Origin of the sequence: Xylanibacillus composti (assembly GCF_018403685.1) — a bacterium.
In the GTDB taxonomy this organism is placed as follows: domain Bacteria; phylum Bacillota; class Bacilli; order Paenibacillales; family K13; genus Xylanibacillus; species Xylanibacillus composti.
On the sequence record NZ_BOVK01000011.1, the window covers coordinates 57,258 to 114,550 of the forward strand.

The 57,293-nt window shown below is 53.2% G+C and carries 55 protein-coding genes, 1 other RNA gene and 3 pseudogenes (2 of these 59 cut by a window edge); 8 read left to right on the plus strand and 51 right to left on the minus strand.

Going from position 1 to position 57,293, the window contains the following annotated elements:
* The 13 genes from mraY to XYCOK13_RS04010 form a co-directional block, all read right to left on the minus strand.
* Positions 1-160 carry the start of a phospho-N-acetylmuramoyl-pentapeptide-transferase gene (gene mraY, locus XYCOK13_RS03950; protein WP_213410585.1) on the minus strand. 806 nt of this gene lie to the left of the window's left edge, so the window shows 160 of its 966 coding nt (coding positions 1-160); the start codon lies at positions 158-160; its stop codon lies beyond the left edge, outside the window.
* Positions 161-172: 12 nt separating this feature from the next.
* On the minus strand, positions 173-1,573 hold the full coding sequence (locus tag XYCOK13_RS03955; protein WP_213410586.1) for a UDP-N-acetylmuramoyl-tripeptide--D-alanyl-D-alanine ligase: 1,401 nt from the start codon (positions 1,571-1,573) through the stop codon (positions 173-175).
* Entirely contained in the window at positions 1,570-3,051 is a 1,482-nt protein-coding gene (locus XYCOK13_RS03960; RefSeq protein WP_213410587.1) for a UDP-N-acetylmuramoyl-L-alanyl-D-glutamate--2,6-diaminopimelate ligase, read from the minus strand. The genes XYCOK13_RS03955 and XYCOK13_RS03960 overlap by 4 nt, the downstream gene beginning before the upstream one ends.
* 64 nt (positions 3,052-3,115) lie before the next feature.
* Entirely contained in the window at positions 3,116-5,044 is a 1,929-nt protein-coding gene (locus XYCOK13_RS03965; protein WP_213410588.1) for a stage V sporulation protein D, read from the minus strand.
* Positions 5,045-5,133: 89 nt separating this feature from the next.
* Positions 5,134-7,404: a penicillin-binding transpeptidase domain-containing protein gene (locus tag XYCOK13_RS03970; RefSeq protein WP_213410589.1), complete on the minus strand. Its 2,271-nt coding sequence runs from the start codon at positions 7,402-7,404 to the stop codon at positions 5,134-5,136.
* A gap of 15 nt (positions 7,405-7,419) precedes the next feature.
* On the minus strand, positions 7,420-7,824 hold the full coding sequence (gene ftsL / locus XYCOK13_RS03975) for a cell division protein FtsL (protein ID WP_244864986.1): 405 nt from the start codon (positions 7,822-7,824) through the stop codon (positions 7,420-7,422).
* Between the two features lie 12 nt (positions 7,825-7,836).
* Positions 7,837-8,832: a 16S rRNA (cytosine(1402)-N(4))-methyltransferase RsmH gene (gene rsmH / locus XYCOK13_RS03980; protein ID WP_213410591.1), complete on the minus strand. Its 996-nt coding sequence runs from the start codon at positions 8,830-8,832 to the stop codon at positions 7,837-7,839.
* Positions 8,833-8,855: 23 nt separating this feature from the next.
* Positions 8,856-9,293 (minus strand): division/cell wall cluster transcriptional repressor MraZ, encoded by a 438-nt coding sequence (gene mraZ, locus XYCOK13_RS03985; protein ID WP_213410592.1) that lies wholly within the window; start codon positions 9,291-9,293, stop codon positions 8,856-8,858.
* A 697-nt stretch (positions 9,294-9,990) separates the two neighbouring features.
* Entirely contained in the window at positions 9,991-11,253 is a 1,263-nt protein-coding gene (locus tag XYCOK13_RS03990; RefSeq protein WP_213410593.1) for an adenosylhomocysteinase, read from the minus strand.
* A gap of 15 nt (positions 11,254-11,268) precedes the next feature.
* Positions 11,269-12,906, minus strand: coding sequence for a bacillithiol biosynthesis cysteine-adding enzyme BshC (bshC, locus tag XYCOK13_RS03995; RefSeq protein WP_213410594.1), 1,638 nt, complete (start codon positions 12,904-12,906; stop codon positions 11,269-11,271).
* A 164-nt stretch (positions 12,907-13,070) separates the two neighbouring features.
* Positions 13,071-13,460 carry a DUF3397 domain-containing protein gene (locus XYCOK13_RS04000; protein ID WP_244864982.1) on the minus strand — a complete coding sequence of 130 codons (390 nt, stop codon included), beginning with the start codon at positions 13,458-13,460 and terminating at the stop codon, positions 13,071-13,073.
* Between the two features lie 28 nt (positions 13,461-13,488).
* Positions 13,489-14,430 carry a ketopantoate reductase family protein gene (locus XYCOK13_RS04005; protein WP_213410595.1) on the minus strand — a complete coding sequence of 314 codons (942 nt, stop codon included), beginning with the start codon at positions 14,428-14,430 and terminating at the stop codon, positions 13,489-13,491.
* Between the two features lie 147 nt (positions 14,431-14,577).
* Positions 14,578-15,189 (minus strand): RsfA family transcriptional regulator, encoded by a 612-nt coding sequence (locus XYCOK13_RS04010; RefSeq protein ID WP_213410596.1) that lies wholly within the window; start codon positions 15,187-15,189, stop codon positions 14,578-14,580.
* A 301-nt stretch (positions 15,190-15,490) separates the two neighbouring features.
* Between XYCOK13_RS04010 and XYCOK13_RS04015 the strand changes: the two genes are divergently transcribed.
* Positions 15,491-15,730, plus strand: coding sequence for a DUF2626 family protein (locus XYCOK13_RS04015; protein ID WP_213410597.1), 240 nt, complete (start codon positions 15,491-15,493; stop codon positions 15,728-15,730).
* An 80-nt stretch (positions 15,731-15,810) separates the two neighbouring features.
* Here the strand turns inward: XYCOK13_RS04015 and XYCOK13_RS04020 are convergent, their stop codons facing one another.
* Entirely contained in the window at positions 15,811-16,929 is a 1,119-nt protein-coding gene (locus XYCOK13_RS04020; RefSeq protein WP_213410598.1) for a class I SAM-dependent methyltransferase, read from the minus strand.
* A 96-nt stretch (positions 16,930-17,025) separates the two neighbouring features.
* Between XYCOK13_RS04020 and XYCOK13_RS04025 the strand changes: the two genes are divergently transcribed.
* The 3 genes from XYCOK13_RS04025 to XYCOK13_RS04035 all read left to right on the plus strand — a co-directional run bounded on the left by XYCOK13_RS04025 (position 17,026) and on the right by XYCOK13_RS04035 (position 19,136).
* Positions 17,026-17,952 (plus strand): hypothetical protein, encoded by a 927-nt coding sequence (locus XYCOK13_RS04025; protein WP_213410599.1) that lies wholly within the window; start codon positions 17,026-17,028, stop codon positions 17,950-17,952.
* Between the two features lie 81 nt (positions 17,953-18,033).
* A complete protein-coding gene (locus XYCOK13_RS04030; RefSeq protein ID WP_213410600.1) occupies positions 18,034-18,204 on the plus strand; it encodes a hypothetical protein in 171 nt (56 codons plus the stop codon).
* 44 nt (positions 18,205-18,248) lie between these two features.
* Complete coding sequence (locus XYCOK13_RS04035; protein WP_213410601.1) at positions 18,249-19,136, plus strand: hypothetical protein; 888 nt, start codon at positions 18,249-18,251, stop codon at positions 19,134-19,136.
* 9 nt (positions 19,137-19,145) lie between these two features.
* On the opposite strand, the gene XYCOK13_RS04040 is transcribed toward XYCOK13_RS04035, so the two are convergent.
* On the minus strand, positions 19,146-20,438 hold the full coding sequence (locus tag XYCOK13_RS04040) for a type 2 periplasmic-binding domain-containing protein (RefSeq protein WP_213410602.1): 1,293 nt from the start codon (positions 20,436-20,438) through the stop codon (positions 19,146-19,148).
* 90 nt (positions 20,439-20,528) lie between these two features.
* On the opposite strand from XYCOK13_RS04040, the gene XYCOK13_RS04045 reads away from it, so the two are divergent.
* Positions 20,529-21,020: a hypothetical protein gene (locus XYCOK13_RS04045; protein WP_213410603.1), complete on the plus strand. Its 492-nt coding sequence runs from the start codon at positions 20,529-20,531 to the stop codon at positions 21,018-21,020.
* A 112-nt stretch (positions 21,021-21,132) separates the two neighbouring features.
* Here the strand turns inward: XYCOK13_RS04045 and XYCOK13_RS04050 are convergent, their stop codons facing one another.
* Positions 21,133-22,464, minus strand: coding sequence for a PhoH family protein (locus tag XYCOK13_RS04050; RefSeq protein WP_213410604.1), 1,332 nt, complete (start codon positions 22,462-22,464; stop codon positions 21,133-21,135).
* A 98-nt stretch (positions 22,465-22,562) separates the two neighbouring features.
* Here XYCOK13_RS04050 and XYCOK13_RS04055 point away from each other — a divergent pair, with 98 nt between their 5' ends.
* The gene (locus tag XYCOK13_RS04055; protein ID WP_213410605.1) at positions 22,563-23,108 is read left to right on the plus strand and encodes a YhcN/YlaJ family sporulation lipoprotein; all 546 of its coding nucleotides are present in this window, start codon (positions 22,563-22,565) and stop codon (positions 23,106-23,108) included.
* 36 nt (positions 23,109-23,144) lie between these two features.
* On the opposite strand, the gene XYCOK13_RS04060 is transcribed toward XYCOK13_RS04055, so the two are convergent.
* The 7 genes from XYCOK13_RS04060 to XYCOK13_RS04090 all read right to left on the minus strand — a co-directional run bounded on the left by XYCOK13_RS04060 (position 23,145) and on the right by XYCOK13_RS04090 (position 28,685).
* Positions 23,145-23,597: a pyridoxamine 5'-phosphate oxidase family protein gene (locus XYCOK13_RS04060; protein WP_213410606.1), complete on the minus strand. Its 453-nt coding sequence runs from the start codon at positions 23,595-23,597 to the stop codon at positions 23,145-23,147.
* Between the two features lie 92 nt (positions 23,598-23,689).
* Positions 23,690-24,757, minus strand: coding sequence for an LCP family protein (locus XYCOK13_RS04065; RefSeq protein ID WP_213410607.1), 1,068 nt, complete (start codon positions 24,755-24,757; stop codon positions 23,690-23,692).
* Positions 24,758-24,795: 38 nt separating this feature from the next.
* Positions 24,796-25,074 (minus strand): hypothetical protein, encoded by a 279-nt coding sequence (locus XYCOK13_RS04070; RefSeq protein WP_213410608.1) that lies wholly within the window; start codon positions 25,072-25,074, stop codon positions 24,796-24,798.
* On the minus strand, positions 25,071-25,451 hold the full coding sequence (locus tag XYCOK13_RS04075) for a YlaH-like family protein (RefSeq protein WP_213410609.1): 381 nt from the start codon (positions 25,449-25,451) through the stop codon (positions 25,071-25,073). Before XYCOK13_RS04075 ends, XYCOK13_RS04070 begins: the two co-directional genes overlap by 4 nt.
* A gap of 42 nt (positions 25,452-25,493) precedes the next feature.
* The gene (typA, locus tag XYCOK13_RS04080; protein WP_213410610.1) at positions 25,494-27,335 is read right to left on the minus strand and encodes a translational GTPase TypA; all 1,842 of its coding nucleotides are present in this window, start codon (positions 27,333-27,335) and stop codon (positions 25,494-25,496) included.
* A gap of 139 nt (positions 27,336-27,474) precedes the next feature.
* Entirely contained in the window at positions 27,475-27,954 is a 480-nt protein-coding gene (locus XYCOK13_RS04085; RefSeq protein ID WP_213410611.1) for a hypothetical protein, read from the minus strand.
* 74 nt (positions 27,955-28,028) lie between these two features.
* Positions 28,029-28,685 carry a TerC family protein gene (locus XYCOK13_RS04090; RefSeq protein WP_244864983.1) on the minus strand — a complete coding sequence of 219 codons (657 nt, stop codon included), beginning with the start codon at positions 28,683-28,685 and terminating at the stop codon, positions 28,029-28,031.
* Positions 28,686-29,033: 348 nt separating this feature from the next.
* Here XYCOK13_RS04090 and XYCOK13_RS04095 point away from each other — a divergent pair, with 348 nt between their 5' ends.
* The gene (locus XYCOK13_RS04095) at positions 29,034-29,726 is read left to right on the plus strand and encodes a TerC family protein (RefSeq protein ID WP_213410612.1); all 693 of its coding nucleotides are present in this window, start codon (positions 29,034-29,036) and stop codon (positions 29,724-29,726) included.
* Positions 29,727-29,745: 19 nt separating this feature from the next.
* Here the strand turns inward: XYCOK13_RS04095 and thiI are convergent, their stop codons facing one another.
* The 5 genes and pseudogenes from thiI to XYCOK13_RS04120 form a co-directional block, all read right to left on the minus strand.
* Positions 29,746-30,954 (minus strand): tRNA uracil 4-sulfurtransferase ThiI, encoded by a 1,209-nt coding sequence (thiI, locus tag XYCOK13_RS04100; protein WP_213410613.1) that lies wholly within the window; start codon positions 30,952-30,954, stop codon positions 29,746-29,748.
* A pseudogene (locus XYCOK13_RS22305) lies at positions 30,951-32,107 on the minus strand (cysteine desulfurase family protein). Before XYCOK13_RS22305 ends, thiI begins: the two are co-directional and overlap by 4 nt.
* A gap of 140 nt (positions 32,108-32,247) precedes the next feature.
* Positions 32,248-32,796, minus strand: coding sequence for a DUF308 domain-containing protein (locus XYCOK13_RS04110; protein WP_213410614.1), 549 nt, complete (start codon positions 32,794-32,796; stop codon positions 32,248-32,250).
* A gap of 23 nt (positions 32,797-32,819) precedes the next feature.
* Positions 32,820-33,125, minus strand: a complete 306-nt coding sequence (locus tag XYCOK13_RS04115; RefSeq protein ID WP_308443009.1) for a DUF1540 domain-containing protein — start codon at positions 33,123-33,125, stop codon at positions 32,820-32,822.
* A 27-nt stretch (positions 33,126-33,152) separates the two neighbouring features.
* A complete protein-coding gene (locus XYCOK13_RS04120) occupies positions 33,153-33,656 on the minus strand; it encodes a YpuI family protein (protein ID WP_213410616.1) in 504 nt (167 codons plus the stop codon).
* Positions 33,657-33,843: 187 nt separating this feature from the next.
* On the opposite strand from XYCOK13_RS04120, the gene XYCOK13_RS04125 reads away from it, so the two are divergent.
* Positions 33,844-35,766, plus strand: coding sequence for a S8 family peptidase (locus tag XYCOK13_RS04125; RefSeq protein WP_213410617.1), 1,923 nt, complete (start codon positions 33,844-33,846; stop codon positions 35,764-35,766).
* Between the two features lie 59 nt (positions 35,767-35,825).
* Here XYCOK13_RS04125 and XYCOK13_RS04130 read toward each other — a convergent pair whose 3' ends face one another.
* The 23 genes and pseudogenes from XYCOK13_RS04130 to XYCOK13_RS04230 all read right to left on the minus strand — a co-directional run.
* Complete coding sequence (locus tag XYCOK13_RS04130; protein WP_213410618.1) at positions 35,826-36,803, minus strand: hypothetical protein; 978 nt, start codon at positions 36,801-36,803, stop codon at positions 35,826-35,828.
* Positions 36,804-37,012: 209 nt separating this feature from the next.
* An RNA gene (gene rnpB / locus XYCOK13_RS04135) (RNase P RNA component class A) lies at positions 37,013-37,408 on the minus strand.
* 122 nt (positions 37,409-37,530) lie between these two features.
* Complete coding sequence (locus XYCOK13_RS04140) at positions 37,531-38,646, minus strand: Nif3-like dinuclear metal center hexameric protein (RefSeq protein ID WP_213410619.1); 1,116 nt, start codon at positions 38,644-38,646, stop codon at positions 37,531-37,533.
* On the minus strand, positions 38,640-39,380 hold the full coding sequence (locus tag XYCOK13_RS04145; RefSeq protein ID WP_213410620.1) for a tRNA (adenine(22)-N(1))-methyltransferase: 741 nt from the start codon (positions 39,378-39,380) through the stop codon (positions 38,640-38,642). The genes XYCOK13_RS04140 and XYCOK13_RS04145 overlap by 7 nt, the downstream gene beginning before the upstream one ends.
* The gene (locus XYCOK13_RS04150) at positions 39,377-40,207 is read right to left on the minus strand and encodes a hypothetical protein (RefSeq protein ID WP_213410621.1); all 831 of its coding nucleotides are present in this window, start codon (positions 40,205-40,207) and stop codon (positions 39,377-39,379) included. The genes XYCOK13_RS04145 and XYCOK13_RS04150 overlap by 4 nt, the downstream gene beginning before the upstream one ends.
* 110 nt (positions 40,208-40,317) lie before the next feature.
* Entirely contained in the window at positions 40,318-41,436 is a 1,119-nt protein-coding gene (gene rpoD, locus XYCOK13_RS04155) for an RNA polymerase sigma factor RpoD (protein WP_213410622.1), read from the minus strand.
* A 44-nt stretch (positions 41,437-41,480) separates the two neighbouring features.
* On the minus strand, positions 41,481-43,307 hold the full coding sequence (gene dnaG / locus XYCOK13_RS04160) for a DNA primase (RefSeq protein ID WP_213410623.1): 1,827 nt from the start codon (positions 43,305-43,307) through the stop codon (positions 41,481-41,483).
* A complete protein-coding gene (locus XYCOK13_RS04165) occupies positions 43,300-43,812 on the minus strand; it encodes a YaiI/YqxD family protein (RefSeq protein ID WP_308443010.1) in 513 nt (170 codons plus the stop codon). The genes dnaG and XYCOK13_RS04165 overlap by 8 nt, the downstream gene beginning before the upstream one ends.
* Positions 43,813-43,837: 25 nt before the next feature.
* Positions 43,838-44,653, minus strand: coding sequence for a pyruvate, water dikinase regulatory protein (locus XYCOK13_RS04170; RefSeq protein WP_213410625.1), 816 nt, complete (start codon positions 44,651-44,653; stop codon positions 43,838-43,840).
* Positions 44,654-46,726, minus strand: coding sequence for a glycine--tRNA ligase subunit beta (gene glyS / locus XYCOK13_RS04175; protein WP_213410626.1), 2,073 nt, complete (start codon positions 46,724-46,726; stop codon positions 44,654-44,656).
* Positions 46,723-47,625: a glycine--tRNA ligase subunit alpha gene (gene glyQ, locus XYCOK13_RS04180; protein WP_213410627.1), complete on the minus strand. Its 903-nt coding sequence runs from the start codon at positions 47,623-47,625 to the stop codon at positions 46,723-46,725. The genes glyS and glyQ overlap by 4 nt, the downstream gene beginning before the upstream one ends.
* Positions 47,626-48,009: 384 nt before the next feature.
* Positions 48,010-48,756 (minus strand): DNA repair protein RecO, encoded by a 747-nt coding sequence (gene recO, locus XYCOK13_RS04185; protein ID WP_213410628.1) that lies wholly within the window; start codon positions 48,754-48,756, stop codon positions 48,010-48,012.
* A 31-nt stretch (positions 48,757-48,787) separates the two neighbouring features.
* The gene (locus XYCOK13_RS04190; RefSeq protein ID WP_213410629.1) at positions 48,788-48,928 is read right to left on the minus strand and encodes a YqzL family protein; all 141 of its coding nucleotides are present in this window, start codon (positions 48,926-48,928) and stop codon (positions 48,788-48,790) included.
* A gap of 102 nt (positions 48,929-49,030) precedes the next feature.
* Complete coding sequence (gene era, locus XYCOK13_RS04195) at positions 49,031-49,930, minus strand: GTPase Era (RefSeq protein ID WP_213410630.1); 900 nt, start codon at positions 49,928-49,930, stop codon at positions 49,031-49,033.
* Positions 49,927-50,349, minus strand: a complete 423-nt coding sequence (gene cdd / locus XYCOK13_RS21800; RefSeq protein WP_244864988.1) for a cytidine deaminase — start codon at positions 50,347-50,349, stop codon at positions 49,927-49,929. The genes era and cdd overlap by 4 nt, the downstream gene beginning before the upstream one ends.
* Positions 50,350-50,526: 177 nt before the next feature.
* Positions 50,527-50,853: pseudogene (locus XYCOK13_RS22115) on the minus strand (diacylglycerol kinase family protein); the annotation flags it as partial.
* Complete coding sequence (gene ybeY, locus XYCOK13_RS04205) at positions 50,850-51,362, minus strand: rRNA maturation RNase YbeY (protein WP_213410632.1); 513 nt, start codon at positions 51,360-51,362, stop codon at positions 50,850-50,852. The pseudogene XYCOK13_RS22115 and the gene ybeY, both read right to left, overlap by 4 nt.
* Positions 51,363-51,364: 2 nt before the next feature.
* Positions 51,365-53,572 carry an HD family phosphohydrolase gene (locus XYCOK13_RS04210; protein WP_213410633.1) on the minus strand — a complete coding sequence of 736 codons (2,208 nt, stop codon included), beginning with the start codon at positions 53,570-53,572 and terminating at the stop codon, positions 51,365-51,367.
* Positions 53,573-53,589: 17 nt separating this feature from the next.
* Entirely contained in the window at positions 53,590-54,507 is a 918-nt protein-coding gene (locus XYCOK13_RS04215; protein WP_213410654.1) for a PhoH family protein, read from the minus strand.
* A gap of 60 nt (positions 54,508-54,567) precedes the next feature.
* Positions 54,568-55,473: a sporulation protein YqfD gene (locus XYCOK13_RS04220; RefSeq protein WP_244864984.1), complete on the minus strand. Its 906-nt coding sequence runs from the start codon at positions 55,471-55,473 to the stop codon at positions 54,568-54,570.
* Positions 55,474-55,519: 46 nt separating this feature from the next.
* Positions 55,520-55,759 (minus strand): annotated as a pseudogene (locus XYCOK13_RS22310) (sporulation protein YqfD); the annotation flags it as partial.
* A 23-nt stretch (positions 55,760-55,782) separates the two neighbouring features.
* Positions 55,783-56,064: a sporulation protein YqfC gene (yqfC, locus tag XYCOK13_RS04225; RefSeq protein WP_213410634.1), complete on the minus strand. Its 282-nt coding sequence runs from the start codon at positions 56,062-56,064 to the stop codon at positions 55,783-55,785.
* 271 nt (positions 56,065-56,335) lie between these two features.
* On the minus strand, positions 56,336-57,293 hold the 3' portion of the coding sequence (locus XYCOK13_RS04230; protein WP_213410635.1) for an ABC transporter substrate-binding protein. The gene runs 608 nt beyond the window's last position; the window shows 958 of its 1,566 coding nt (coding positions 609-1,566); its start codon lies beyond the right edge, outside the window; its stop codon occupies positions 56,336-56,338.

Here is a 57,293-nt window from a genome sequence, read left to right on the forward strand (position 1 = left end):
TAGTGGGCGTACCTTTCTTCTTCTGATGTCCCTGCGGGCCATCTTCGCGGATATGCTGACCGAATTTCAGACGGCGCAAGAGCGGGATAAACAACGGTCCCAGAATGACCGCCAGCAAAAACGAAACGCCCATCGTAATCAATACCGCTGTCAATTCCATGCCGTCACCTCCTTACTGCAGCGCATCCGCAACTACTTCCAGCTTCATCCCCCTGGAGCCTTTAATCAAAATGATGTCGTCTGGGCGGACGAGCTGCTTAAGCGCCGCGATGAGCTTCTCTTTGTCCCGGAATGCTTGCACGTGCTGCGGGTTGTAATGGCTCAGAGCGCCTGCCGCGATATGCTCGCCAAGCTCTCCGTATGTGTACACATAATCAATATGGACCGGATCCAGCGCCTCGCCGATATCGCGATGAAAGTCCGCTTGCTCCGGGCCCAGCTCCAGCATATCGCCCAATACCGCGATTTTCCGTTTATATCCGCGCAGTTCAGCCAGCAGCGTCAATGCGGCTTTCATAGACGCAGGGCTGGCATTATACGCGTCATTCAGCAGTGTGTAGCCTCCGGCAGACCGAGTCATTTCGATCCGCATGCCGGACAGCTTGGCTTGCGCCAATCCGCTGCGCACATCCTTCGTGCTGACCCCCATGTACTTGGCTACTGCGACCGCCGCCAGCGCATTGACCACATTGTGTCGTCCGAGAAGCGGAATCGTAAAGGAGGTGGAGTGAATCGTGTTCATGGAGAAGTGTGTGGCGGTGCCGTCTGTCATCATCCCCTCCGGATACAGATCGTTGCTGCTCTGCTCGCCGAAGCGCAGCAGCTTCCATTGATCCCCCGACACATCCGGCGGAGGCGACTGCAGCAATTGCTCAAACTCTCGTATCAAGAGCGGATCATCCCCGTTATATAGAAACAAGCCGTCAGCGGCAAGGCCGTATACGATCTCAAGCTTCGCTCTTGCAATCTCTTCTCTGGAGCCCAGCTGCTCCAGATGTGCTTCCCCCACATTGGTAATGACGGCCACCTCCGGCTTCGCCAGCCGGCTGAGCAATGCGATTTCTCCACGACCGCGCATGCCCATTTCGAGCACAGCCATTTCCGTCGTCTCCGGCATGGAGAGCAAGGTCAGCGGCAACCCAATGTGGCTGTTATAATTCCCCTCTGTCTTGTGCACTTTGTACGTGGTTGCCAATACTGAGGCAACCAGATCCTTCGTCGTGGTCTTGCCATTGCTTCCTGTCACCGCCACTACTCTCGCGGCAGTCTGATCGCGGTAAGAGGAAGCAAGCTGCTGCATGGCCAGCAGCGCATCATCCACAAGCACAACCGGCCCGGCGGGAGGCGTGCCGTGGTCGCGCTGCCAGAGTGCAGCCGCAGCCCCGTGCTGCAATGCGCTCTCTGCGAATTGATGACCATCCGCGTTCGCGCCGACAAGCGGGATGAACAGATTCCCCTTCTCAATCGAGCGCGAATCAATCGATACTCCGGCAATCCGTACCGCTTGGTCTTCATCGGCAGCCGAGGCGCCAGCGATCATCGAGGCAATTTCCTTAAGCGTCCTTTGAATCAATGTCCCAAACTCCTTATGGCATTCTTGGCAACCAGCCGATCATCGAAATCGTAACGGGTTACCCCGATTTCCTGATACGTCTCATGGCCCTTTCCCGCAATCAATACTACATCTTTGGGGCTTGCCAGAGCAACTGCTTTTTGAATGGCCGCCTTGCGGTCAGCCAGCAGCTCGTACCGATCCGGTTCCAGCCCTGCTTCCCGTACGCCCGGCTCGATGTCCCGCAGGATAGCCTCTGGATCCTCTGTCCGCGGATTGTCGGATGTAACAATGACATAATCGCTGTAGTTCCCGGCAATCTTCCCCATTATCGGGCGCTTGCTCCGATCCCGGTCGCCTCCGCAGCCGAACAATGTAATCACCTTGCCCTCGGCAAACTCGCGGATGGTTGCGAGAACATTTTCCAGACTGTCCGGCGTATGCGCGTAATCGACAATAACCAGAAACGGCTGCCCTTCGTACACGGCCTCGAAGCGGCCGGACACGCCCGTCATTTCCTCGAGGCTCGATTGGATACGGGAAAGCGGCACCCCCTCCGCCAATGCGGCTGCAGATGCCGCCAGTACATTATAGACGCTGAACTTGCCGATGAGCTTGAGCTTCAGGTCCAGCTCGCCAGCAAACGTTCGCATGCGAAAGGAGGTGCCCTGCGCGGTGATGCGAATGTCGCTCGCCCATACATCAGCGGGATTGTCTATCCCGTAAGTAATGACCTGTGCCGAGGTATGCCGCCTATACGTGTCAGAAGCCGGATCATCCGCATTCAGCACCGCAAACTGGGGGAACGCCGGATCGAACGTATTGCCCATTCTTGAGAACAGCAGTCCTTTTGCAGCCTTATAGTTCGCCATCGTCAGATGGTAATCCAGATGGTCCTGCGACAAATTCGTGAAAATGGCTGTACGGAATCGGCACCCCCGAACCCGGCCTTGCTCCAGCGCATGACTCGACACTTCCATCACACAGTAATCTGTGCCGACATTGCGCATCTCGCGAAAATGCCTTTGCAGCTCTAGCGCTTCCTGTGTCGTATTCTTCACTTCGTATTCCTGGTCGCCGATCTTCATAGCGATCGTACCCATGAGCCCTGTTCGGAAATGATGATCCCGCAAAATTTTCTCCAATATATAAGTCGTGGTGGTTTTTCCGTTTGTGCCCGTGATCCCAATGACTTTCATTTCCAGGCTCGGATTCCGATAGAAAGCGGTGGCGATCAGTGCCATAGCAAATCGGCTGTCTGGCACGTACAGAACCGGAAGCGACGTTTGCAGCGGCTTTTCTGCAACGATGGCGCTGGCACCCTGCTGCTCCGCCTGGGCGGCGTAAGCATGCCCGTCTGTTCGGTGACCGGTAATGCATATGAACAAGTCTCCCGGCCGAACCTTCCGCGAATCTGTTTCCACGCCTGTAAATTCCGTATCCGGATTGCCCGCGATACGGGACAGCAGCAACAGCTCTGTCAATTGCTTCAATTGCATGCCGATTCCTCCCGCCTGGATACACATGCATCCAGTATTGACATTTCCCGATTTATTCAGACTTCTATTCCTTAGCCTCTCCGGATAAGTATACTCTGACTGTCGATCCCCTTTCAATCCTTGTTCCGGCCTTGGGCGCCTGACTGACGACAACCTCTCCGCTGCCGGAAGGCGCCAGGTTCAAATTCGACTGTAGCGTGTGGTAAATATCGGATTTGGACAATCCGACCAAATTCGGCACCTCTACCAGCGGAGTATCGAGGTATTGGTACTCCTTCTCGATCTGATCCTTGCGCGGCTTAACCTCCATGTACCGCAAGGTGTCCTCCAGCATATTGCGTACCAGAGGCGCCGCGATTAAACCGCCGAACTGCAGGCCTTTGGGATTGTCTACCGCCGCATAGATGACCACCTGAGGATCGTCCGCCGGCGCAAATCCGATGAATGAAACGATATGCTCGCTCTTGGAATATCGGCCATTGACCACCTTCTGCGCCGTTCCCGTCTTGCCGCCGACTCGATAGCCGTCAATATAGGCATTGCGGCCAGTTCCTTTGGCCACTACGGACTCAAGCGCACGCCTGACCTCCTTCGAGGTTTCCTCGGAGATGACATTGCGCACCAGTTTCGGTTCGATGGTCTCCACAGCCTCTCCGGTAACCGGATCTAGCCAGGCCTTCGCTACATAAGGCTGATACAGCTTGCCTCCATTAATGGCTGCGGATACGGCAGCTACCTGCTGAATCGGCGTGACCGAGACCCCTTGACCGAATGAAGTGGTGGCCAGTTCAACCGGACCAACCTGCGAGAGCTTGAACAAAATCCCGTTTTCTTCCCCCATTAGATCGATGCCTGTCTTCTGGCCAAAACCGAAGTTGCGGATATATTCGAACAGCGATTCCTTGCCCAGCCTTTGCCCCAGAATGACAAAGCCGGGGTTGCATGAATTTTGCACACCTTCCAGGAAGGTTTGACTTCCATGCCCCCCTCCCTTCCAGCAATGCAAATGCGCGCCGGCCACTTCAATTTCACCGGAATCATGGAACGTATCCCGGTCCAAATCGACCTTACCTTCCTCTAGCGCCGCTGCCAGCGTTATGATCTTGAACGTTGAGCCGGGCTCGTAGGTCATCCAGATCGGCAAGTTCCGATTATATATTTCAGCAGGGTACTCCCGGAAATTTGCGGGATCATAGTCAGGTCGGGAGGCCATGGCCAAAATTTCTCCTGTATTCGGGTCCATCGCGATGGCCAGCACTTGATTGGCCTGATGCTTCACCATGGCCTGATCGAGCTCCCGCTCGACGATTGCCTGAATGTTCTTATCCAGGGTAAGCTGCAAGTTCATGCCGTCCCGCGGCTGGGTATAGCGCTCCGTGCTTCCCGGCATCTCTCTCCCCTTCGCATCTGCAAGAAAGGATACGCTGCCGTTCACGCCTTGCAAGTATGCATCATAGCTCAATTCTATGCCGGTCAGCCCCTGATTGTCTATGCCGGTGAAGCCCAGAATATGAGAGGCCAGATTGCCGAATGGATAATGGCGTTTATTATCCTCGCCGACAACGATCCCCGGCAAGTTCAGCTCCTTGATCTGCGCTGCCTTTTCAACAGAAATTTTACGGCCTGCAGGCTGAATGCGAACGATCAGCTCTCTTTTTGTAATCAGCTCGGCCAGCTTTTCCTGGGGCATGCCCAGCACCTTCCCCAGCTCTCTGGCCGTTTCCTCCGGATTTTGCACCTGGGCCGGCACTGCCATTACCGTGGGAGAGCTGATGTTATGCGCCAGACGGACCCCGTTGCGGTCCAGGATTTCACCCCGCTTCGCTGTGAACGGGATGTTGCGCCGCCAAGATTCCTCCGCACGGTTCGCCAGTTCCGTTCCCATTACGAGCTGCACATATGCCAGGCGGATCATCAACGCTGCGAACAACAGCAAGCCGCCTAGCAGCACTAACAACAACCGCCGCCTGACTGTAACATTAGATACCTTCATTTCCGCCCCTCCTGATCCGCATGATTGACTGCTGCTGGTTCGTCGTATTCATATCATGCTTATTCGGAGCGGCGGATGCTTAGAACAAGCTAAGCGCCCGGAACCGTCTCTATATCAGGCAGCTCGCCCCAGTCTTCATGAGTCGGGCTGTCTGTCGCTTCTTCCGGCATTTCCCCCTCAGGCGATTCCTCGATTTGCTCCTCCCCTGCCGGCGTGTAATCGTAGGGTTCGCCCGGTGGCCTGAGAACAATGTGTACCGATCGATTGCCGGTTACGGATTGGTGGACCACAAATCCTTGGCCATCTACCGTCGTTTCGTATTCCAGCAGTGCAGTGACTTGCAAAGCATCGCGTAGCGATTTGCCGGTCAGGTCAGGCAGATGTGTGTCTTTCGGTTCCGATGACAAGAGCAGCACGGTATCTCCCGGCACTGCTGTACCACCTGCTTCGGGGAATTGCCGCAGCACGGTATCTCCCGTTCCGATCCATTCCATATCCATTGCCCTGCGCAGCAGCTCATTCTCGGCTGCCAGCCGGGTAAAGCCTTCCAATTGAGGCACCGTCGTATCCGGCATGGCCAGCACCAGCCTTTCTGCCGGCTCCTTTGCAGCCACTCCCAAGTATCGCAAGCTCTTGGACATGATTTCCTTGAAGAGCGGCGCCACCACGTCACCGCCTTCACGGTAATCGCCAAGCCTCGGCTCATCCACGATAACGATCAGTGCAATCCGGGGATCTTCCACAGGACCAAATCCGACGAAAGACACGACATATTCATTGTTCTGTGAATATCTGCCGTTAACGACCTTCTGCGCTGTACCCGTCTTGCCCGCAATGCGGTAGCCCTCTATATAAGCCTTGCGTCCTGTGCCTACCTCTTGGTCAGAAATGACTCCCTCCAAGTATTCGCTCACTTGCTCGGCAGTTTCCGGGCTGACCACTTGTCGTACAACCTTCGGCGTCGTGCGCGACACCACCTTGCCTGTCCCTTGCTCCAACACTTCCTTCACAAGAATGGGCTCCATCAGCTTTCCGCCATTGGCAATGGCGGAAATGGCTGCTACCTGCTGAATCGCCGTTACCGATACACGTCCTTGGCCGAATGTTGCGGTAGCCACTTCAGACGGGATATTGCCGCGGAAGTTGATTCTGCCAGACTGCTCGCCAGGCAAGTCAATGCCCGTCTTCTCGCCAAAGCCAAAGTCCAGAATGTATTGATTCAGCTTCTCGTAACCGAGCTGCTCATAGCCAAGCTTGACGAAGGCAACGTTACTTGATCGCTTCAAGCCTTCCAAATACGTAATCTCGCTCCAACCGCTATAGTTGTGATCGTGAATGGTAGCTCCCGGCACGCGAATCGACCCCGACTGGTATGTGGCATTCGGATTGAAAATCCCTTCCTCGACAGCTGCCGAAAGGGTGACAATCTTGAACGTCGATCCCGGTTCATAAATGCCGGATATAGCTGAGTTGAAAAAGTCCTGCTGACTCTCATAATCCCAATATGTATTCGGATTGAAGGTAGGCATATTGGCCATGCCGAGCACTTCCATCGTCTGCGGATCTACCGCAACTGCCGTAATCGCCTTCGGCCGATACTTCTCCCATGTTTCCTGCATAGCCTGCTCGATGTACACCTGTATGTTCTCGTCAATCGTCAGACGCAGCGACTTGCCGTCAACTGCCGGTTCATAGATGGCCTTCGAATTAGGAAGCTCGTAACCGAGACGATCGCGATCATAGCGAATCATGCCCGGGATGCCTTTGAGCGTTTCGTCGTACGTAAACTCCAGCCCTAATGCCGCTGTCCCGTCCAAGCCCCGATATCCAAGCACATGTGCCGCAAGCTCTTCGGTCGGATAATAACGTTTTTGCTCTTCAATGAGATAAATGCCCTCCAGCCCTTTTTCCTCCATGCCTTCACGGATGAGAGCTGCGGTATCCCCATCGATCTTCCAACCCTCGTTGCGAATTTCTCTCTGCTTGTAATATTCTCCCCTAGCGTTTTTCTCATTGACCTTCTCTATTAGTTTCAGTCGCCCGCTCGGATCATCCATACCCAATGCGGGGGCCAATACATTCACCACAGCGTCCCCCATGTTCAATTTATTGATCAAAGCAGGATTGACAGCGACAGTATAAGCCGGCCCGTCTTGAACCAGCACCTTGCCGTTGCGATCCAGTATTGCTCCCCGCTGCGGATTCAGTTCCCTGGAGCTAGACCAAATCTCCTTGGCTCCATCCAGCAAAACCGAAGCCTCTACAACTTGCAAATAATACATGCGGAACATCAAGGCAACAAAAAGGAGGGTGAACCCCCCTCCTATCAACAAGGAGCGCAATGTTACTTTCTTCTTCATGCCGTCTCCCACCTATTATCGATTTGCTGCCACGTTTGCTTTGTTCGCGGCATAGTAGCTGACATCAGCCGAAACCTGCTCGATCGAATCCTCGGTAGACGGGATCAAGCCCATCATCCTCCCTTGCTCAATCAACCGCTTGGGCTCTTGCAGCTTCCGGGTCTCTACTTTCAAAATGCTGTTTTCCTTCTCCAATTGCTTGATCTCGTGCTCGATCTGCTGCAGCTTTGTGTTCACTTCATAGATTTGGGCATACTTCCACAGCACTACCCCCGCTACGGTCATGCACAGCATAATGGTGAACAGATAAAGCAGCTTCTCCCCAGCCGGCAGCGAAACCTTGCGGCTCACGACTTCTCTGGTTTCCTTATAGCGCGCCCGTTCTTCTTTCTTCTCTTTGAACGCTAAATTCCCATGCATATATGCCACTTGTCAAAAACCCCTCTCCCGAGTTTTGATTTCCTGCTCCTGCCTTGTCGGCAGTTTCTCCGCCGCTCGCAGTTTGGCCGACCTTGCCCGCGGGTTTTCCTCCAGCTCCCGCTCATCCGGCGTCCATGGCTTCCGGTTCACCAGCTTCAGGACGCCATCCCTTCGACAAACACATACGGGAAAATCCGGGGGACATGTGCACGTTTCAACAAATTTCGCAAACATTTGCTTGCAAATTCTGTCCTCCAGGGAATGAAAAGTAATGACTGCCACTCTCCCGCCCGTATCCAGACAAGTGATCGCTTGTTCCAGCGACTGCTCGAATGCGCCCAACTCGTCATTTACAGCGATGCGGATCGCCTGGAAGCTGCGCTTGGCCGGATGAGGCCCGCTCCTTCTCGCCGCTGCCGGAATCGCCTGCTTGATCAATTCCGCAAGCTGCCCGGTAGTGCGGATTGCGCCTTCCGACCGCGCCTGCACGATCCGGCGGGCAATCGATTTCGCAAACTTCTCTTCGCCATATTGCCACAAGATGCGGCGAAGCTCTTCTTCAGGCCACTCGTTGACCACATCCGCCGCAGTCAAAGCCTCCGTTCGGTCCATCCGCATATCCAGCGGGGCATCGTGGTTGTAGCTGAAGCCTCTTTCGGCTTCGTCCAGCTGAGGTGAAGAAACACCCAAATCATATAGAATGCCATTAACAAGCGGGATGCCGTCCCGGCTTGGCAGCTGCTGCTCGTCCAGCACTTCCCGCAGGTAGCGAAAATTGCTCTTTATCAGCCTGACTCGATCCTTGTATGGCGCAAGCCGCTGCTCCGCATGGGCAAGCGCCTGGTCATCCTGGTCCAAGCAAAGCAGCAGACCGTTCGGCCCGAGACGGGACGCAATCTGCTCGCTGTGTCCGGCTCCGCCGAGCGTGCAATCTACATATATGCCGTCAGGCTTTATGTCCAAAGCGGCAACGGCTTCCTCCTTCAACACAGTCACATGATGAAACACTGCTACGCCTCCCGATTCACGCATTAGAAGTTAAAATCGAAGTCCACCAGCTTCTCGGCAATCTCGTTGAACGATTCCTCCGAATTATCGGCATACTGCTCCCAAATTTCCTTGCTCCAAACCTCGACGCGATTGGAAACACCAATCACGACAGCAGCAGATTCCAGCTTGGCGTGCTCGCGCAAATTTCCTGGTATGTTTACCCTTCCCTGCTTGTCTAGTTCGCATTCGGTTGCGCCAGAGAAGAAGAAGCGGGTAAAGGCGCGGGCGTCTGACTTCATCAGCGGGAGTGACTTCAGCTTCTGTTCCAGTACTTTCCATTCCTCCATCGGATAAATAAATAGACAGTTGTCCAAACCTCTAGTCATCACGAATGTGGTGCCCAGCGAGTCGCGGAATTTGGCGGGAATGATCATGCGTCCTTTTTCATCCATACTATGTTGGTATTCACCCATGAACATTGGCCCGACTCCTCCTCTCGCATGCGCTGCGGGGCTAGGCTGATTGAGCAATTCCCCATCTTCATGGGATCATCCACCCTTTCCCCCCACTTTACACCACTTTCCTCCACATACGCTTGACTATTCGCCACCACCTGCACAAATCCTTCTATTTCGTGAAAAAAAATTTGAAAAACTTTTGCCTTCACCGCTTGAAAAACGTCTTTCTTATGTCGGGCTTGCGGGCGAAATGCCTGATAGAGCACATACCAGATTGACCATACATCGCGTGGCATGAAGCTGTACCTGGCCTTGCGGCGAGTGAAATTGAAGTAGAGGGAAATAACGGTCTAATCTTCCTGAAGATCGATCAGCCTGAGGAAAAAAGAGGAAAACATGTACTTAAACTTGGTGCAGGCTCATGGTAAATGGGAACGGGACGTGAATAAGACCATGAAACTCCGCTAATTGCAACTGAGCACAAGCAATCTGCAAAATACGCACACTTATTCCCGTTATTTGAGCTGTTCCATGAGGCAAGGGAACTGAATGATCCCGCATAAGCAAGAGGAGGTTACGCAGAGGGGTTATTCCATGAAAAAAAAGCCGCGCCTGCCGACCGTTCATACGGGCGGCAGGCGCAGCTTTTCTAATGTTGATGCGAACAGGTACACCAGAGCATCTTGCGCGCTCCCTGAAGCATGCGAATACGTTTGACTTAGTGTTCGGCCCAGCTGTCCAAATAAGTCCGCTGCTCCTCCGTGAGCGTGTCAATCGAGATGCCGAGCGACTCCAGCTTGTAGCGGGCCACCTGCTCATCGACTTCATGGGGCACATTGATCACTTTCGGGCCGAATTCCTTGTAGCGCTCGTTCACAGTCTTCAGCGACATCGCTTGCAGGGCGAAGGTCATGTCCATAATTTCGGCAGGATGTCCATCGCCTGCAGCCAGGTTGACAAGACGTCCTTCTGCGAGCAAATACAGCTTGCGTCCATCCTTCAGCTTGTATTCCTCAATGTTGCGGCGCACGACACGCTTCGATACCGATTGCGCCTCGAGCTCTACCTTGTTCACTTCAATATCGAAATGGCCGGCATTCGACAGTATGGCTCCGCCTTTCATCACTTCGTAGTGCTCGCCGCGAATCACGTCGCGATTTCCCGTAACGGTTACGAAATAATCGCCGACCTTGGCAGCTTCCTTCATCGGCAGCACAGTAAATCCGTCCATATAGGCCTCTACCGCTTTGATCGCATCGACTTCTGTTACGACAACTTGCGCGCCAAGTCCCTTCGCCCGCATCGCGACCCCTTTGCCGCACCAGCCGTAGCCGACGACGACGACCGTTTTGCCAGCGACAACCAGATTGGTTGTGCGATTAATGCCGTCGAATACAGATTGGCCAGTGCCGTAACGATTGTCGAATAAATATTTGCATAATGCGTCATTTACGGCGACCATCGGGAATTTCAGCTGACCGTCCTTTTCCAGTGCCTTCAGCCTCAGAATGCCGGTCGTTGTTTCTTCAGCCCCGCCACGCACCTGCGCCAGCAAATCCTGACGCTCCGCATGCAGAATGGTCACCAGATCGCCGCCGTCATCAATAATTAAGTCCGGCTTGGTTTCTAGTGTCTTGATCATAAATTCCTTGTATTCTTTAGGGTCCGGGTTATACTTGGCGAACACAGTAATGCCATCCTCTACCAGCGCTGCACAAACATCGTCCTGCGTTGACAGCGGATTGCTTCCCGTAATCGTTACTTCCGCGCCGCCAGCCTTGACTACTTTGGCCAGGTACGCTGTTTTCGCTTCCAGATGGAGGGAAATGGCGACCTTCAGTCCCTTGAATGGCTGTTCCTTTTCAAACTGCTCCCGAATTTTGTTCAAAACCGGCATGTGCGCCTTTACCCAATCGATCTTCAGATGTCCCTCCGGCGCCAGCTTCATATCGGCCACAATACTGTTAGCCGTAGTTGTCATATGCTTCCCCTCCTATTATATATACATGACATAATGAGCGCCCGGCTGAAGAGGCTGCTCTACCAACATATGGACGAAGTCGGAACCATAGCTGTTCAAGTACACAAAAACATTCAGCACCCTTTCCTGCCTTTTGCCCAATGGATGAAGCTGAGCGGCGATGCGGGACCATTGACCCAACGCGCGGGCATGTCTGCCTGCTAGTTCGGCATCGGTGCGCCGCTCCAGATATTCCACCTGTTCCAGCAGCTTGCGCAAGTTCGATTGACCGAGCTGCCGCATTCCTTCATGAATGCCGGACAGCGCATCGAGCAGCGGGTCATACAGACGGGAAATATGCTTCTTGGTGTCGGCAAACCGATCGTTTAAGCCAGCCGGCTTCTTCGCCATCAGCCAAGATTGCCTGGATTCCTCCAGTTGCAGCAGCGCCTGGTCGAGATCCAGACCGTATTTGGCCATCAGCTTCGACGTCGAAGCATCGATCACGGTCACTTCTGTACGCGGAACAATGATCGGCATTTTCATGCCATATACGGCAAACAATTCCTTCAACATGCCCCAATATGCGATTTCCCCGGGTCCCAGCACGGCAGCCACTACCGGGAATAAATATTCTTGCATAACGGGCCGGGTCATTACATTGTTGCTGAAGTCCTCCGGCTTCTCCTCGAGACGCGCAAGCATGTCTGGAAGTGAACGCTTGCCGGCCTCACCCTTGACTTGAAAGCCATCCTCACTCGCCAATAGCGGTCTGCGCCCGTGTCTGTCCACAGCGAATAAATGAGCCATCGACGCATCAAATGCAACTTGGGGTTCGTAGCCGAGACGTTCTACAGCCTGTTTGCCGGTTAGAGCAGCATCCCGAACAGCACGATTGCCGGTAAGCATAGCGGCAAACATGGGCTGCTCCAGCTTGCGGAGGCTCGGATCGGCGGCGTCCATCACAATCAAGCCATGAGCCCCGAACAGCCATGCTAACAGGCGCGCAAAGGACTCGCTCAAGCTGCCCGCGCCTGCCGTCAGCTCCTGAGCCTTGTCCAGCAAGCCGGGCTTGAAGGAAGTGTCCGGAAGCAGTCTGGCGAGCTCATCCAGACAGTGGCTCCATTGCGCCGGAGTGATCGGCGTCCCGCTAACCATAGCCTGTGCATAAGGGGCTTCCCTGGATAGAGAGATCTTCTTGATCTGACTGCCGGTTTCCCCTTCCGTCACGTATGTATGGTTCACCTCGTCGAAATCATGATCTTCTCCGGCGATCCAAAATACAGGCACAACCGTGCGATTCAGCTTTGCCGCCGCTTCCTTGGCAGCGCGAATGATCGTTACCGCCTTGTATATGACGAGCAACGGTCCGCCAAACAACCCGGCCTGCTGGCCGCCCACGACTACGAATGCTCCCTCTCTCAAACTGTCTATATGGCTCGCCACCCGCGGGTCGGTATTCCCGACCTTGCGGTTATAGGCTTCCAGCGCTTCTGCAAGCGCCAGCTTATCTGCTTTCAGGTGCGATGCGCTGTCCAACCATGCGGCACGAGACTGCCAATCCTGATCGCGATCGTAGCGAACCTCGAAACGCTCCGCTGTTTTGTGCGGTTCATACATGTAGTCTGCGGATAGTGTCGACGGAACAGGCCATCGAAACAACTCCATTCTCATCGCGATCCCTCACTCTCTCAATTCGATTGTACACATCCTGCAGCCAACCGTCAAAGCCGGATTTCGGCCTTGCGCGGAACACTTTTTTAATAGTTATCATTATAACTCCGCATAAAAAAGAACGGCTTCGCCCTCCGTGCAAGCGAACCGTCCCCCGTACTTTCTTATCCCATTCGGTAAAACTTGATCAATCCCGCAATAAATAACAGCAAGTAAGAGCTGCTAAGCAAGACGAACGACAGTCTCCAAACAACACGAACGAGCCTCTTGGCATCCACCTTGCCCTTCAGCCTGTTCTGCGCATTGCCAATCAGCGCAGATGCCAAAACCAGAAACAGCAATATCAGGGCAAAACCATTCACAGTTGACGCTACGACGATATCATACATGGCGGAAACGCATGCAATTAAGAAGAAAGTGGATATATCCATAGCAAACTGGATGGCCTTCTTCTGATTTCGATGAATAATGCGATGTATAAAATAAAGGATAAAAAAAGTAAAGAACGGAAGTACAGATAGTAGTGCATATATGCTCTTCAACCATTCCATCATTCGTCCATCCACCTGCCTTTCATCCGTGTCAACGATATGCGCCCCTTTCCTCCAGCGCCTTGACCATCCGGTACACCGTGCGATGCAGCGGCAAATCGAGGCGTTGCTTCTCGGCCTCTGAGAGCAGGGCGCCCGTTATGGCATCAATCTCCGTCGTTCGTCCAAGACTGACATCCTGGAGCATAGAGGATTGATTGTCCGCTGTAGCCTCGCATACTTGAACCAGCCTGGCCCACAACTGCCCGCAATCGATCGGCTTTTGCAGCATCCGCGCCAGCAGGCACGCCTCATTGGCCAATTCGCGCAACATTGCGCTGGCATGTGCAAGCTGAAGCAGCTGCCCGTTGCGGATGTGAAGGAGTGCGGTTAGCGGATTGATACACGCATTTACCAGCAATTTATTCCAAATCGCTGTATCGATATCATTCGACACATCGTTCGCAAATCCTGCCTTTCTCCACAAAGCTGCGAGCTTTTTTTCTTCATCCTTCGCCTGACCGCCAGCCAGCCTTCCCCACTCGGTCTTTCCTCTTCCGGTATGGATGACATGGCAGCCGTCGACACGCAATGCCGCCTCTGTCGTTACAGCTGCATAAAGCGACTCCCCAAGAATGGCAGCCGCTCTTTCCATGTGGCCGATGCCGTTCTGAAAGCAGATCCAGCGGGTCTGATCGCCGCAGCAATTGCGCACCTGCCTCAGCATCTCTTCGCCAAGCTGATGCTGCTTGACCATCAGCAGCACCCATTCGGGATGCAACGCCCGCTCCCGCATGCCGGCAAGCGGCTCTGCCGATACATGGACAAGGACAGACTTGCCGCTGCCTGCTTCCTTGATCGTTATGCCACGCTGCCGAATGACCTCCGCCTGCTCCGATGTGCGGGTAAGCAGCAGCACGCGGTTGCCCGCTGCCTGCAATCTCCCCGCCCAAAGCAAGCCTAAAGAGCCTGCGCCAACTATGATTACGCGCATATGCTCCCCCCTTTCCCGGGTGTTTGTTCTACTAACATAGCAAAAACAACGAACGAATGGAAATAAGCTCGCGCCAGAAAAAACAAGATCAGCCCGAGCGGAAACTAAAAAAGACGCCGGTATTCCCGTGCGTCTTCTGCTTCGTGCTTATTCGATTCTTTCGAGGTTCCCATTGGCATCCATCTTGAAGCGAGGCTTCTGCTCCTCCTGCTCCTCCGCGAGAAAGGCCATTTTGCGCGCGCGCTCCATAATCTGCAGCAATGCCTTGTAATCTTCATTAAAGGTGCCGTTCTGCTTCATATCCTCGTATTCCTCGCGAAGCTTCTTCAGCTCTTCTTCCTTATCTGCAAGCTGCTGCTCCAGCTGCTTGATCTTGCGCTCATTCTCCTGATAGCTTCCTTTCCACTGACGCAAGAAACGTATGATCGCATCCATGGACATCTGTTCTTCCGCATTCGTTCCGGCTCTTGCTGCTTCCGAACCGCTTCCGGAACGGGTCAGCTCCGAAGAGCCTGTCTGGCGTTTAAGCTGATTACGCTTTTGCCGCTGTGCCTTGGCGATTTGTATGGCCGCCTCATATTTTTTGCGCACGCAGGAGTTCCAGCGAAACCCGCATGCTGCCGCAGTTCTTCCAATCCTCTCGCCTACTTCTTCAAATGCGGAGAGCTGAGTTCCCCCATCGCGAATATGCCGCAAGGTCACCTCCGCCAAAATCAGATCGTCATCTGCTGTCCATGCATCCTGTCTAACTGCAGTCATACCTGTAACCTCCCAATCATAATAAGTAGACCTTACTTTATCTTTATGCGCATAGTAGATTTCATAGAATCTATTTTATAGTACTTATATAGCCAAAAAATCGGCCGTTCATACCTCAACTTGCACATAATTCCCCGAACATCCGGAAAAACTAGGGGGAGACCGCGTTAGTCTGATCGTCACAAAAGTTTGCGATTTCGTCATATCTCACCGTTTACAGTGCCGCATGCAACAGGTATAATGTTTCGTAGTGAATGGATAGAATCGATGATGTTGTGCAGATGAGAGGGGGATTTCACTAGTGGCAAGAATGTATCGCGTTCTCGGCTTTTGGACATTGGTCATCGGCTTAATGGCGCTGGCTGGTCATATGACTTCCATGGCGCTGCTGTTTTTTTTCCAGACCGCTGTCTTCGTGTTCCTCGGGTACATGAATTTGTCCGAGAAGGCATATATGATGATTTTCTGGGGTTACATGGCAGTATGCTTCATGGGCTTTACGTATTACACGTTCTTCCATATGAAGCCGCTTCTCGCATAAGGAATACGACCAAAACACATAAGGCCTTCCGGCATTGTTACCGGAAGGCCGTTTTCCATTTATGGGGTACTATGGTCGCTTCATTTGCGTGCTGTCATCACCTTGAACAGTTCGCTCATGCCGTCGCTCAGCAAGAGCTGGCGAATGGAGCGGTTGCGGCGTGCGGCGGCGCTGAAGGGATCCGTTCCTGCATGGGACTGCAGCTTCTCGAAGATGCCGTTGTCGACGAGAAATTGTTTCTGCGTCACAACCGTTACCTCTCGAAGCCCGGCCTCCTCGGCCGCCTGTCTGCACTGATCAAATGGCACATGGCTGGTCATATCCTGCTCGCCCGGCCAGGCAAAGGGATCATCATAAGCTTGGTGCTGCCGATAGCAAAGGAACGTCCCGTTCATTCGATGCGGACTGTACAGCTCTGCCCGGCCATCGCCATAGTCAATAGCGGTGATCCATCCCGTCGAGAGCGTCTCAGCCACACACCTGACCCACTCCAGCGCCTTCTCGTGAAATTCAAATTGCTGATGCAGCTTCCAGTTCATTCCCCAGCCCTCGATCACTTGCCTGATTCGATGATCGGCCAGCGGCTTCCAGACGCCTCCAAGAACTTGCCGTTCCTCATCCCAGCCTACCCACATTTCTTCATAGCCGTGCTCGCCGGCACGAAGCCGGCGAACCGGAAAGGCGTCCAGCAGTTCATTGGCCAGCACAATCGTAAACGGCTTGTTTGCTTGACTGATCCATTCTGCATCGGATATCCATTCACATCGGTCCGCATGCGCTTGCAGCCGCTGCGCCTGCTGGACACGATGACTCGGACTGCGCTCTATCGACATATAGCGAAGTCGTGCATACAGGCTCGGATAATCGGTTCGCAGCGTTTCCAAGATGGCCGCAGCCATTCGCCCATCGCCGCCGCCCCATTCCGCAATACAGAGCAATTCGGGGCAGCCGGCCTGCTTGTCCACGGCTGCAAAGTGAGAGGCCAACACTTCCCCCATAATTGTACCCAGATGCGCACTCGTATAAAAATCGCCAGACTTCCCCAGCTTCTCCCCGGGCCGCATGTAATAGCCGAACTCCGGATCGTATAAACAAAGATCCATATACTCTTGAAATGCCATGATCCCGTCCGGTTTTTGCAAAAGGAGCTGCCTGATTTGCTCTCGGGCGTCCGCGCGCTGATTTCCATCATTGCTCATATATTGTCTCCTTTCCCTTTTCAGATGTACCCGGTATAATGAGGGGTGAATATCATAAATATGAATCAACCATAGAATGAAGGAGATTTCGCGCTTATGTCTATGAAACCCAACGCTCTACTACCCACGATACTGCTATTTTTCACAGTGCTTCTGCTCACCGGCTGTACCCCGAAGGGCGAAAAGCTGGCAGAAGAGCTGCACGCCGCCTGGAACAACCAGCAAGCGATAACGACTCATCATATGAGCGGCAAAGCTGAACTGCAGTTGGACCTTCCCTTGGCTGATGCCGAGCAGCAACCATTAACAAGCGCGCTCCTGTATTCTCTCTTGCACAGCCAATATGCATGGCAAGGCTCAAGCGATGCGGATGCCGCCCGATTTGAGACGACTATGACGATCACGCCGGCCGCCTTGGGTGCTGCCATCCACATTCCCATATTAATAGAAGAAAACACCTTGTACTTCCATCTGCCAATGATCAACAAAGCGGACGAGTATATGGAAATTCCGATGGGCGATCAGTTTGGCGCGACCGCCGCCCAGATGCAGGGCGTGTTCGCTGAATGGCTCGCCGGGATCACTTCCAGTGTGGACGTATCCTGGCTAACGGAAGCAGAAGCCGGGCACCCGGAACACCGCCTTATTCACATGGCCATCAGCGATGAGCGGCTGCCCCTTGTCCTGAATGCCGCCGCTGACCAGTGGGATCGCATGCTGTCCCGCCTGACCGAAGCCGAACTGGACGCGTCGCTTCTTCGTGATGTCGCTCTGGGCGACTATCTCCGCAGCGCCTCATTCAGCAAGGATGGACATCTGAACGTCACGCTGGATGCGAACGGGCATATTTATGCCATCGAGCTTTTCCTTCCGTTTCTTGTCGATGGTCCAAGCGGAGAAGCTGCTGAACAGCTGATCTCCTTCCATTATACATGGGACCGGATCAATGAAGAAATCGAAAGGCTCCAGTCCAAACCTGCCCTTACCAAATCATTGGATGCCATCTATCCGCTGATCAAGTAAAGCGGCGCCGACCCAAGCAAGAAAAAACATTCATGAAATACCCGCTCTACTGATACGCTGTAGTGTAAGGAGGGGGAACACTTGGCGGTTCTACGTTCGTCCAAGCTATTCACATGGATGGCCATTGCAGCCATCATCGCGGCTGCCATCATCCCGCAGCCTGCTGCAGCAGATCCGACCGTCGATGAGCTTCACGAACTGCTGGAAAAGGACTGTCGATTCACGAAATCGACAGAGAACTGGAGCGTCTGAAGGAACGGCAATCCGCTACCCAAAGCAGGCTGCAGGAAACCCAAGTGCAAATCCGGAAGCAGGAAGCAGTCGTTGCCGAGGTTCGCCAACAATCCGGCGAAGTGCTGCGGGCTTATTATATGGGGGAACGGGACTCCATAGCGATGCTGTTCTTCTCTGCAGGCTCTTTGCAAGAGCTGCTCATGGTCTGGGATTTCGCTGAAGCGATCTTCCAAAGCGACCGCAAAAAATTAACCCGGCACCAGCAGGAGCTCGCATCCTTGAATGAGCAGCGCGAACAGCTCCGGCAAACGGAGCTGGAGCTGGCGTTTCTGCGCCATTCCCTGCTTGAGCAGCGGCAGCGGGTCATCGCGCTTCAGGCCGAGCTCGATGAAAGGCTGGCGGAACAAGCTGAAGCTCAGGCTGTTCTGGCGCAGATCGAGGCGCTGACCGAAGATTGGGACCGCATCGGACTGCCAATGTTCAATCGTTACATGAGCACACTCGCCAAGGCGATGGAAACGTTGCCGAGTTTTGTCCAGGCTCACCCGGACCACCTGAGCAAGGGCAGGGGCAGCACGTTTTCCTTCTATATGACAGATGATGAACTGAATCAGTTTCTCCAGGAATTCGACCCGATGTTTGATAACCTTCGCTTTGCTTTCGGCGATGGGAAGCTCCAGGCTTTCGGCCGGGAAGACGACACCACGATCAGCATGAGCGGACAGTATGTAGTGATGAATGAACCGGAGAATCATATCCGCTTTTTGCTGGAGCGCCTCGCCTACAACGGGTTTGCTTTGCCAGACACAACCGCCAAAGATCTCGAAGAACGCTACCATCTGGGCTTCTACCCGAAGCAGCTTATGGATGGGGTGACGATCACAGCTGTGCAGATCGAGCCAGGCAAGCTGACGATTGCAATGCAGATCAATTTCAGCCTTTGGTTTTAGGGGGCTCGCTTAATCGTTCCGCTCATCTTGCGTGAACGAGCGCTGCATAGTCTCAATTGCTTCTGCAAGGCTGCTTGCGTCCGGCCGGTCGCTATCATGCAGCAGCTCCAGTTCCCGAATCACCGCGGTTTGTTGGTGATAGAAGGAAGGGGCGGAGCGATATGCCTCCAACCGCTGCAATGCGGCTGAAATGACAGAAGCCGGTACCGGCGAGGCACCGCTGTATAAGGGGGAAGCGCTGTTGGAAACAGGGGCGCCTCCCCCTTGTTCCATTATCGCCAGTTGAAGGGAAGCGTCGTTCACAGCATTCACCCACTCGAAAGCCTCTCGTTCATATTCCGACTTGGAGGAAACGGCAAAGCTTCTTCCGGGCTGCCAGGCGCCCGACCACCCATCCTCAGACTGGGGCAGAACAGCTGCCCGCAGCGATGCACTTCCATCGAATTGATGCAGCGCCGACAAAGGGGCGGCGGCAACCATCGCTTGGCCATCGGCAACCTGCGAAAGTACCGAAGCATAAGGAGCGGCAGTGAGTCGCACTGGAAGGCTCTGACCGCCGCCTAACTTCCATTCCCATGCCTCTGCTTCTTCCTGCAGTGAATCCGCTGGGCGACTTAGCTGGAACAGCTGCGTTCCTAACGCTGTAAGCAGCATCGGATCGCGTCTCAAAAGCAGCCATTCGCCGCCTGCCGGCGAGTCGTGGCTTGCCCGGCGCGCTTCCAGCCATTCAGCCACATCCGCATAAGCGGCACCTTCAGGCCACTCCCCCTCGTCTGCGCGATAGACGAATAAGTACGGGTCTATGTCTACAGGCATTCCCCATGCAATCCCGTTCCATTCCACCTGAGCATCTACGGCACGCGAAACATGAGAAGAATCGCCATCTCCGGGTGATTGCTCCTTCACTTTGGCCAAATAGCCCGTGGCAGCAAATTCAATAATCGCGGTATTGGGAAGCAGCACGATATCTGGAATGTCTCCAGTTCTTGTGCGTTCCCGAATTTCCATGGATGCCGCCGAGGGCTCCAATCGTTCCAATGTGTAAGTATGGTGAGGCCGGCTTTCCGCATAGGCGGCATGCTTTTTTTGCAATGCCTCAAACTCGGCCTCCTGCATGGCAACGGCAATGTGCAACGCCGCGCTCCGAGTTTCCGCAGGCGGACCACTAATAGAAGGCGGACCGCTGCCTGCAGGACCATCCTGAGGCCTCGAATATTCGGTTCCCTTGAAGAATACGCCTGATACAGTAATCAGGATCATGCCAATCAGCAGGGTAAACCAGACACTCTTTCCTTTATACATAGGCGCTCGCCTCCTCCTTCATCATAGCAAATCAATGTCGTTTATTCTATAATGGCGAAAGAAAAGTTGAAGAGAAGGAGAAGAGTGCCCATGAAGCTTGCCGAGTATGTACGCCCGGCCATCGACATACAAATCCCTCAAGGAAAACGTCCCGGCTATTATGCGCAGTTCGTGAAGGAGCTGGCCGGCAATGCATGCCTGTATGACCGCGACAAAGAGTTGCTGATCGCCCAGGATGAGCATCAGCTGCAGGACATTTGCCGGGTCGTAGATCGCTACGCCTTTCCTTATGAAGCGATGCAGGTGCTCGAACTGCCCGGAAACAGCGAGTTCGGCCGCTATGCCGACGATTACGGCTTTCACTCCCGCTCTGAGCGAATGTACTTGTACCTGGATCACATTTATGCCTTTCAGCTTATCGGCGGAGAATGGACGCAGGCGCGCTTCCAGATCGACGAGTATTTGCTTGCGGCTGTGCACGAGGAGCAATCGCCGATATGGATCGTGCCTGCCGAACACCAAGATCTGATGACGGGCATTGCCAAAGCTTATGGCTGCAAGCTTGTGCCGGCGTTGACGTGAAGCTCCAATACCTGGAACCAAACAAAGAAATCGCCCTTTATGGAGGTGCCCACTCCCTCCAAAAAGAAGCGATTTCTTTGTTTGTTAGATGACGGTCCCGTCGACAGCTCGTTTATAGCAAATCGGCCGCCAGCTGGGCTAGATGCGAGCGCTCGCCCTTCTCAAGGGTAACATGACCGCTAATTTGCTCGCGCTTGAAGCGTTCTACTGTGTGCGTCAAGCCGTTGCTGGCGGAATCGAGATACGGATGGTCGATCTGCTCGGGATCGCCGAGCAGCACAATCTTGCTCCCCTCGCCGACCCGCGAGACAATCGTCTTGACCTCATGCTTCGTTAAATTTTGCGCCTCGTCAATAATGATGAACTGTCCCGGAATCGATCTGCCGCGGATATACGTGAGCGCCTCTACCTGAATGCTGCCCAGTCCGGCCAGTATCTTGTCGATGTCTCCCGGTTTCTTCGTATCGAACAGAAACTCCAAGTTGTCGTAGATCGGCTGCATCCACGGCCGCAGCTTCTCCTCCTTCTCACCGGGCAAATATCCGATATCCTTGCCCATCGGTACGACTGGCCGGGCAATAAGCAGCTTCTTGTATTTACGCTCATCCTCAACCTTCATCAATCCCGCCGCGAGCGTCAGCAGGGTTTTGCCGGTTCCTGCTTTTCCCGTCAACGTGACCAGCGAAATATCGTCGTTCAAGAGCATTTCCAGCGCCATGCGCTGCTGTGCGTTGCGGGCGCCGATCCCCCAAATTTGCTCATTGCTCAGATGAAGCGGCTCCAGGGTGCCGCCATCCTGCGAAACCTTGAGCAGAGCCGATTTATTCGATCCCATTTCATCCTTCAGGATAACAAATTCATGCGGGTTCAGCTCAATCCCGGCTTGCAAATTTTTGACGGAAAGACTCCGGTATGAATAAAAATCGTCGATGACAGAAGGGTGCACCCTGAGCGTGCAGTGTCCCGTGTACAACTCTGAATGGCTGACGATTCGGTCCGACATATAATCCTGCGCGGTCAAACCCAGCACATCCGCTTTGATGCGCACCAAGGTGTCCTTGCTTACCAGCACAACCGGTCTCGGTTCGTCCTTCTCTTGCTGCTCTACATGGTAATTGAGCGCTACCGCGAGAATCCGGTTGTCGTTCGTACTTTCAGCGAATGTCTCCTGCATCCGCATAAAGCTTCTATGATTCAATTCAACCTTGACCATGCCCCCGCTGTCCAAGGTTACACCGTCATGCAGTCGCCCTATCGCCCGAAAACTGTCCATCAATCGGGAAACATAGCGCGCATTGCGGCCAAGCTCATCGGCATTCCTCTTTTTGTTATCAATTTCCTCCAACACCACTGCAGGAATAATGACCTCATTATCCTCGAAAGCGAATACAGCATTCGGATCGTGCAGAAGCACATTCGTATCCAGAACAAAAATTTTCTTCATTTCAAGTCCCTCCGTTGGCGTTTGGTGGAAAGATACATGGATCTACCCTTTTCAGGCAACAATAATCCTAGTCAAACGGGAAAGAAAGGACGATGCATATGATGAAAATATTGCTAACTCTCCTGCTCATGATGATGTTCGTTGTTGGGTGCGCGCAAAATCGCGATCATGCAGGGCCCCCCTCTCCGCAGCAAAACAATCAAGAGATCAAGGTCCGGCAGAGCGTGCCGGAAAAACCGGAGATTAACGACCCCGAACATGTTGCAAACCGTCTGGAGGAGCTCGCAGAATCGATCCCCCGAGTGGAATCGGCAAACTGCGTTGTATTCGGCAATACGGCAATTGTAGGTATCAATGTTCCAGGGAACATGGATCGTTCCATGGTCGGCACGATTAAGTATTCCGTCGCCGAAGCGCTTCGCAAAGATCCTCACGGGGCACATGCCATTGTTACAGCAGACATCGACATTGCTTCGCGCCTGGAGGAAATCGCCGAAGATATCCGCAACGGCCACCCGGTGTCGGGCTTTGCCGATGAGTTGTCGGATATCATCGGACGCATCATGCCTCAGCTGCCCAAGGATGTCATGCCTCAGCATCACGCCCCGGCACAATCTGAAACACAGCAGCAGCTCGAGCGATAGCTTGTATAAGAAAAAAGCCCAGGCGACAATAGCGGCCTAGGCTTTTTTCATTGCGGCAAAAACCTGCTGATCGAGCTTTTCTGCCGCGCGTTTATCATAAGTTTTCTCATATTCCGGTTCTGTCGAAATACGCGCGCCATAGAACATGCCGTCGCGAACCGCTTCAATGCTTACGTCGAAGCAGGTCAGCTTAAACGGCACCTCATCCAGAGCATCCGTTACAACCGACGCTTTCCCCTGTACGATATTCACTGTGTTAGCAGCAAAAATCGTCAAGCTAACCGCCGGATTTTTCTTCATATTCTCGATTAGGCGTGAACGCTGATCCAAGGCAAAGCGTACGGTTTCGGGACTTTTCGCATAAATCCACGAAATGGCGCTGCTTGTCGGCGCTCCCGACTCCGCGTCAATCGTATGCAGCAAAGTCAGCTTTTCGAGCTGCAGCTGTGCAAATAATGCTTCATTCAGAGTCGTTGCGACATCCGTCATCCAATCGGTTCCTCCTTTACAGCATGCGCCCACCGGCGCATTCATAACAAAGATTTCCTGTCTGATCTCAGTATACCACAGCTCAGCCCTGTCTACCAGTCGACGCTTCCCCCGTCAGACTGGTCAGCGGTAGCCGCTTCATCCGCCTGTGCCGGAGGCGAAGGGTCGAGTTCCTCCTGCAGTCGGCTTATAGCGGCGTTTAACCCTTCTTCGTCCAAATAAATGTATGGGCTTCGCCAAGAGCCTTCAAGCGGGATATAGTTTATCTTATCGTTGGAAATGCCCGCATATGTCATAATTAAGCTTTTGATCTGCGTTTCCGGGATATCCGTTCGCACATTGTCCGCAATGGCGTCCAGCACGCCCCCGCCGCGCAAAATTATAGTCGGGGACTTCACTTTCTCAACAACTTTCGAAATCACTTGCTGCTGTCGCTGGTTTCGTTCGAAATCGCTCGAACCTGCCGTGCCGCAATTCGACTGGCGATAGCGGACAAAGTCGAGCGCTTCCTTGCCATCCAACTGTTGCAAGCCAGCCTTCAGATTGATATAAGTTCCGTCTGCGCGATCCCGGTAGCACATATCCTTGTCCACGTCGATCTCCAGACCGCCAAGAGCATCGACCATATCCTCGAAAGTCTTGAAATCAACAACTGACGCATAGTCGATGGGAATGGACAGCATCTCGCCAAAAATGGTTTTTACTTCCTGAAATACCGTATCCTTGTTGTCGTTGTAGGCTGCCGCATAAAAGTAATTCGCTTTGTGTGGTCTCCAGCCTGTCGGATCCACGTATGTATCCCGCGGGATTGAAACGATCGTGGCTGTTTTTCGATCCGGATTCAAGGCAAGCACCATGATGACATCCGTATTCAACAACCCCAGCCCCTCGCGCGCATCGATTCCCAGAAGCAAGATCGAAATCGGCTTCTGCGAAGCCAGTTCTTCCTTCGGCACCTCGACATTCAGACCAACCGAGATGTCTCCGACCACTTCCTCCAATTTCAAGTAGTAATAGCCTGCGGTGATCCCGCCTGCCAGCAGCAAAGCGAGAAACAGACCCAATATGGCCATGCGAATGGGCGACCTCTTCTTGGGAGGCTTCTTCATTTTTTTCTTGCCCTTGGTGCGGGGCGGCAACGGATTTTCAAGTTCACTCATCCGGTTTCATCTCCACTTTTCACAATTAGTCCCGTTGTTTACTGGTTGTACTTCGGCTCAGCCTGGATATCTGTCAGCAGCTTTTCGGCCATTTCCCTCGGAAAACGCATAGTCTGCATGCTGCCAGCCTTGTCCCGATAGTTAACCTCTATCGTCTCTTCATCTGCCGCCTTCATATCCAGTTCGTCCAGCTCGTGATCTTCATGCAAGATTTCCTCGAAAAAAGCAAGCGTTTCGCCTGCTGCCCAGTCATCGGGACGGGCAGCGGCGACAATCTTCATTTGCAGCCAATTAAACAAGGCATCCTGCAGCTTCATACGTTTTTGCCCCCGCCTGCTTCCGAGCCTTTCCGCCGTTCCTCTACCCAATATCTTACCCGAACCGTAAACATGAGCAGAACAGCTACAGTCAAGCTGTACAAAATCGGCAGCCCCGCGTCCACCTGGAAAATCAGCAGCAGGAAGGCACCCGCCAGCATAATGGCGTAAACGATCAAGTCCTTTAAGATCGGAAGCTTCCTTACGCGGAAAACCTTATTATAAATATAGGACAAAAAAAGAAAAATCAAGATCCACGTGACCCAATTCGGCAGCGCCAGCCCCAAATAACGCTCCTTGTCCGTCAAAAATGCGCTCCAGTCAAATGCCGGAATTTCCACTTCGTTGGCCGCATTTGTCGGCACACTCTCCTGCATGCTGATCAGTCTCCTTCCCGCAGTGGTATGGCCGTATCCCGCCTACACGCCGGACTTCGAAAGCTTCCTTTGCTTTTCCGCTCTTTCCCGTTCGTTCTTGTTCAGGATTTTTTTGCGGAGGCGAATCGACTTCGGCGTAATCTCGCAATACTCGTCATCGTTCAAATATTCCAGCGCCTGCTCCAGCGACAGAATGCGAGGCGTCTTCATCTTGACGGTCTCTTCCTTCGTAGCGGAGCGCACGTTGGTCAACTGCTTTTCCTTGCATATATTGACGATAATATCGTTGTCGCGGTTGTGTTCACCGACGATCATGCCTTCGTATACCTCGGTTCCCGGATGAACAAACAGGATGCCGCGGTCCTCTACACTCATCATGCCATATTGGGTGGAAGTGCCTGTTTCGCTGGAAACGAGCACGCCCTCATGCCTGCCCCCAACATCTTGACCGAAATACGGCGCATACTTGTCAAAAGCGTGGTTCATGATGCCATATCCCCGCGTCATTGTCAGGAAAGCGGTGCGGTATCCGATTAATCCGCGTGCCGGAATCAAAAATTCCAGGCGAACCTGACCATTGCCGTTGTTGATCATGTTGACCATCTCGGCTTTGCGTGTTCCCAGGCTTTCCATTACAGCTCCCATGCTCTCTTCCGGAACGTCGATCAACAGACGCTCGACCGGCTCGGAGCGCACGCCGTCGATCTCCTTGATGATGACCTCGGGCTTGGATACCTGCAGCTCATATCCTTCTCTGCGCATATTCTCAATCAGGATGCCCAAGTGAAGCTCCCCGCGTCCGGACACAATGAATGCGTCCGGGCTGTCCGTAGGATCGACACGCAAGCTCACGTCAGTCTCAAGCTCCTTATACAGCCTTTCCTGCAGCTTGCGGGATGTGACCCACTTGCCTTCCCGGCCCGCAAACGGACTGTTGTTGACAGCAAACGTCATCTGCATGGTCGGTTCGTCAATCTTAAGCACTTCCAGCGCTTCCGGATGCTGAGGATCGGCAATCGTTTCGCCGATGTTGATTTCCTTAATGCCGGCAATCGCAATAATATCTCCAGCGCCGGCTTCTTCCATCTCGACACGCTTCAACCCCTGAAAGCCGAACAGCTTCTCAACGCGCGCCTGCTTCGTCTGGCCGTCACGATTCATGACAGCCACGCTTTGGCCTTGGCGAACCGTTCCCCGGTTGACCCGGCCGATCGCGATGCGGCCCAGGTATTCATTATAGTCCAGCAGCGTAACCTGGAATTGCAGCGGCTCCTCCGGATTTTCGGTCGGTGCGGGAATGTGCTCGACGATTTTGTCGAACAGCGGCTCCATCGTCGACTGCAACTCGGACGGACTCAGTCCGCTTATCCCTTGCAGGCCGGATGCATATACGACCGGGAACTCAAGTTGATCATCATTCGCTTCCAGCTCAATGAAGAGCTCCAATACCTCATCGATTACTTCCTCCGGACGGGCATTCGGTCGGTCAATCTTGTTGACGACGACAATCGGCGTCAACTTTTGCTCCAGCGCTTTGCGCAGAACGAACTTCGTCTGCGGCATGCAGCCTTCGAAAGCGTCGACGACGAGCAAGACGCCGTCCACCATTTTCATAATGCGCTCCACCTCGCCGCCAAAATCGGCGTGACCCGGTGTATCTACGATATTGATCAAGTGATCTTTATAAGAAATCGCCGTATTCTTAGCCAGAATCGTAATGCCTCTCTCACGTTCCAGATCATTAGAATCCATTGCCCGTTCCTGAATCGCTTCGTTGTCCCTGAATTGGCCTGATTGCTGAAGCAGGCGGTCAACCAATGTCGTTTTGCCATGATCGACGTGAGCAATGATGGCGATATTCCTGATTTTTTCCCGATTATGCATGTGTATTTATACAATCCTTTCATATGGGCTGCTTGTATCCATAAAAGAAGCGTCGGAACCGATGCGCCGACGCTTGACAATTCAAGTTTTATTATAAGGTTCGGATATGTAAATTGCAACTGTCCTTTCCTTGGAATCTTCAGAACCTCGGCCGCCTGAACATCATGAATGCACCTACCAATATTAGCGCGACCGCTACAAAATAAATGCCGGATGTAAACAGGACAGTAAAGGTAAAGAACACCGCAGCAAGCACCCCTAAAATAATCGCTGCGGTCAGCACGCCCTTCGGATGCTCGTTGTCGAATAAATAAAATTCGTACAAGCCGATGGCGACTGCCAGAATAAAGCCCGGCCATAACCAAGCCATATGGTGCCAGCCGAAAAAATTACAAATAAAAAACAGGATCGAAACGGTGACCAATATTCCCCCGGGAATGAGCACGCCCGACGGCATCATTCTGGAGAAATAGAAAAAATGAAACAACAATCCCGGCACCAGCACAAACAGAGGCCATAACATGCCGATCGCAAACGAAAATACGCCGGTTTTGCCCAGCAAGATCACAATGCCAAGCAGGATAATGAGCAAACCTACCGAATATTGACGATTTCGCATATGACATCCTCCTCAACCATCTTCCTTACAGTGTACTGGAAAACAGCGAGAAATGCCATATGCAGGCGAAAAAGTTACAAGGCGTTTCGTCCTTTGTGCCACAATCCGACGCCAATCGCCAGACTGGTGAACAAGAGCGGCACCAGCCACAGGGCCGACGCATGGAACTGCAGCAGCTGCGGCTGCACGATCGGGTCCTCTACCATCATTTTTCCTGCCGTGTATCCCAATATCGCCGCGCCAAGCAGAACAAGCACGGGATAGCGGTTCATCCAACGCATAATAAGCGAGCTCCCCCAGATAATGAGCGGAATGCTCATGGCGATGCCTGCAATGAGCAGAGTCATGTTGCCGTTAGCCAATGCCGCCACTGCCAGCACATTATCCAGACTCATGATGAAATCCGCCATAATAATGGTCCAGATCGCGCCGCTCAATGAGCCTGCCTGCCGAACCGTCGAGACGCCGCCATGGTCGGTCAGCAGCTTGATTGCGATATAGAGCAGAAGCAGGGATCCTACAGCCCGGATTAACGGAATATCGAGCAGGACAACTGCGCCTGCGGTCAACAACAAGCGGAGCGCTACAGCACCGCCAGCTCCCCACCATACTGCTTTGGTCCTGTGCTCGGGCGGCAAGTTTTTGCAGGCCATCGCTATGACGACTGCATTATCTCCGCTCAGCACCATGTTGATCAGCAGCATCTGAGAAAACAACACTAGCTCCTCCAATGTTTTGGACCACCTCCCTTGTACTGCTATATGTCCAAACCTTGCAGGTTATGAGTGTTGTCCATAAAGAATAAAGTGGCAGGAGGCGGCAAATCATTCGAGGATGTCCTCTTGACGAACGGATGTCCGCGTGCATATAATGAGTAAAAATACATAGGCTGGTAATCTCAATTTCCCAAAGGGGAGTAGCGTCAACAGCAAAGTCGTCATTACGGGTCAGTGACCCCGGCTTTGTTGGCAACATGCTCGTTGTGTTGTTCGCAAGACCTTTGCCATGATTTTTCCGTGGTGAAGGTCTTTTTTGATGCGCGGAAAAGGAGCCTAAATCAAAAGTGGAGGAAGAGAAACATGTGGGATTTTATTTCTGCGTTGGCTATCATCATCTTTATCGACCTTATCTTGGCCGGCGACAATGCGATCGTCATCGCCATGGCCGCTCGCAAATTGCCAAAGGAAAAACAGAGGGTCGTCATCTTGTGGGGAACGTTCGGGGCCATCGCGATTCGCGCTGCCGCTACATTGCTGATGGTAAGCTTGCTGAACTTGCCGTGGCTCATGCTGGCAGGCGGGCTCCTGTTGGTTTGGATCGCCTACAAGCTGCTTGTCGGGGACGACGAGCATGAAGTGAAGGCGCAGGACAGTATATTCGGCGCTATTCGAACAATCATTATTGCCGATGCGGCAATGGGGATTGACAACGTGATCGCCGTCGCAGGCGCTGCGGAAGGCGAACATCAATATTTGCTCGTGATCATCGGGCTGTTGATCAGCATTCCGATCATCATCTGGGGCAGCACCTTGTTCGTCAAGCTGATCAACAAATATTCCTGGATTTTGTATATCGGCGGCGGCGTGCTCGCTTACACAGCTGCGAAGATGATTACCGGCGAACGCAAGCTGGCCGGAGTATTTGACAATGCCTGGATCAAGTACGGCTTCGACGCCTTGGTTATTCTCGGCGTGTTAGGCATCGGGTATTTGGTGAAATCCCGCCGGGCCGCCAGAGCGGCGGCCGCCGCAGAATCTACCGCTGCGGAATGAGTGCCGACGGTCATCGGCCCTAGAACAAACGCTCCCATTCACCGAGCTTTTGCTCCTGGGGCCGGATGACTTTGGTTTCCACCGCCTCAATGGCTTGGTCGATATAATCATCCAGCCAATCCATCGACCGCTCCAATTGACGAATGACCTTCATGTTCGGATTGGTGCTGGGCGATTTAGGCAAGAATACCGTACAGCAATCCTCATAGGGAAGAATCGAGGTCTCATAGGTGCCGATCTGTTCGGATATGCGGATAATTTCTTCCTTTTCCATCATGATCAGCGGCCTCAGGATGGGCAAAGTCGTCACCTGTTCGATCGCATACAAACTGGACAGCGTCTGGCTGGCTACCTGGCCCAAATTCTCTCCCGTCACGATCGCCTTGGCATCGTTCGCATGCGCAAGCTTCTCTGTAATGCGAAACATGATACGCCGCATTAGCGTGATGAGCAAATTATCGTTGCTCTCCTGCTTCAGACGAACTTGTATATCGGTAAAAGGCACTAGGTGAAGGGTTACTTCATCCACATAATCGGCAAGCGTTCGAGCCAAGTCAATGACCTTTTGCTTGGCTCTTTCGCTTGTATAAGGGTAACTGTGAAAATGTACAGCCTCTACGCGAAGTCCTCGCTTCATGGCCAGCCAACCGGCTACTGGGCTGTCGATCCCCCCTGACAGCATGAGCATGCCCTTGCCATTTGATCCCGCGGGAAATCCCTTAAGCCCTTTCTCAATTTGAGAATAGACGAAGACGCCCTCAGGGCGAATTTCTACCCAGAGCTGGACTTCCGGTTCTCGGACATCCACTTTTAGTCCGGGCATGTTCTTCAGCACATAGCCGCCAACCAGATGGTTCATTTTTTGCGAATCATGCGGATAAGATTTGTCCGCTCTCCTTGCGGTCACCTTGAATGTCCGCGGTTCCGGATCATACTGCTTCATTACGGCCAGCGCAGCCTCGCGAATGTTCTCCAGCTGCTGGTCGGTGCGCAGCACCGGGCTGAAGGAGTAGATGCCAAATACCCGCTTCAAAGCCGCTGAGACCCCTTCGTACGCTTCACCATTCAAAGCTATAAGCGCCCGTCCAAATGTATGCTCGATCGCCGATTTCGGAAAAGCTTCGAGCTTGCGCTTCATATCCTTGACCAGCTGCTGCTCGAATCTGGTTCGATTTCTGCCCTTCAGTGTGACCTCGCCGAACCGGACTAGTATATATTGCGGTCTCATGCGTTCGTTCCCCCTGTCTGCAGTCCTTCATAAATGGTTCCGCACGAGCGGGCCAGCGCGCGTACCTCCTCAACGGTATGCTCAGGCGACAGGCTGATGCGGATCGCCGTCCCCGCCACCTGCTCATCGGCCCCCATCGCTCTCAAGATGCGGCTCGTTTTGGCATAGCGGGAGGAGCATGCGGACTGCGTGGATACATAATACCCCTCGCTCTCAAGCGCGTGAAGCATCACCTCCGACTTTACGCCAGGGAAAGAAATGTTGACGATATGCGGTGCGCCGCGGTCCGGTACGGCCGGACTATTCAGCACACAACCGTTCATATTCATAAGTTCGCGTATGAGTTCTTCCTTCAATGCTTGCAGCTGCGGAATGTGTGTGCTCATACCTTCCATCGTCATCCGAACCGCCTTCGCGGTCCCGACGATCAACGGCACGTTCTCCGTACCTGGCCGCACCCCTCTTTCTTGAGCGCCTCCGTTCAGGAGCGGCTGCAAAAGAAGACCTTCCCTGGCATAAAGCAGCCCAATCCCTTTCGGCCCCCGCAACTTATGGGCGGATATTGTTGCCAGATCGACCCCCCACTTTTTCGGAAAAACGGGACTCTGCCGATGCCTTGTACGGCGTCTACGTGAAATGCCGTTTTCGGCCGGGCTTTGAGCCGGCTGCCGATTTGCTCGACTGGCTGGATCGCGCCTGTCTCATTATTGACCAGCATGACGCTGACCAGCACTGTATCCTCCCGCACAGCGGCCATCACCTCATCGGCATGGACAATGCCATCTTTGCCGGGCGGAACATAAGAGACTTCAAATCCTTCCCGCTCCAGCTGCCGGAAGGCTTCATGTACGGAAGCATGCTCAATGGCCGTTGTGACCAGATGCCTTCCCCTATCCTGAAATGTGCGTGCTGTTCCTTTCACCGCCAGGTTATTGCTTTCCGTTCCGCCAGAAGTAAATAATATCGTTTGCGCCGGTACCCCGAGCGATTGTCCGATAACTTCCCTGGACCGGGAAACCAGCTGCTCGGCTTGCATGCCCAAGCGGTGCAGGGATGACGGATTGCCGAAGTGCTTGAGCATCACTTCCCCTATTGCTTCCACCACTTCGGGGTACGGCGGTGTCGTGGCGCTATGGTCAAAGTATCCCCTCACGTGTATGCGACTCCCTTTTGTCGGTTAGAATCTCTCACGATTGTACAATGTTTTCCGTATCGTGACAATAAAACGAAGGGGACTTTCCGCGAACCGTGTCAGGCTCTGGCGGATAAGTCCCCATTCAAGGCTGGCTTGGGCTATGCGTATAGCGGAACGAGAATAAAGTAAGAAACGAGTGAAATCAAGCCAATCACAATCGACCAGACACCTAATGCGCGACTTCCTCTGGTCCAGGCTATGGCGCCTACGATCGCCGCCGCAGGACCTAACAGCTGAGGCAGCAGGAACAAGGACGCAATAGCTAGTATTAGAGCCGCCCACCCCATGCCGGCTCCTTGCTGCGCCTGTTCCGGCTGTTCGCGATTGGCTGTACGGCTTTCCTGCGGCCGCTCTTCCTCAGGATTCGTCAGCACTCTCGGAGCGGGAGCCGCTACCTCGGCGGCATACTCCTCGTCAGCTTGACGGGCGCTGCCGGTCATGGAGCCGCGCGCTGGATTCATCGCTTCTGTCGCATTGACTTCAGCTTCCCGAAACGGAGAAAATTCGGCTTCGTACTCTCCGTCAAGCTCGTCAGCAAATTCATTCGTATGCCTTCCGGTATCCGCTACTGCATTAACCGAACCGTCGAATTCGTTCGTTTTCGGTTCAAACAATTCCTGATCATGTCCGTCTTGCTTGCGGTCCATCTGGCGACCTCCTTCCGCGCTGTCTAGTCATATTTGGGTTTAAACGTGTGACAGCATGTGCTCGAACTTTTGTTTGCCGTGTCCTGATGCTCCGTATCAAAGGATTCCCCGGCGAACTCAGCGTCAAACTTCTTGCCGGCATGTTGGTCAATGTCGATCATAATGGCGTCTGCTCTGCAATTATTTCCTTCGCCCCAGTAGGTGCAATTGGCTACACTGCATTTGACTTCTGGCATTTGCTCATCACCCCCACTAACAGCTTCCCCGATCGCCACGGCCGTTATTCGGCAAGCTCTGGCAGCAGCAATGCCCAATAAAAAAACCGCCATGCAATCAGCATAGCGGTCAGTTGACTTTTAGACGTGCTCCCCTTGCATCCGTTTCTGGGTGATGTAGTCGGTCTCGTAATACGCCAAATCCTCGCGCAGCTCCTCGAAGATTTTGGATAGATCCAATGTAATGTCCCGAACGGATCGAATCGGCTTCTTGCGAAAACGTATGGCATCTTGGCCGGTGTAGGCGTATCGCCCGTCCTCCGAGTAGCATTCATTCTTCGGATAGAAAAAGTGATTGACACAATTATGGTAAACGTCGTACAGCACTTTTTCCGCATATTCTACGTTAAAGTTGGGCCTGCGCAAGCTAATCCCCAGCTTTTCGTAGGCCACCTCGGAAAAAACAAGCAGGTGGCGCATATCTGCAAGAAAGCCGCGATAAAATTCATTCATTGCCTCATCCTGCTGCTCACCGTTGAGCTGGGCAATGGAGTGATGGTTCAAGAAAATTTCCAGTTTGGCGATAGCTTCCTTCAGCTTTGTTCTTGTTGATTCACACAAGTTTTTCACATCATGGATTGCCACATCATGACCTCCTCATTCTAAGAACAAACATGCGCTTCCACAAGCGTGGAGATGCATGCCCCTAAATGGACATCCTAGCTTAAATCGTAACATAAAAAACCTAAAAACGTAACTACAATCTCAAGAATAATTCAGCGTATGCCTCCTCATCCTACAATTATTCTGACAACGAACGGAGGAGTTGCGCATGCTGCGAAAAATTACCGCTGTCCTAGTTATTGTTGCCGGCTTATGGATCATTCTTCCGGGAGAAGACGGGGGAAACGCCCCGGAACAAGACCGTCCGGAAGCACAGAGGGAGCTCGTCATGAAACAGCAGCTGATGGCCGCGGATATTTCCCGCACCAACGTCCTCTGCCGCACGCAGTGCAAGCACGATCTTCGCATGCTTGCATCCAACGGTCAACTGCAGCCATCCCGGTACAAAGCGTTCTTGTCCGAGCATCCGCATATCGTGCAGGTTCATGAACTGGATCGCTCAGGGAACAGCTCGCCGCACGGGGAGGAGCTGCCAGCCGTTCAGCATGCTCCGGCATCGCGTTATATGCAGAAAGCCAAGGAAAAAGCGCTTCGGGGAGAAGTGTATGAATCGCCGACCTTTGAAGCGGACGGGACGCCCTATTTTATTCTGGCCATGCCTGTCGACGCCGCAACGAAAGCAAAGCCAGGCCATAAAGCTTCCATGTCTGCCGCCGATGACGAACCGCAGGCGCTGGTTGCCGTTGTCAAGCAGCAGCTGCTCAAAGAGGTGGAGGTGCATCAGAAGAAAAACCTGCGCATTGTGCCATATCCGAGCGACAAACGCTTCAGGGTGGAGTCGGTGGATTTTGATACCGGAGAGGATGTGCGGGTCGATCATCCGGAGGAAAATGAAGGAACCAGCCACTATTACGTGAACCAAGTTGTGGTCAGGTTCGTCGAGCCTCTGTCCGAGGAAGACGCGGCATTGCTTGAACGCGAGCTTGATCTGGCTTCTGCGGAAAAGCTTGGCTATGCTTATGTGCTGACGTCCAACAGCCTGACTACGCAAGAAATGATGGCCTATTTGGAGCAATGGAGTACCGTTTATATGGAGCCGCATTACTTGTACTTAACGAATGGACGGCCCGATGCGGAGCCCTACACGCAACGGAATCAAGAAGCTGCCATCGGCGGGCGAACGGAGATGTTCAGCGAAACAGCGCCGAACGATGCCTTGTATGACCCGTATCAATGGAATCTTCCGACGATCGAGACGCTGGAAGGCTGGAAATACTCCAAAGGCAACGAGGAAGTGACCGTTGCGGTGATCGATACCGGCGTTGATCTGACGCATCCGGATCTCGCGGGCCAATTGCTGCATGGCATGAATCTCGTCGACGAGCAAACTGAACCTAACGATGATGTAGGCCATGGCACTCACGTTGCCGGAGTCATCTCGGCTCTGACTGACAATTATGAGGGGATTGCGGGCATGACCTGGTACAATAAAGTGCTGCCTGTCAAAGTATTGGATGCTTCAGGCGCTGGCAGTACGTACGATGTCGCCAGAGGAATTATATGGGCCACGGATCAGGGAGCCAAAGTGATCAACATGAGCCTAGGCAACTACGCCGATGCCGAATTCCTGCATGACGCCGTGAGGTATGCTTATGATCGGGATGTCGTGCTCATTGCCGCAACAGGCAATGATAATACGGAACAGCCGGGCTATCCCGCTGCCTACCCTGAGGTTTTCGCAGTGTCTGCCACCGATCCATACAATCGCCGCGCGTTTTTCTCCAATTACGGCGATTACGTCGATGTTGTCGCTCCTGGAGAAAATATCGCCAGCACCTACATGCAGAATCAGTATGCAGCCTTGTCAGGCACGTCCATGGCCAGCCCGCATGTCGCAGCATTGGCCGCGCTCATCCGCTCCGTCAATCCGCTTCTTTCCAATGCGGAAGTGATGGATCTCATGCGCGAAACAGCCATTGATTTGGGCGCAGAAGGCAAGGACAAGGAATACGGATACGGATTAATTGATGTCAACACAGCGCTGGAACGGGCGTCACAGGCGAAATCCAGCATCTTATATTGGTCCAAATGGCTGGGGAAGGCATCGCTTCGCGGCAACGAAGCACGCTAGTCTCTCTGCTTCATTCACCTGCGGCTGATGCCGGATGCTCATCGCAGCCCGTGGACTCGTTATAGGTGAGCAACCAGCCTCGTAACAGCTTCCCATTGCCCTGTTTTCAATCGGTCTACTTCCTCCATGACTTTGCCCAGCAGTTTCTGATCCTGTCTAATGTGATACTTGATGAGCAGGTTCCGAAAAATGAGACACTGCTGGGTCAGTTGCTTGCCCAATTGCTGCAGCGCGGGATCATCGATGATTTGTTCTCTGGCCAACACCTGCATTCTGTGCTCCATGATGAGCGCATGCTCCCATATAATATGGGCATGCTTGCGGAGCAGGAAGGAATCGAAGACCTGAAAGGGCTGCGACTTCATCTCGGCAATCTTCTCCTCGAGCACCGGATAGATTGCAATCCCCAATGCACGCGAATCACGCTTGGAACTTCCCTGCAGGAACTCGTTCGCTTGCCGGCGGATGCTCTCCAGGTTGAGCGAATAGCTGGCCGATGCATCGTATCGCATATACCGGATGAGGGGATTCGGCAAGGAACGCTCTTCGATCGTATGGAAAGCGTCATGCATCTGCGCAAACCCCACCTCCACATCGATGAATCGAAAGCCCTCATCGAAGCTCTTCGTATAAATTGTCTCCGTCTCGCGGTCATAACCGTAAACAAAAACAGGATGCGGATGGTAAGTGCGATTGTGCCAGATGCATTGCGGAATATGAAATTTGTTCACAAAAAAAATTAAATAATGTCCAGCCTGGATATGCCGAATGATAAACGGAATAATCTCGTCCACGATCTCCCGGCGGTCTGCCCAGCGATCCAGAAAAGGCTTGTAGTACTCATTGTCGATGGAAAGCGGAAATTCGGAAAAGTTGAAGGAATCGAACTGATCGCGGGATTGGAAATGCAAATTGACAAAGCGGCTGACGAGCCATGGGAGAAAAGTTGGGTGGCAGCCTATAATAGATAGCGGTATCCCATAGTTCATTCGGCCGGATATGATCGGTTTGGTAACAGGCAATACGATCCTTCTCACCGTCATCCCCCGTTCATGAAAATAGAAATCAACAACAAAATCGTAGCATGGGTGCAGGAGAGAAAAAAGAATAGATACGGCTAAAGCTTGTCCTCGTTCGTCACAACAATCAGGAATTGTGTCTATAAAAAAGGGACTTATGTCCAAAATAAAAAGCTGTCGATCAGCCATTTATGCGCTAATCGACAGCTTTCGGTTATGGGTAAAGTTAGAGAAGTTTGCCGTAAGCCGGGTTCTGTACTTCCGGTGGTATAACGGGAACTACCCTCCCACCATTGAAGCGACAATCATCTATCTAGGCCGTTCATTGCTGCACGGCTCAAGCGACCAACCCGAACGCCCCCGGGCAAGGGTTTATGCGTTCCATTAGGTCTTGCTCCAGATGGGGTTTACCAGGAAATATGTCGCCATATCTCCTCGTGGTCTCTTACACCACGGTTCCACCCTTGCCTGTGCGAGTCATTGTGTCTCGCCATCGGCGGTCCATTTCTGTGGCACTATCCTTCAGCTCGCGCTGACTGGACGTTATCCAGCATCCTGCCCTATGGAGCCCGGACTTTCCTCTCGCAGCGCCTGGCGCTGCCAGCGATTGTCTGTCAAACTTCTCATGTGCAACCTATAGTATAGCGTCCTCACATGAAAATAACAACTTTAAACTGATGGAAAAGCAAGCAACGATTAGCTTCTTGTCCAGACTCGCAACTTGCTTTCGTGCTCCATGACAGCGTCATCCAAGCTTGAATACTTCTGTATTCACGGTCGAGGGAAGTATAGCCGTTGTGTACCCTTGCTCCTGCAGCATGCTCCCCACCCTCTCTGCAACGCCCTTCTTCATTATCTTCTCGATATTGTGTCCAGGATCGATCACGCTCATGCCGGCTGCCCATGCATCGTGTGCTGCATGATAATCGACGTCGCCCGTAATCATTACGTCTGCTCCTGCAAACTGCGCCTGCGCCAAATACCTTCCCCCTGAACCGCCCAATACCGCAATCTTGCTGACCTGCTGCTGCTCGTCGCCGACAAAGCGCACGAACGGTACCTCGCATACCCGCTTGACCTCGTCAATAAGCTCGCGAAGCGTGCATGGCTCTGACCGCTTGCCGATTCTGCCAAGGCCATAGGCATGGCCAGCAAGCTCCAACGGAAACAAATCGAAGGCAGGCTCCTCATAAGGATGCGCCTTGCGCATGGCTTGAATAACCTGGCGCTCAAGCTGGGCAGGAACGATTGTCTCTATCCGCTTCTCCGGCACATGCTCCCGCCTCCCCGTTTCGCCGATAAAGGGCTGAGAGACCGCCGATGGCGTAAATGTTCCTGTGCCCTCCGACTGAAAGCTGCATTCGCTATATGCGCCGATATGCCCCGCCCCTGCTTGGAATAACGCCTCGCTCACGGCATCCGCATGACTGTGCGGTACATACACAACAAGCTTCCGGTATGGATCGCGTGAAGTTTCGGAGAGAAGCTGACGGTCCTCCAAGGCAAGCGCATCGGCGAGCATGTCATTCACGCCGCCTTCTGCAATGTCGAGATTCGTGTGAGCGATGTAGACGGCAATATCATGCTTGATCAGCTTCTCCAGCAGCTTGCCCCCGGGAAGATCTGTCCGCAATGCTTTGAGCGGACGGAAGATGACCGCATGATGGGCAATAATCAAACCGGCCTGCGCCTCGATCGCTTCCTCTACAACTTCATCCGTTACATCCAACGCGACAAGAACCTTTTCGAGCTTCTTGTTCAAAGTCCCTACTTGCAAGCCGATGCGGTCATCCGGTACGGCAAGGCGCTTCGGCGCCCATCGCTCCATAAGCTGTATGACCGTCTGGCCGTTTGCTAACATGATAATGCCTCCTCCAGTTCGTCGATTTCCTTCAGAAGCCGCTCTTTTCTTTCTGCCGCTTCCGGGGAAGCAGCGCGTTCCATTTGCTTGACCACCGCCTTGCGTTTGGCCAATTCCCGCTGCCATTTGGCCATGTATGCGCCAGAACGCTCCTCCAGCAAATAGGGACCCAGCTTGTATAAAGCCGAACTGGAAATCGTTCGGCCGCCAACCTCCCGCTTCGCATAAAGCGCCAGATTTTTCTCAGCCGCCTGCTCGACCCGGTCGGCTGTCAGTATTTCATAGGTCAGACCGTCCTCTTCCAGAATGCGCTCGGCGGACAAAAACCATCCATTCTCAGCCAGCCAATAACGAACCAATTCCTCTCCTACGTTAGGCTGCAGCACCAGTCGCTTCACCCCAGAGAGCCTGTCGCGTCCTGCATGCAATATGTCTCGTATTAGGCCGCCACCCATTCCTGCGATAGCAACCGCATCTACTTCACCCGGCTGCACCACCTGCAGACCGTCTCCAAGCCGGACATCGATTTGGCTGGCGAGACCCGCACTTTCGACTTGCCGCTTGGCAGCACGGAATGGGCCGGTATTGACTTCGCCCGCGACAGCCCTGGCTGCCTTGCCAGCTTGAATCAGATACACAGGCAGAAGCGCATGGTCGCTGCCAATGTCTGCCACACGCGCTCCCGCCGGAATTTGTTCGGCTATAGCCGTTAGTCGATCTGATAATCGTATCATGCCGTAACCCACTTTATCCATATTTTTCGCCCAGCGTACAGCAGCATGCCGGTTAATAAGCACTTGGCGACAAGGGATAGCAGTGCCACCCCATCCCGCTTGCCCGCATCGGCCAGCAATTGCATTTCGGGCGCAAACCACACGAGCAGACCAAGCAGCAGCAGGACAGTGCCCGCCGATTGAAACCGCTTGACAAACAGCCAGCCCATCAGCAGCAGCAACCCCGAAATCGGCACCCATGCCAGCTGGCTGCTGAACCAGGATAACTCCTCTAACGTACGCGACAGGGTCCATCCGTAAAATACCATAATGGACGCCCAACCGCAAAATTGCAGAACAGCCTGGCGGAGCAGCCCGCCGGCCCCCAGCCAGATGATCGCAACGAACAGCAGATAACCGGCCAAAGCGGTGGCGCTGTCCTCGCCATGCAACCGCAGCAAATACACACCCGCGAACAGCAGCAGCAAGGAGCCGGCAGCAGAAAGCATAACCGACACAATAGCTCGCTTTCTCATCATTGCGGCACCGGTATAAAACAGCAGGACAAAAATGGCGGATAAGCCTATTTGCATTAAAACAGGAAAAGAATTAAAATAAATGACAAGGAATGCTAAGCCGCCCAGCAACATGCTCCCCCCCAACCAGAGCCATACACTGCTATTGACAACCGCTGCTGCTGATGCGGATGGGGTATCGCTTCGCTCAACCTTGACCGTTTCGTCCGCGTACAAATTCAAGAGGAAGTCGCAATATTGCTCAGGCAGCAGCTTGCCGCGCCGCCAATATTCGATTTCTCGCACAATCATAGCCCGTCGTGCTGGTTCCATATTGTTCACCTCTACCAATGGGGTTCGCCGCTGACTAATCTGAGGAGGAAAAAAAAGACCTTGCTGCATAATACAGAAAGGTCGTTCACCCGGGTCAGGATGGATGCCGGTTATTCCAGGAAATCTTTCAGCCGCTTGCTGCGGCTTGGGTGGCGCAGCTTCCGCAGCGCTTTCGCTTCGATTTGACGAATCCGCTCGCGCGTTACGCCGAATACCTTGCCCACTTCTTCCAAAGTACGGGTACGGCCGTCATCGAGTCCGAAACGCAGCCGAAGTACATTCTCTTCTCTTTCTGTCAGTGTATCGAGCACATCTTCCAGCTGTTCCTTCAATAGCTCGTAGGCTGCGGCATCCGATGGCGCCAGCGCCTCCTGATCCTCAATGAAATCGCCCAGATGCGAATCGTCTTCTTCGCCAATCGGCGTTTCAAGCGATACCGGTTCTTGCGCGATCTTCATAATTTCACGCACTTTGTCAACGCTCAATTCCATTTCCTTCGCAATTTCTTCCGGCGCGGGCTCGCGGCCCAGCTCTTGAAGCAGCTGTCTGGATACACGGATCAGCTTGTTAATGGTCTCGACCATATGCACGGGAATCCGAATTGTTCTCGCCTGATCGGCTATCGCCCGGGTAATCGCCTGACGAATCCACCATGTCGCATACGTACTGAACTTGAAGCCTTTCGTATGATCGAACTTCTCGACCGCTTTGATCAGTCCCATGTTTCCTTCCTGAATCAAATCAAGGAACAGCATGCCTCTGCCGACATATCGCTTGGCAATGCTGACGACCAAACGCAGGTTCGCTTCCGCAAGACGGCGCTTCGCTTCTTCATCGCCTTCCTCGATCCGCTTCGACAAGTTTACTTCTTCCTCAGCGGAAAGCAGCGGCACTCTTCCGATTTCTTTCAGATACATGCGCACCGGATCATTGATTTTGATGCCTGGCGGCAGTGCCAAATCGTCGTCAAAGCTGAAATCCTCCGGATCCTGCTCGTCGGGTCCGAGCACCAACTCCTCCTCCGTTTCGTTCACTACCTCAATTCCCATCTCGGACAAGCTTTCAAAAAACTCATCCATCTGCTCCGCATCTTGGTCAAAAGATCCAAGTTTCTCCATGATCTCTTTGTAAGTCAAAGACGAGCGTTTTTTGCCCATCTCGATTAATTGATCCTTGGCTTGCTCCAGTGTCAGTTCTGTCTCTAAACCAGTATGTTGATCATTCACCATACGCGGGCTCCCTCCTCCCTATATCCTCTGGCGTCATATCTATATCAAGTGGATTTCAGCTGACTTTTCAGCGCAATGATCTCTGCGCCGAGCCGCATGGCCTCTTCCAGATTTCCAGATCGCTCTGCCTGAACCATCTCTCTCTTCTTCTTCTCCAGTTCCCTTAATGCCGGGGCCTTTCGGATTTCGTGTATGTAATCATCCAGCAGCGCAGAATGATTCGCATCCGAAACAGCCATCATGGAGATTGCGGTTGCCGCATTTTCCAGCTCCGGATTATCCAGGGTAGCCAAGTAGCGGCTGAAATCCGGCTCTTCATGCTCAGCGAAGAAGGCGTACAAATACGCAGCCAATGCTGCATGCCGCTCCACATTAAAAGCATCGCCAATATGCTCCTGCACATACAAGGTCACTTCTTTGCTGTGCATCATGTGCGCCAAGAGATGGCGCTCCGCGTTTATATATGCAGGTAAAAGCGCAGGGGCTCTCTCTGGAGCTGCCCTGTCATTCCATACATTATTCCACGAATTGTCGTTCTTATCCCCTATTCGCTTCTTTTTTTCTAATTCCTGCCGAACCTCGTTACTTTCTTGCTTCAATGTTTCGAAAGATACTTCAAATTCGCCAGCCAATTCCTTGAGCAGCAGCTCCCGCTCAATCGGCGAAGGCAGCGATGCAACGATCTTGGATGCTTCCCGCAAGTAGCCGGCCTTGCCTTCCTCCGTCTGCAGCTTGTATTTTCGGCGGGCATAATGGAGGCGAAAGGCGGCCGGGGCTGCTGCTGCTTCTACTATGCCGCGAACAAAAGCCTCGCTTCCGTAACGTTCGATATATTCATCGGGATCCAGCCCTGGCGGCAGCATAGCGACCTTGGCCCGGATACCGGCTCTAGCAAGCAGCGGCAAGCACTTCATGGCGGCAGCTTGTCCGGCGTCATCTCCGTCATAACAAATGACCACCTCTTCGCATACTCGCTTTAGCACCGCCACATGCTCCTCCGTCAATGCGGTTCCCATGGTGGCAATGCCGTTCAGCACACCAGCTCCCCACGACTTGATGACATCGGCATACCCTTCGAACAATACGGCTGTCTTGCTGCGGCGAATTTCCGTCTTGGCTTGATGCAAATTGTACAAAATCCTGCTCTTGGCAAAGATCGGGGTTTCTGGTGTATTCAAATATTTGGGCTGCTTGCCATCCAGCGTTCGCCCCGAAAACGCACAAACCCGACCCCTCGCATCATGAATCGGAAACATAATGCGATCCCGGAACAGATCTGCCGCGCCGTAATCGCCGATGCGGGCAAGTCCGCCGCGCTCCAGCTGTCCGGTTGAAAATTGTTTTTTCTCCAGAAAACCTGCCAGTGAATTTCTCATGGCTGGCGCATAGCCAAGCTGAAAAGTCTGCGCAAGCTTATCGGTAAATCCCCGCTCCCGCAGATACGAAGCTGCCCGTTGACCGTGCTCTGTATTCATGAGTATATGATGATACCATTTGGCCGCCCACTCGTGGGCTGTGCGAAGCGCGTTTTGCTCCCTTTGCTCTTCTGTCTCAGCGGCCGGCGCATCGGACCAGGCATACGGCAGCTGCGCTTCTTCCGCCATCTGCCTTACAGCTTCGGGAAACGTCAAGCTTTCTGTTTCCATTACAAACTTGATTGCATGGCCGCCTACACCGCAGCCGAAACAGTGGAATATCTGCTTGTCAGGGGATACTGTAAATGAAGGCGTCTTTTCCGAATGAAAGGGACACAGGCCTTTATAGTTCTTCCCTTGCTTGGTCAGATGAACGGTCCTTCCTACCAGCTCTACGATGTCGTATGCCTTCAGCACCGCCTGAATGACTTCTTCCGGTATGTTGCCGTTATTCATCCTTACCACCTTCATCCGAATAAACACGTATATCTATTCGATAACCCAACCTTTTTTCCTGCTGCTCGGCCAAAACTTTTGTCAATGTTTGTTGAAAATTCGAGCGATCCTCTTTCGTCAATGCCTTCGGTCCCTTCGTACGACCTCCCCCGCGGCGAATTCTGGCATGCGCATGCCGTGCGGCAAGCAGATAATCCATCTGCTCTTCGTGAAGGATTTGTCCGCGGTTGGAGAGAACGATTGCTTTCTTCCCCATGGCCAAGGCGCTGAGACCCAGGTCCTGCGTTACGAGGATATCCCCCGCTTGCAGCTGGTTGGCAATGTACATATCAACGGACTGGTCTGATGGGTCAAGCTGAATAATGCGGACCCCCTCTTCCCTCCATCGTTCCAGAGAGTGAGCAATGGATGCCGCGAATACAACTTCCGCCTGAAATGGCTTTGCAGCAGCGACTATTTCCTGCTTGACCGGACAAGCATCTGCATCTACCCAAATACGACACACCACTAGCTCTCACCCCAATGCCGGTTTATCGACTGTCCTCCAGTGATTCGAGTATCATGCTGGCGGTTTCCTCAACCGCTTTATTGGATACGTCAATCACTGTGCAGCCTAAACGTTCAAAGATCTGTTCGGAATAATTCAGCTCGAGCTTTATCCGTTCGGCATTGGCATACTGCGCATCGTCTGCCAAACCCAAGTGGCGCAGGCGTTCCCGGCGAATCGAATTCAGCTTGCCCGGATCAATAGTCAAGCCGATGATCCGTTCTTTGGGAAGACTGAACAGCTGTTCGGGCGGAATAATTTCCGGCACCAGCGGCACGTTCGCGACTTTGTATTTCTTGTGGGCCAAATACATCGTCAGCGGCGTTTTGGACGTGCGAGAGACACCCACGAGCACAAGGTCGGCGAGGACAATGCCGCTCGGGTCTCGGCCGTCGTCATATTTGACAGCAAACTCAACAGCCTCAACCTTCTTGAAATAATCCTCGTCCAGGCGGTGAATCACCCCAGGCACATGCTTGGACTTCTGTCCGAGCTGCTGCTCCATGCCGGATACGACAGGTCCCAGTATGTCGACAAACGGGATGTTCCGTTCCATGCATCGGGCGATCAAGTGGTCGCGCAGCTCCGGAATAACCAAAGTGAATACGACGATTCCCGGCTGTTCTTGCACTTGTCCAAGCTGCACATCGATCACTTCAATGCTGTCCACAAACGGAATCCGGCGAACTTCGGTTTCCAGCGGATGGAATTGGGCGGCCGCGGCCTTCACTACCGCCTCCCCGGTATCTCCCGCAGCGTCAGATACGACGTAAACCACCGATTTGTGCGTGTCCGGCATTCACCATACCACCTTGGTGAAATCGGCGTAGCGAAGGAGATCATTCGCCATCGCTCGCAAGAAACCGAGCCTGCTGTTGCGCAGCTTCTCATCTTCAACCATAACCATGACCGAATCGAAATAGCGGGTAATGGGTTCACGCAGCTCGCTCAATTGAGCAAGCGCCTGCTTGCATTCCCCGGCGCGCAGCGCGTCGTCCAGTTTGCTGCGCGACTGCTCCCAGGCTTGCAGCAGCTCGCGCTCCACGTCTTCCGCAAAGACCGCGGAATCGAAGCGGTCCGAATCCGCCTTGCCCGCCAAATTCATGACGCGCACGAATGAGTCGAGTGTCTCCTTGTTCGCCGCGTCCCCGACGAAGTTTTGCAGCGCGTCTGCTTTGCCGACGGTTACATGCAGCAATCCCAGCCCGCTCTCCAGTACCGCGTCGGCCACATCGTAGCGCGTACGCTCCGACAGCACATGCTTCACACGCAGTTTGAAGAAGTCGAGCAAATCCTTCCGAAGCTCTGCCTCATTGCGTTTCAATTCGCCAGATTGATAGACGGCAATCGCCGCATCGAACAAATCAGTCAATTCGAGAGGCAGCTCATGCTTGAGCAGAATCTGGACAATACCGGATGCGTTCCGGCGCAAGGCATACGGATCTTGAGAGCCTGTCGGAATAATGTGAATGGAGAAGCAACCAACCAGCGTATCCAGCTTGTCTGCCAGACCGACAATTGCTCCAGCAAGCGATGCAGGGGCGTCATCACCGGCAAAGCGCGGCTGGTAGTGCTCGTTGATCGCAACGGCCACTTCCTCGCTTTCACCAGCTTTGCGGGCATAATCCTCGCCCATGACGCCCTGCAGCTCCGGAAACTCATAGACCATCTGCGTGACCAGATCAAATTTGCAAATTTCCGCCGCACGCTGAATTACAGCTGCAGTCTTGTCCTCTGCTTCGAGCTTCTTGGCCAACCTGCCCGCGATGGCGACAATCCGGCGAACCTTGTCGCCAACAGTGCCAAGCTCTTCGTGATAAACAATCTTCTCCAATCGCTCCAGCGCTGACGCAATAGACAGCTTTTGGTCTTCCTGATAGAAAAACTTGGCGTCGGACAAGCGGGCCCGAAGCACCTTTTCGTTGCCTTTGGCTACCTGCTCCAGCGAAGCGTCGTCGCCATTGCGCACCGTTACAAAATGCGGCAGCAGCTTGCCTTCCATGTCTAGAACAGGGAAATAGCGCTGATGCTCGCGCATGGAAGTAATCAGCACTTCCTGCGGAATTTGCAGGAAGGAAGCGTCGAAGGAACCGCTTAGGGCTGTCGGCCATTCTACCAAAAACAGCACTTCCTCAAGCAAATCGTCCTGTATCGGAATATTCCAGCCGCGCTCCTGCGCCATACGAGCAAGCTGATCGAGGATTGCCTGCTTGCGCTCCTCTACATCCACCATGACGAATTGGCCGCGAAGCTTATCCGCATACTCGGATGCGGAGCCAAGCTCAATCTCCCCGCCGAGCGTACGGTGGCCTCTTGTCAGTCGTCCGCTCTGCACTCCTGCGATATCTAGCGGAACGACTTCCGCGCCGTACAGAACCGTCATCCAGCGAATCGGCCGCACATATTTCAGCTCATGGGCTCCCCACCGCATATTTTTCGGGAATGTCATGGACGTGACGATAGACGTAACGGCCGCCGGCAAAAGCCCGGCTGTCGTTGCGCCTGCGCTCTCCTTGCGGGCAAAGACATACTCTACCCCGTCCAAATCCTTCATATAAAGTTGGGCCGGACTCACTCCCTGTCCCCGCGCAAAGCCAAGCGCTGCTTTCGACCACTCCCCTTGATCGTCGAGCGCGATCTTCTTGGAAGGTCCCTTCACTTCCTCGCTAAGGTCTTCCTGCTTCTCGGCAACATCGGTTACAAGCAGCGCCAGACGGCGGGGAGTGGCATAGCTGGAAAGTGTGCCGTAAGCAATTCTCGCCTCCTGCAGCCACCCTTCGAATTTGTGCCGGAACTGGTCGGCTGCGCCGCGAATAAACCGGGCTGGCACTTCCTCCATGCCTATTTCAATCAATAAATGGTTGGCACTCATTCCGACACACCTCCATTTGCTTCCTGCGGCTTCGTCTTGATTAGCGGGAATCCAAGCTTTTCCCGCTCTTCCAAGTATGCGGCAGCTACGCTGCGCGCCAGATTGCGCACTCTTCCAATGTAGCCGGTTCGTTCCGTCACGCTGATCGCTCCTCTGGCGTCAAGCAGATTGAACGTATGGGAGCATTTCAGCACATAATCATAGGCAGGGAAAACCAGGTTTTGTTCCATGGCCCGCTGGGCTTCCCGTTCATACATGCCAAACAGCGAAAACAGCATGTCGACATCCGACACTTCAAAGGTATACTTGGAATGCTCATATTCCGGCTGAAGAAATACATCCCCATAAGTCACACCGTCCACCCACTCCAGATCGAACACATTTTCCTTGTCCTGAATGTAGGAAGCCAGTCTTTCCAGACCATAGGTGATTTCAACTGCTACAGGCTGGGCGTCAATGCCGCCGACTTGTTGGAAATACGTAAACTGGGTAATTTCCATGCCGTCGAGCCATACCTCCCAGCCAAGCCCCCATGCGCCGAGCGTAGGCGATTCCCAATTGTCTTCCACGAACCGAATATCATGATGGCGGGGATCGATGCCCAGTTGGTTGAGGCTTTCCAGGTACAGTTCTTGGATGTTATCAGGCGACGGCTTCATGATCACCTGGTACTGATGATGCTGATACAAGCGGTTCGGGTTTTCCCCGTAACGGCCGTCCGCCGGTCTCCTCGATGGCTCTACGTATGCCACGTTCCATGGCTCGGGACCGATGCTTCGCAAAAACGTCATCGGATTCATCGTTCCCGCACCCTTCTCGACATCGTATGGCTGCATGATGATGCAGTTTTGCTCCGCCCAGAAGCGGTGAAGCGTCAGGATCATCTGTTGAACATTCATTTCCCAGTCCCCTTCTTCCCTATTCTATTCAACCCGCGAAAGCAAATTGGCGCTAACTAGCTTCCTTTCAATGCTTGAGGCGACCCGGTAAGCGCTGCAATCATTCTATGATGACAAAAAACTCTCGCCCCTATATCCGTCTAAGGACATAGGGACGAGAGAATCTCCCGCGGTTCCACCCTACTTGGCGCCTGTGTTCCCACAATCGCCCGCTCTTGATATGGAAGCTCTGGAGCGCCTGTTCTCCGAAGCTGCTGACCGGGCTTGCACCGTCCCCGATTCGCTTGGCAGCCGTGCATTCGGATACTTTTCTCCTTCATCGATTCCGATTATCCATTTCGCAGTAAAATTTATTATAGCAAAACGATCGTTCCCCGTCAAAATCTAAAAGCCATACTTCTCCATCTGGTCGAGGAAGCTGCGGGATTTGAATCGCAAGCCGACATGCGTATCGATGAAAGCCCGCAGCGCCTGCTTCATCTCCGCCATAATTTCGGGTGAAACCTCGGTCTTCCCGAGTCTTCTCCCATCCATGCGCTGCAGCATATATAGCAGCTTGATCGACTTGGGGTGCAGTGCGATGGCATCTGTGCAGGATCGCATGCACGAACGGCAAATCGCCCCGCCCGCAGATGCGCTGAATGCTTGAAGCTGCTCCTGCGATCCGCAGGACATGCAGTTTTCCAACCCCGGCGCATATCCGCCCTGCTGCATCATCTTCAATTCATAAAGGTGAGTGACAATTTGAGGATGCTTGCCATCCTCCAGGGCATCGTAGCAAGCGATCAGCTGATCGAACAAATAGCCGGAAGCGTCCCGGTCTTCCAGCACTCTGTCAGTCAGCTCTGCCAAATAGGCCGCATAGGCGGAGAGTGCAAGCTGCTCGCGAAGCGCGCGATAAGACTTGATCAGTTCCGCCTGGTTCAGCGTCCCCATCTGACCGGATTTGAAATAGTGAAAATCGGCATATGTAAACAATTGCGAGACCGCAGCATTGCGGCTCTTCGGCTTCTTCGCACCGCGGGACATGATGCTGACCTTGCCGTGCGTCTTTGTGAAGACGGTTAATATTTTGTTGCCTTCCCCATAATCCGTCGTTCGTATGACGACGCCATCCGCTTGATAGAGCACCGGGTCTCCCCTCCCGCAGCAGCTTTGCTGCCTAGCCTTCCCATTCCGCGACAAGTTCCGCCGCATCTTCTTCCTGTTCTTCGTCTGTGCCAACGGCATGCAAATCCTTAAATAGCAAGTACGCATCCACATTTCCTGTCATGGTGAAAACCTGCCAAGAGAAATCTCGCATTGATCATCATCCTTTTCGGAAAAATGTTCGCGCATTTCACCATTAGGATGATCCTGTCCCCGGAAAGTATCCGATGCAATTAGTGGCACGTATAATTTGCCGTTATTCCAGCTTGAATCCCAATTCATTCAACACATTGTCGCGATTGCGCCAGTCCTTCTTAACTTTGACCCAAAGTTCTAGGAAGATTTTGGACCCGAGCAGCCGCTCCATATCTTCCCGGGCCAACTTGCCGATTTCCTTCAACAAAGCCCCTTGTTTGCCGATAATAATCCCTTTCTGGGAATCCCGCTCGACCATAATGACTGCTCCGATGTATACGACGCCGTTGTCTTGTCGCCGCATGTCTTCGATATAAACAGCAATGGAATGCGGGATTTCCTCGCGTGTGAGATGGAGGATCTTCTCGCGAATCATCTCGGCGCACACGAATTGCTCGGGATGGTCGGTCATCTGGTCAGACGGATAGTACTGCGGTCCCTCCGGCATATACTGCTTGATCAAATCGAGCAGGGTGCGCACATTGTTGCCGTGCAAAGCAGAGATCGGAACGATCTCCTGGAACGGATACAGATCTTTGTACGTTTGAATAAGCGGAAGCAAATCCTCGGGATGAACAAGATCGATCTTGTTGATTACGAGAAACACCGGGGTACGAATGCCGGACAGCCGCTCAATTATAAATCGGTCGCCGGCTCCGAGACCGGCAGCAGCGTCGATGACGAACAGTATCGCATCGACCTCCTGCAGCGCATTCTCTGCGGCCTGCATCATTCTGTGCCCCAGCTTGGATTTCGGCTTGTGGATGCCGGGTGTATCGAGAAATACAATCTGCGTATCCTCCGTCGTGTACACGCCCTGGATTTTGTTGCGCGTAGTTTGAGGCTTATCCGACATGATTGCGATCTTCTGGCCAATGACCTCATTCATGAAAGTGGACTTGCCGACATTCGGCCTTCCAATAATAGTGACAAAGCCTGACTTGAAGGCTTGGTCTGTCATAGCTGATCCTCCTTCGTCATGCGAAATGCTCCCGGGAGCAGCTCGCTGACGGTTGTTGTCCGCATATTCCCCTTTGCATTTCCCAATATAACGGGCATGTCCGGCGGACATAGCTCAGCCATCACCTGGCGGCATATCCCGCAGGGAGTAATGGGTTCCTCTGTTTCTCCCATGACAGCAATGGCGCGAAAACCTCCGGCCTTCACTCCATCCGCAATGGCGCGGAATAATGCCGTACGTTCTGCACAATTGGTAGGGCCGTATGCGCTATTCTCCACATTGCAGCCGTAATGAATCCGGCCGTGCACATCCAACAGCGCCGCCCCTACCCAAAAGTTTGAATATGGCGCATACGCTCTCTTGCCGGCCTCTCGCGCATGCTCCAGCAGCTCTTCCGCCTTAAGCTCACCTGCTGACATGTTACTCTCTCCCTTCTGATCATTCATAGTATATCCCGACTTGTATGCGCGGGCAAACAGCACGTACACGACAGCGCCCGCCAATAATGCCAGAACCATATATAAGGCGAATTTGCTTGCGAGTGCGGCGCCGGAATCCATGACTCGGTTCAGCAAGGCGGAACCGAATACGATGATGCACACCGCAACGGCGAATACAGCAGCGGCAAGCACTGCCGCGGCCGCCGTATCCTTGGCGGCTTTGGCCAGCGGGTGCGGGCGGGGCATGGATAAATCAACCATCTTTTCCGTAGTCGTGTTCCACAGCTCTGCGGCAATCGTCATGACAATCGCCAATAGCACCCACAAGGTCTCAAGCGGCCCGATATCCAGTATCAGTGAAAAAACGACGGCCAGAGCGGCCGCCGCAAAGTGAAATCGCATGTTTCGCTGAGTAGACAAAGCGTAGGCGACACCGTGAAAAGCCCATCGAAAACTGCGGGCGAACGATTTGACGGTTTTCAACGCGAAAGCCCCGCTTGCTGTAAAAGGTGCTCCTGCTTGGCAAACATCTCTTTCTCCTCCTGCTCGCTTCCGTGGTCGTACCCAAGCAGATGCAGCAGCCCGTGCACGAACAAGAAGCCAAGCTCCCGTTCCAAGGAGTGCCCATATTCCTCACTCTGCTCCAGTGCTTTCGGAACAGAAATAAGGATGTCTCCGAGCAGCTCGCCATCGCTCTCGTCCAGCGCAGTTTCTTCTTCTTCGAGCTCCAGCTCATCGTAATTGATGGAGATGTCTTCCTCTGTCATTTCCGTTAGTGCAAAGGACAGCACATCCGTCGGCCGGTCTATTCCCCGGTAATCCCGATTCAGTTGCTGGATCGCGTCGTTGTCGATGAAGGTCAACGAGACGATGCCCGATTCCAAACCTTCTTGTCGGGCTGCAGCCGCCAACAGCTTATCGAGCAGCTTACCGAGCCCGCCCGGCAAGGCAACCTGCTCCTGCTCATTGGTCCATTCAAGCTTTACTGTCATAGTTATCCGCCTTCTTTGTTTGGTTTGGGCAGCTCCGGATATTCGATCCGGGAATGGAAAATCCCTAGTAATGATTCTTTCAAACTGCGGCCTACTGTATGCAGTTCCTTGATCGTCAAATCACACTCGTTGAATTGATCGTCTTCCAGCCTGTCCTTGATGATTTTGTCCACCATAATATCAATCTGTTCGATTGTTGGATTGCGCAAGGATCGAACCGCTGCTTCCACACAGTCCGCGATGCCGACTACTGCCGCTTCTTTGGTCTGCGCTTTCGGCCCCGGGTAACGATAATCGGATTCTTTCACTTCCGCTGCGTCCGCGCCCTCCAGCTCGGCAAGCTTCACAGCCTTGTGGTAGAAAAACTTCAGCAAGGTTGTACCGTGATGCTGTTCGGCAATGTCCTGCAGCTGCTTCGGCAGCTTGTATTCTTTCAGCAATTCGACCCCATCCCGCGCGTGAGCATGAATGATGGAGGCGCTGAGTGCAGGCTCCATGTGATCGTGCGGGTTTTCGCGGTTGCCTTGATTTTCGATGAAATAGCTAGGGCGCTTTGTCTTGCCTACATCGTGATAGAAGGAGCCGACCCGGCACAGCAATCCATTCGCGCCAATTGCTTCGGCTGCAGCTTCCGACAAGTTGCCCACCATGACACTGTGATGATACGTACCCGGCGTTTCTGTCAGCAGCTTCCGCAGCAGCGGGTGGTTCGGGCTAGAGAGCTCGACGAGCTTCAAAGAGGACAGAATGCCGAACGATACTTCGAAAAATGGCAGCAGGCCGATGACCAGCACGGCAGTAACCAACCCGCTCAGCAGTGCAAATATGATGCTGGACATTACATATTCGCTCTGGCCGGAGAGCAAAATAATCGAGGCCAGCGACAATGCTGAGAACACAGAAACGAGAAGACCCGCCCGCAAAATGGTAGAGCGCTGACTCGCTTTCTGGATTGCAAACACAGATGCGATGCATACCGTGAGGGCCACGAAGCCGAACTGGTAATCGAACAGCAGTTGACCCGGCTGTGTGTTGAAGATAAGACTGGCCATGATGCTGAACAAGACCGAAGACAGAAATGCAAGCGCATCATCCAGCAAAATCGCGATCAACATGCTTCCCAGCGCCACTGGTGCCAAGTAGCCAATGTACGGGTAATCCAGCCCTTGTCCAAGCGAAACAATTTTCATCAGCAGTAAATTTATTACAAAGATAAGTGCGAGCATCAAGAGCTGTGCGTTATTTTGCTTAATAGGCAGCCTGCTTCGGCGAGTAAACAAATAAATGACGAAGACAAACAGCGACACCAGCAAGATCAACCCAAGCTCCGGCCAGTAGCTGACACGATCCTTCAACAATCCCATCTGGGCAAGCTTGTCATACGCCTCATCTGTAATTCTCTCATTCTCTTTGACAATAATATCGCCGACTCGTATAAAGATCGGATCGACAGCGTTGCGCGCATCTTCCCGCGCCTTCAGCGTTGCCGCCTCATCGTAGAACTGGTTCGGCAGTACCGAGAACCGGATAATCTCCTGAACCAGCTCCCTTGCATTGGCGCTCGACAGAGAGGAAGCATTTACAAGCTCGGGGACCTTCCCCCTCGCGGTAGAAGTATCCCTCATCTTGTCGGTTGTCAACCGGGATACGATGTCTCTCGCAACGCCTCGCATTTCCTGAATAGCGCTTAAAGACAGCCGCGGAAACTTGAAATAGATCTCTTCAGGAATTCGGTATTTCTGCTCGTTGAGCCGTTTCTCCACTTCCGCTGAGAGCCGTTCGTTCGTACCGGCTTTGTCCAGCAGCTTGTCAAGCGTTTCTACATGCATCTGCTCGAAGAAGCCTTTGTAGATGTCCACTTTCTCGCTCGTGCTGAACTGCGTGTCCCCGTTAATCTGCTCCAGCTTGGCCAGGATCGTATCGGCAAGCTCCAAGCTATCCGGATTGAGCGTGGTGTATACATCCTCAACTTGCCGCACGGCCTGCTCCTGCGCCTTCACTGTCGCGGCCTCATCCGGGATTTCCTTCGTGGCGCGAATCGTCCGGTCGCTGACAGCCCCCGCTTCCAGATCGTACGTTTCAATAATGATATTTCCAGCCAGCGTTACATAAAAGAAAACGCCCAGCACGAAAAACAGAAGAAAGCGCACGAAGGCGCTGTTTTTCCAACCGGAATATTTCCATTTCCACTGCCAAAATTTGCGGGCCATATCTGTCAGTCCTCTCTCTACCCTTTATTTAGCGTAGATTCATTGTAGGCCACGATAATTTTCTGCACGAGCGAATGACGCACAACATCCTGTTCGGAAAATGCGATAAAGCCGATTTCTTCTACCGACCTTAGTATCCGCTCGGCCTCGATCAGTCCGGATGTTTTTCCCCGTGGCAAATCGATCTGCGTCACGTCCCCGGTAATCACCATCTTCGAGCCGAATCCGAGACGAGTAAGAAACATCTTCATCTGCTCGGGGGTAGTGTTCTGCGCCTCGTCCAGAATGATGAAGGAATCGTCGAGTGTTCTGCCGCGCATATAAGCGAGCGGAGCTACCTCGATCAGACCGCGTTCCATCGATTTCGCGACCTGCTCCATTCCCAGCATGTCGTACAGGGCATCGTACAGCGGTCTCAGGTACGGATCGACCTTCTCCTGCAGATCGCCAGGCAAAAATCCCAGGCTCTCCCCCGCCTCAACCGCTGGGCGTGTCAATACGATGCGCCGCACCTTCCCTTCCTTCAACGCAGCTACCGCCATGACGACAGCCAGATAGGTCTTGCCTGTCCCTGCCGGACCGATCCCGAAAACAATATCCTTCTTGCGGATCGTCGACACATAATGGTTCTGGCCGATCGTTTTGGCGCGAATCACTTTCCCCTTCTGGGTGGTGGCGATATCTCCCTTGTACAAGTCGAGCAGTTCCTCGGCCTGTCCTGACTTGGCCAATTCCATTGCATAATGGATATCCCGCTCCGTCAATTCGTAACCCATGCGCACAAGCTCCAACAATACATGGAACAGCTGTCTAAGCTGGGCCGTCTCTTCCGGAGTTCCCTGAATGACAATTTCCGCGTCCCTCGTAACGACCTTCGCTTTGGACTGCTGCAAAATCAGGTTGAGCAATTTATCTTGCGGACCGAATAATGCCATGCCTTCCGCCGTGTTCTGAAGTGGGATTTTTACTAGATCTGTTTGTTCGATCAAAAGGCCTCATTCTCCTTGCACAATGACTTGTTCTCCAGCGATCGTTTGGTTCACTTCAAAATGTGCTTTCATATAAACTTTACCACTCTCACTGCGTTCATGCAAAACATTTTGTTCCCGAATTTCCGCATCTTCGCCCGCCTTCAGCAGCAGATCCGCACGTGCCTGCTGGAGGGCGATTTCCTTGGCTTCCTTCACCTCCAGAGCGGTCTCCTCCATGCGAATTTCCAACACCTTTTCGTTCATCCAGCCAAAGGGCAATTCCCAGTTGCGCCATCTGATCTTGTGTACCTCCTGGATCAAATCCTGATCGGCGAAGCCTGTGTCCCCATACCCCTTCACTTTCAAGGCGCGTGTTCCAAAAAGCAGGTAATCACGCTCCCTGACGTTCCCCGTATAGACGTGATGCCTTTGCGTAAGCGGTACGGCCATGTCATATTCATACCATACTAATCCTTTGACATCGCCTTCCGCCACCACAACTTCCGAGTGCTCCTCGTCGCCAAGTATGCCCGAGATCAATATGTCCCCTTTGCGCACCCTTTGGTTTACCCGCACCTGTGGAACGCCGCGGACCGCCTGGATGTCTGTAATCACGGCATCATGAGTGGCAACCACGTGACGTGGGCTTTTCAGCTGCTGTGCTTCGGGAATCGTTGATTCCACAATTTTGATCTGCACCGTCGTGCCGTTTATTTCAACTCCGATCCAGGTCGCATCCGGCAATTTGCGCGTCAAGGCGTAAGCAATTTGATCCGGATCGGGCAAGCGGAATTTCCATTGCAGCGGGTACACGCCGGCTTCTTGAGCAGCTTGCCTGATCTCGTCCTTGCTCAGCCTGTCGTTCCCGCTTATGTCTACGCGCCAGACCAAGTTCGACAGCACGTACAATCCGAGAATAAAAAAAAACAATGCCGCCCATAAACACCTTGCGCGAGGAAAGACGCTCCAGCATAAACGGAAAGCCCTGGCGTTCCGTCACATGCACCCTACAGCCTGTCTGTTTCAAAAGCGGCCTAAGACGGTAGAAATGCGGCAAGCGCACATACATGCACACCGTGTCGGCTTTCCTCTCCATCTGCCAAAACCGGAGCCGCTCCTGCAGCATCCGGTTCATCAATTCCTCAATATGGTCACCCCGCACGGCGATTTGTATGTATCCCAGCCACCATTCGAGCGATCCGCTGCGCATTGTCATAAGCCCCCCTCATCTTCATCCTTTTATTCAGGCAAATAGCGAATATCATGAATCGTTCCTTCAATCAGCACTTCTTCCGGTAATATCGCGCGAATGACCAGTTCTTCACCCGCGACCTCCATATTGCCGACACTGAGCTGCAAGCGAAGCAGCGAGGAAGAGAAATGCAGAACGCCCCGATGATTTTCGATATACAATTGCATATTGCCAACCAAGGTTACGCGCGGCAGATCAAAGATGACATCCTGCGGCAAATCGAGAACACTAGCGGTAAATCGTCGCAATCTCCGTTGTAAACGGCGCATACTGCGTGCTCCCTCCTGTCTGACATCGCTTCTATCACCTTATGCGGCAAAGGGGGCAAATATGAGGAAAAGGGCGGGCTTCAGACAATCGCATACGGGCAGTTTTTGCGGCGGAGACAGGCTGCTGCGTCTGCATCGTCTGCCATGCCTCCTGCAAAAGAAAAAAAGCGGCTGGGCTGGTGTTCAACACACCGCCCAACCGCTTTTGAATTGGCTTAGCTCTCTTTTGAACAGTGTTCTCCGTTCAGAGGACAGCCTGTTCCTTTCCGTATTACTGATTCGCCTTGAACTCGTCGAACTGTCTTTGTTTCTCGGCGATAATATCCCGCAAGCCTGCAGCTTCCAGCTTCTCAATGTAGCGCGGCAGCACTTCATCCGGGTTGACAGCACCTGTATCCAGCTGCGCATCGTACTCTTTGCGGACATTTACAATTTGCGCCACTTGTGTTTTGACTGGCTCTGCATTAAACGTAAAGCCAAGGCCGGGGGAGACGGTGCCGCTTGCGTTGAATTCCTTGTACTGCTCCCATTTTTGCGGATCTTCTGTCTCCCACAAATTGTTCAGGAACATGCTGCCCAGCATCCAAGCGGAACCTAGCGCATAGTCAGCCGTTTTCTCAGTCGGCGTCATCATGCTGTCGCCGTTCAAGGCATAATGCTCGCCCTCAATGCCGAAATTCAACAGGTTGTTCAGATACTTGTCTGTGTGCAGCAGGTTGATAAACATCATAGCACGTTCCGGATTGTCAGACGTTCTCGAGATGGCCAGCATGGAGCCTGCCGTCTCGCTAGTTGCGATCGTGGCGCCAGTGACCTCGATTTGTCTCAGCTTGCCGATCAGTCCCGTTGCGCTTTCTGTTTCAATGTCTTTTCCAGGCTTCAACGAAGCTGGAATCATAAAGACGTTGCCAGCCTTCATCGCGTCCTGAGCGGACAAAGTTGTCGTTGTAGCATCCTGATTGATGTATCCAGCTCTGAAGTATTCATGGGCCAGCTTCAGGTTTTCCAGGTAACGATCAATTTCATGGCGCGGCCTTACAGTCAAACCGTTCGGGTCGTCCTTCAGCAGCACGCCAGGAATGTTGGCGTCGCCCAAGTAATCGAATTCAGCGAGATAGTGGACGTTGAAGTTCTCGCCATCCCGGAAGAACAGCGGGATCATTTCCGGCTTCGCTTCTTTTACTTTCTGCAGGATAGGGCCGAGGTCAGCATTGGACTTGACGGAATCC

Excerpts from the sequence above, each read along its gene's own strand:
- bshC (WP_213410594.1), bottom strand. The coding sequence starts at position 12,906 with ATGAGAATGGAGTTGTTTCGATGGCCTGTTCCGTCGACACTATCCGCA.
- XYCOK13_RS04075 (WP_213410609.1), bottom strand. The coding sequence starts at position 25,451 with ATGCAGGAGAGTGTGCCGACAAATGCGGCCAACGAAGTGGAAATTCCG.
- era (WP_213410630.1), bottom strand. The coding sequence starts at position 49,930 with ATGACAGACCAAGCCTTCAAGTCAGGCTTTGTCACTATTATTGGAAGG.
- XYCOK13_RS04060 (WP_213410606.1), bottom strand. The coding sequence starts at position 23,597 with ATGACGGATGTCGCAACGACTCTGAATGAAGCATTATTTGCACAGCTG.
- mraZ (WP_213410592.1), bottom strand. The coding sequence starts at position 9,293 with ATGTTCATGGGTGAATACCAACATAGTATGGATGAAAAAGGACGCATG.
- XYCOK13_RS03990 (WP_213410593.1), bottom strand. The coding sequence starts at position 11,253 with ATGACAACTACGGCTAACAGTATTGTGGCCGATATGAAGCTGGCGCCG.
- XYCOK13_RS04095 (WP_213410612.1), top strand. The coding sequence starts at position 29,034 with ATGTGGGATTTTATTTCTGCGTTGGCTATCATCATCTTTATCGACCTT.
- XYCOK13_RS04040 (WP_213410602.1), bottom strand. The coding sequence starts at position 20,438 with ATGTATAAAGGAAAGAGTGTCTGGTTTACCCTGCTGATTGGCATGATC.
- yqfC (WP_213410634.1), bottom strand. The coding sequence starts at position 56,064 with ATGCGCCGTTTACAACGGAGATTGCGACGATTTACCGCTAGTGTTCTC.
- XYCOK13_RS04010 (WP_213410596.1), bottom strand. The coding sequence starts at position 15,189 with ATGACTGCAGTTAGACAGGATGCATGGACAGCAGATGACGATCTGATT.
- XYCOK13_RS04110 (WP_213410614.1), bottom strand. The coding sequence starts at position 32,796 with ATGGACCGCAAGCAAGACGGACATGATCAGGAATTGTTTGAACCGAAA.
- typA (WP_213410610.1), bottom strand. The coding sequence starts at position 27,335 with ATGCATAATCGGGAAAAAATCAGGAATATCGCCATCATTGCTCACGTC.
- XYCOK13_RS03960 (WP_213410587.1), bottom strand. The coding sequence starts at position 3,051 with ATGCAATTGAAGCAATTGACAGAGCTGTTGCTGCTGTCCCGTATCGCG.
- XYCOK13_RS03965 (WP_213410588.1), bottom strand. The coding sequence starts at position 5,044 with ATGAAGGTATCTAATGTTACAGTCAGGCGGCGGTTGTTGTTAGTGCTG.
- XYCOK13_RS04045 (WP_213410603.1), top strand. The coding sequence starts at position 20,529 with ATGAAGCTTGCCGAGTATGTACGCCCGGCCATCGACATACAAATCCCT.
- thiI (WP_213410613.1), bottom strand. The coding sequence starts at position 30,954 with ATGAGACCGCAATATATACTAGTCCGGTTCGGCGAGGTCACACTGAAG.
- ybeY (WP_213410632.1), bottom strand. The coding sequence starts at position 51,362 with ATGACAGTAAAGCTTGAATGGACCAATGAGCAGGAGCAGGTTGCCTTG.
- XYCOK13_RS04215 (WP_213410654.1), bottom strand. The coding sequence starts at position 54,507 with ATGGCATTATTCGGTCCGCAAGATAAATTGCTCAACCTGATTTTGCAG.
- XYCOK13_RS04005 (WP_213410595.1), bottom strand. The coding sequence starts at position 14,430 with ATGCGCGTAATCATAGTTGGCGCAGGCTCTTTAGGCTTGCTTTGGGCG.
- glyQ (WP_213410627.1), bottom strand. The coding sequence starts at position 47,625 with ATGAATGTTCAACAGATGATCCTGACGCTTCACCGCTTCTGGGCGGAG.
- XYCOK13_RS04145 (WP_213410620.1), bottom strand. The coding sequence starts at position 39,380 with ATGATACGATTATCAGATCGACTAACGGCTATAGCCGAACAAATTCCG.
- XYCOK13_RS04055 (WP_213410605.1), top strand. The coding sequence starts at position 22,563 with ATGATGAAAATATTGCTAACTCTCCTGCTCATGATGATGTTCGTTGTT.
- XYCOK13_RS04170 (WP_213410625.1), bottom strand. The coding sequence starts at position 44,653 with ATGCCGGACACGCACAAATCGGTGGTTTACGTCGTATCTGACGCTGCG.
- XYCOK13_RS04190 (WP_213410629.1), bottom strand. The coding sequence starts at position 48,928 with ATGCGAGATTTCTCTTGGCAGGTTTTCACCATGACAGGAAATGTGGAT.
- XYCOK13_RS04050 (WP_213410604.1), bottom strand. The coding sequence starts at position 22,464 with ATGAAGAAAATTTTTGTTCTGGATACGAATGTGCTTCTGCACGATCCG.
- XYCOK13_RS04085 (WP_213410611.1), bottom strand. The coding sequence starts at position 27,954 with ATGCGAAATCGTCAATATTCGGTAGGTTTGCTCATTATCCTGCTTGGC.
- ftsL (WP_244864986.1), bottom strand. The coding sequence starts at position 7,824 with ATGCATGGGAATTTAGCGTTCAAAGAGAAGAAAGAAGAACGGGCGCGC.
- XYCOK13_RS04140 (WP_213410619.1), bottom strand. The coding sequence starts at position 38,646 with ATGTTAGCAAACGGCCAGACGGTCATACAGCTTATGGAGCGATGGGCG.
- XYCOK13_RS04150 (WP_213410621.1), bottom strand. The coding sequence starts at position 40,207 with ATGGAACCAGCACGACGGGCTATGATTGTGCGAGAAATCGAATATTGG.
- glyS (WP_213410626.1), bottom strand. The coding sequence starts at position 46,726 with ATGAGTGCCAACCATTTATTGATTGAAATAGGCATGGAGGAAGTGCCA.
- dnaG (WP_213410623.1), bottom strand. The coding sequence starts at position 43,307 with ATGAATAACGGCAACATACCGGAAGAAGTCATTCAGGCGGTGCTGAAG.
- XYCOK13_RS04070 (WP_213410608.1), bottom strand. The coding sequence starts at position 25,074 with ATGAAGCTGCAGGATGCCTTGTTTAATTGGCTGCAAATGAAGATTGTC.
- XYCOK13_RS04065 (WP_213410607.1), bottom strand. The coding sequence starts at position 24,757 with ATGAGTGAACTTGAAAATCCGTTGCCGCCCCGCACCAAGGGCAAGAAA.
- XYCOK13_RS03970 (WP_213410589.1), bottom strand. The coding sequence starts at position 7,404 with ATGAAGAAGAAAGTAACATTGCGCTCCTTGTTGATAGGAGGGGGGTTC.
- XYCOK13_RS04000 (WP_244864982.1), bottom strand. The coding sequence starts at position 13,460 with ATGATGGAATGGTTGAAGAGCATATATGCACTACTATCTGTACTTCCG.
- XYCOK13_RS04020 (WP_213410598.1), bottom strand. The coding sequence starts at position 16,929 with ATGAGCAATGATGGAAATCAGCGCGCGGACGCCCGAGAGCAAATCAGG.
- rpoD (WP_213410622.1), bottom strand. The coding sequence starts at position 41,436 with ATGGTGAATGATCAACATACTGGTTTAGAGACAGAACTGACACTGGAG.
- XYCOK13_RS04125 (WP_213410617.1), top strand. The coding sequence starts at position 33,844 with ATGCTGCGAAAAATTACCGCTGTCCTAGTTATTGTTGCCGGCTTATGG.
- XYCOK13_RS04115 (WP_308443009.1), bottom strand. The coding sequence starts at position 33,125 with ATGGCGGTTTTTTTATTGGGCATTGCTGCTGCCAGAGCTTGCCGAATA.
- XYCOK13_RS04210 (WP_213410633.1), bottom strand. The coding sequence starts at position 53,572 with ATGGCCCGCAAATTTTGGCAGTGGAAATGGAAATATTCCGGTTGGAAA.
- XYCOK13_RS04025 (WP_213410599.1), top strand. The coding sequence starts at position 17,026 with ATGTCTATGAAACCCAACGCTCTACTACCCACGATACTGCTATTTTTC.
- cdd (WP_244864988.1), bottom strand. The coding sequence starts at position 50,349 with ATGTCAGCAGGTGAGCTTAAGGCGGAAGAGCTGCTGGAGCATGCGCGA.